Annotated in this window: 54 protein-coding genes (2 of these 54 cut by a window edge); 25 read left to right on the forward strand and 29 right to left on the reverse strand. The window is 46.7% G+C overall.

Going from position 1 to position 57,671, the window contains the following annotated elements; all coding sequences use genetic code 11:
* Positions 1-1,100, forward strand: the final stretch of a protein-coding gene (locus ACFS25_RS20780; protein WP_381504839.1) for a glycosyltransferase family 117 protein. The gene continues 1,858 nt to the left of window position 1, outside the view; the window shows 1,100 of its 2,958 coding nt (coding positions 1,859-2,958); its start codon lies off the left edge, out of view; its stop codon occupies positions 1,098-1,100.
* A gap of 103 nt (positions 1,101-1,203) precedes the next feature.
* Here ACFS25_RS20780 and ACFS25_RS20785 read toward each other — a convergent pair whose 3' ends face one another.
* The 4 genes from ACFS25_RS20785 to ACFS25_RS20800 all read right to left on the reverse strand — a co-directional run bounded on the left by ACFS25_RS20785 (position 1,204) and on the right by ACFS25_RS20800 (position 5,790).
* A complete protein-coding gene (locus tag ACFS25_RS20785; protein WP_381504841.1) occupies positions 1,204-2,799 on the reverse strand; it encodes a Na+/H+ antiporter in 1,596 nt (531 codons plus the stop codon).
* A 351-nt stretch (positions 2,800-3,150) separates the two neighbouring features.
* Complete coding sequence (locus ACFS25_RS20790) at positions 3,151-3,651, reverse strand: anthrone oxygenase family protein (RefSeq protein ID WP_381504843.1); 501 nt, start codon at positions 3,649-3,651, stop codon at positions 3,151-3,153.
* A 261-nt stretch (positions 3,652-3,912) separates the two neighbouring features.
* Positions 3,913-5,079, reverse strand: a complete 1,167-nt coding sequence (gene dnaJ / locus ACFS25_RS20795) for a molecular chaperone DnaJ (RefSeq protein ID WP_381504845.1) — start codon at positions 5,077-5,079, stop codon at positions 3,913-3,915.
* 90 nt (positions 5,080-5,169) lie between these two features.
* The gene (locus ACFS25_RS20800; protein ID WP_381504847.1) at positions 5,170-5,790 is read right to left on the reverse strand and encodes a nucleotide exchange factor GrpE; all 621 of its coding nucleotides are present in this window, start codon (positions 5,788-5,790) and stop codon (positions 5,170-5,172) included.
* A gap of 172 nt (positions 5,791-5,962) precedes the next feature.
* Between ACFS25_RS20800 and queG the strand changes: the two genes are divergently transcribed.
* On the forward strand, positions 5,963-6,898 hold the full coding sequence (queG, locus tag ACFS25_RS20805) for a tRNA epoxyqueuosine(34) reductase QueG (protein WP_381504849.1): 936 nt from the start codon (positions 5,963-5,965) through the stop codon (positions 6,896-6,898).
* 113 nt (positions 6,899-7,011) lie between these two features.
* On the opposite strand, the gene ACFS25_RS20810 is transcribed toward queG, so the two are convergent.
* Positions 7,012-7,809, reverse strand: coding sequence for a hypothetical protein (locus ACFS25_RS20810; protein WP_381504851.1), 798 nt, complete (start codon positions 7,807-7,809; stop codon positions 7,012-7,014).
* Positions 7,810-8,149: 340 nt separating this feature from the next.
* Here ACFS25_RS20810 and ACFS25_RS20815 point away from each other — a divergent pair, with 340 nt between their 5' ends.
* Both ACFS25_RS20815 and ACFS25_RS20820 read left to right on the forward strand, forming a co-directional pair.
* Positions 8,150-9,466: a family 1 glycosylhydrolase gene (locus ACFS25_RS20815; protein WP_381504853.1), complete on the forward strand. Its 1,317-nt coding sequence runs from the start codon at positions 8,150-8,152 to the stop codon at positions 9,464-9,466.
* A 5-nt stretch (positions 9,467-9,471) separates the two neighbouring features.
* On the forward strand, positions 9,472-10,209 hold the full coding sequence (locus ACFS25_RS20820) for an SDR family NAD(P)-dependent oxidoreductase (protein ID WP_381504855.1): 738 nt from the start codon (positions 9,472-9,474) through the stop codon (positions 10,207-10,209).
* Between the two features lie 157 nt (positions 10,210-10,366).
* Here the strand turns inward: ACFS25_RS20820 and ACFS25_RS20825 are convergent, their stop codons facing one another.
* Positions 10,367-11,548, reverse strand: coding sequence for a cysteine desulfurase family protein (locus ACFS25_RS20825; RefSeq protein WP_381507037.1), 1,182 nt, complete (start codon positions 11,546-11,548; stop codon positions 10,367-10,369).
* Positions 11,549-11,652: 104 nt separating this feature from the next.
* On the opposite strand from ACFS25_RS20825, the gene ACFS25_RS20830 reads away from it, so the two are divergent.
* Positions 11,653-12,525 (forward strand): mechanosensitive ion channel family protein, encoded by an 873-nt coding sequence (locus ACFS25_RS20830; protein WP_381504858.1) that lies wholly within the window; start codon positions 11,653-11,655, stop codon positions 12,523-12,525.
* 182 nt (positions 12,526-12,707) lie between these two features.
* On the opposite strand, the gene fucP is transcribed toward ACFS25_RS20830, so the two are convergent.
* The gene (gene fucP / locus ACFS25_RS20835) at positions 12,708-13,955 is read right to left on the reverse strand and encodes an L-fucose:H+ symporter permease (protein WP_381504860.1); all 1,248 of its coding nucleotides are present in this window, start codon (positions 13,953-13,955) and stop codon (positions 12,708-12,710) included.
* 587 nt (positions 13,956-14,542) lie between these two features.
* Between fucP and ACFS25_RS20840 the strand changes: the two genes are divergently transcribed.
* From ACFS25_RS20840 to ACFS25_RS20855, 4 genes are all read left to right on the forward strand, one after another.
* Entirely contained in the window at positions 14,543-15,145 is a 603-nt protein-coding gene (locus ACFS25_RS20840; RefSeq protein WP_381504862.1) for a TetR/AcrR family transcriptional regulator, read from the forward strand.
* 268 nt (positions 15,146-15,413) lie between these two features.
* On the forward strand, positions 15,414-15,947 hold the full coding sequence (locus ACFS25_RS20845) for a YceI family protein (RefSeq protein WP_381504864.1): 534 nt from the start codon (positions 15,414-15,416) through the stop codon (positions 15,945-15,947).
* A 17-nt stretch (positions 15,948-15,964) separates the two neighbouring features.
* Positions 15,965-16,669, forward strand: coding sequence for a DsbA family oxidoreductase (locus tag ACFS25_RS20850; protein ID WP_381504866.1), 705 nt, complete (start codon positions 15,965-15,967; stop codon positions 16,667-16,669).
* Positions 16,670-16,696: 27 nt separating this feature from the next.
* Positions 16,697-17,329 (forward strand): NAD(P)H-dependent oxidoreductase, encoded by a 633-nt coding sequence (locus ACFS25_RS20855; RefSeq protein ID WP_381504868.1) that lies wholly within the window; start codon positions 16,697-16,699, stop codon positions 17,327-17,329.
* A 134-nt stretch (positions 17,330-17,463) separates the two neighbouring features.
* Here ACFS25_RS20855 and ACFS25_RS20860 read toward each other — a convergent pair whose 3' ends face one another.
* Both ACFS25_RS20860 and ACFS25_RS20865 read right to left on the reverse strand, forming a co-directional pair.
* Positions 17,464-18,888, reverse strand: coding sequence for a DUF1593 domain-containing protein (locus ACFS25_RS20860; protein WP_381504870.1), 1,425 nt, complete (start codon positions 18,886-18,888; stop codon positions 17,464-17,466).
* An 812-nt stretch (positions 18,889-19,700) separates the two neighbouring features.
* Positions 19,701-22,169 (reverse strand): glycoside hydrolase family 95 protein, encoded by a 2,469-nt coding sequence (locus ACFS25_RS20865; protein ID WP_381504872.1) that lies wholly within the window; start codon positions 22,167-22,169, stop codon positions 19,701-19,703.
* 440 nt (positions 22,170-22,609) lie between these two features.
* On the opposite strand from ACFS25_RS20865, the gene ACFS25_RS20870 reads away from it, so the two are divergent.
* Positions 22,610-24,646: a beta-L-arabinofuranosidase domain-containing protein gene (locus ACFS25_RS20870; RefSeq protein WP_381504873.1), complete on the forward strand. Its 2,037-nt coding sequence runs from the start codon at positions 22,610-22,612 to the stop codon at positions 24,644-24,646.
* A gap of 15 nt (positions 24,647-24,661) precedes the next feature.
* Here ACFS25_RS20870 and ACFS25_RS20875 read toward each other — a convergent pair whose 3' ends face one another.
* Positions 24,662-25,528: an AraC family transcriptional regulator gene (locus tag ACFS25_RS20875; RefSeq protein WP_381504875.1), complete on the reverse strand. Its 867-nt coding sequence runs from the start codon at positions 25,526-25,528 to the stop codon at positions 24,662-24,664.
* Positions 25,529-25,666: 138 nt separating this feature from the next.
* Between ACFS25_RS20875 and ACFS25_RS20880 the strand changes: the two genes are divergently transcribed.
* Genes ACFS25_RS20880 through ACFS25_RS20890 form a run of 3 tightly spaced genes read left to right on the forward strand, consistent with a single transcriptional unit; the run spans position 25,667 to position 28,848 of the window.
* On the forward strand, positions 25,667-26,581 hold the full coding sequence (locus ACFS25_RS20880; RefSeq protein WP_381504877.1) for a dihydrodipicolinate synthase family protein: 915 nt from the start codon (positions 25,667-25,669) through the stop codon (positions 26,579-26,581).
* A 3-nt stretch (positions 26,582-26,584) separates the two neighbouring features.
* A complete protein-coding gene (locus ACFS25_RS20885) occupies positions 26,585-27,589 on the forward strand; it encodes a 4-hydroxyproline epimerase (protein WP_381504879.1) in 1,005 nt (334 codons plus the stop codon).
* Positions 27,586-28,848, forward strand: a complete 1,263-nt coding sequence (locus ACFS25_RS20890) for an NAD(P)/FAD-dependent oxidoreductase (RefSeq protein WP_381504881.1) — start codon at positions 27,586-27,588, stop codon at positions 28,846-28,848. Before ACFS25_RS20885 ends, ACFS25_RS20890 begins: the two co-directional genes overlap by 4 nt.
* Before the next feature lie 9 nt (positions 28,849-28,857).
* Here ACFS25_RS20890 and ACFS25_RS20895 read toward each other — a convergent pair whose 3' ends face one another.
* Entirely contained in the window at positions 28,858-30,138 is a 1,281-nt protein-coding gene (locus ACFS25_RS20895; protein ID WP_381504883.1) for a BamA/TamA family outer membrane protein, read from the reverse strand.
* 309 nt (positions 30,139-30,447) lie between these two features.
* Between ACFS25_RS20895 and ACFS25_RS20900 the strand changes: the two genes are divergently transcribed.
* A complete protein-coding gene (locus ACFS25_RS20900) occupies positions 30,448-31,056 on the forward strand; it encodes a hypothetical protein (RefSeq protein ID WP_381504885.1) in 609 nt (202 codons plus the stop codon).
* A 56-nt stretch (positions 31,057-31,112) separates the two neighbouring features.
* Here the strand turns inward: ACFS25_RS20900 and ACFS25_RS20905 are convergent, their stop codons facing one another.
* Both ACFS25_RS20905 and ACFS25_RS20910 read right to left on the reverse strand, forming a co-directional pair.
* Complete coding sequence (locus ACFS25_RS20905; RefSeq protein WP_381504887.1) at positions 31,113-32,516, reverse strand: tetratricopeptide repeat protein; 1,404 nt, start codon at positions 32,514-32,516, stop codon at positions 31,113-31,115.
* A 112-nt stretch (positions 32,517-32,628) separates the two neighbouring features.
* Positions 32,629-33,654: an NAD-dependent epimerase/dehydratase family protein gene (locus tag ACFS25_RS20910; RefSeq protein ID WP_381504888.1), complete on the reverse strand. Its 1,026-nt coding sequence runs from the start codon at positions 33,652-33,654 to the stop codon at positions 32,629-32,631.
* Positions 33,655-33,796: 142 nt separating this feature from the next.
* Between ACFS25_RS20910 and metG the strand changes: the two genes are divergently transcribed.
* Positions 33,797-35,848 (forward strand): methionine--tRNA ligase, encoded by a 2,052-nt coding sequence (metG, locus tag ACFS25_RS20915; protein WP_381504891.1) that lies wholly within the window; start codon positions 33,797-33,799, stop codon positions 35,846-35,848.
* Between the two features lie 57 nt (positions 35,849-35,905).
* On the opposite strand, the gene ACFS25_RS20920 is transcribed toward metG, so the two are convergent.
* A complete protein-coding gene (locus ACFS25_RS20920) occupies positions 35,906-37,165 on the reverse strand; it encodes a DUF2264 domain-containing protein (protein WP_381504893.1) in 1,260 nt (419 codons plus the stop codon).
* Positions 37,166-37,321: 156 nt separating this feature from the next.
* Here ACFS25_RS20920 and ACFS25_RS20925 point away from each other — a divergent pair, with 156 nt between their 5' ends.
* Positions 37,322-39,097, forward strand: a complete 1,776-nt coding sequence (locus tag ACFS25_RS20925) for an ABC transporter ATP-binding protein (protein WP_381504895.1) — start codon at positions 37,322-37,324, stop codon at positions 39,095-39,097.
* A gap of 16 nt (positions 39,098-39,113) precedes the next feature.
* Here the strand turns inward: ACFS25_RS20925 and ACFS25_RS20930 are convergent, their stop codons facing one another.
* Positions 39,114-39,473: a hypothetical protein gene (locus tag ACFS25_RS20930; RefSeq protein WP_381504897.1), complete on the reverse strand. Its 360-nt coding sequence runs from the start codon at positions 39,471-39,473 to the stop codon at positions 39,114-39,116.
* 52 nt (positions 39,474-39,525) lie between these two features.
* The gene (locus ACFS25_RS20935; RefSeq protein WP_381504900.1) at positions 39,526-40,815 is read right to left on the reverse strand and encodes a hemolysin family protein; all 1,290 of its coding nucleotides are present in this window, start codon (positions 40,813-40,815) and stop codon (positions 39,526-39,528) included.
* A gap of 117 nt (positions 40,816-40,932) precedes the next feature.
* Here ACFS25_RS20935 and ACFS25_RS20940 point away from each other — a divergent pair, with 117 nt between their 5' ends.
* Complete coding sequence (locus tag ACFS25_RS20940) at positions 40,933-41,646, forward strand: NUDIX hydrolase (RefSeq protein ID WP_381504902.1); 714 nt, start codon at positions 40,933-40,935, stop codon at positions 41,644-41,646.
* Between the two features lie 49 nt (positions 41,647-41,695).
* On the opposite strand, the gene coaD is transcribed toward ACFS25_RS20940, so the two are convergent.
* The 4 genes from coaD to ACFS25_RS20960 all read right to left on the reverse strand — a co-directional run bounded on the left by coaD (position 41,696) and on the right by ACFS25_RS20960 (position 44,259).
* Entirely contained in the window at positions 41,696-42,166 is a 471-nt protein-coding gene (gene coaD / locus ACFS25_RS20945; RefSeq protein ID WP_381504904.1) for a pantetheine-phosphate adenylyltransferase, read from the reverse strand.
* A gap of 69 nt (positions 42,167-42,235) precedes the next feature.
* On the reverse strand, positions 42,236-43,114 hold the full coding sequence (locus tag ACFS25_RS20950) for a DUF3822 family protein (RefSeq protein WP_381504906.1): 879 nt from the start codon (positions 43,112-43,114) through the stop codon (positions 42,236-42,238).
* Positions 43,115-43,205: 91 nt separating this feature from the next.
* Positions 43,206-43,703 carry an NUDIX domain-containing protein gene (locus ACFS25_RS20955; RefSeq protein ID WP_381504908.1) on the reverse strand — a complete coding sequence of 166 codons (498 nt, stop codon included), beginning with the start codon at positions 43,701-43,703 and terminating at the stop codon, positions 43,206-43,208.
* A gap of 118 nt (positions 43,704-43,821) precedes the next feature.
* Complete coding sequence (locus ACFS25_RS20960) at positions 43,822-44,259, reverse strand: CBS domain-containing protein (protein WP_381504910.1); 438 nt, start codon at positions 44,257-44,259, stop codon at positions 43,822-43,824.
* A 151-nt stretch (positions 44,260-44,410) separates the two neighbouring features.
* Here ACFS25_RS20960 and ACFS25_RS20965 point away from each other — a divergent pair, with 151 nt between their 5' ends.
* Together ACFS25_RS20965 and ACFS25_RS20970 are read left to right on the forward strand one after the other, a co-directional pair.
* A complete protein-coding gene (locus tag ACFS25_RS20965; protein ID WP_381504912.1) occupies positions 44,411-45,901 on the forward strand; it encodes an ATP-dependent DNA helicase in 1,491 nt (496 codons plus the stop codon).
* Positions 45,902-45,943: 42 nt separating this feature from the next.
* On the forward strand, positions 45,944-46,579 hold the full coding sequence (locus tag ACFS25_RS20970) for a DUF4126 domain-containing protein (protein ID WP_381504914.1): 636 nt from the start codon (positions 45,944-45,946) through the stop codon (positions 46,577-46,579).
* Between the two features lie 93 nt (positions 46,580-46,672).
* On the opposite strand, the gene htpG is transcribed toward ACFS25_RS20970, so the two are convergent.
* Positions 46,673-48,502: a molecular chaperone HtpG gene (htpG, locus tag ACFS25_RS20975; RefSeq protein ID WP_381504916.1), complete on the reverse strand. Its 1,830-nt coding sequence runs from the start codon at positions 48,500-48,502 to the stop codon at positions 46,673-46,675.
* 203 nt (positions 48,503-48,705) lie between these two features.
* On the opposite strand from htpG, the gene ACFS25_RS20980 reads away from it, so the two are divergent.
* Entirely contained in the window at positions 48,706-49,014 is a 309-nt protein-coding gene (locus tag ACFS25_RS20980; RefSeq protein WP_381504918.1) for a rhodanese-like domain-containing protein, read from the forward strand.
* A gap of 1 nt (position 49,015) precedes the next feature.
* Here ACFS25_RS20980 and ACFS25_RS20985 read toward each other — a convergent pair whose 3' ends face one another.
* The 5 genes from ACFS25_RS20985 to ACFS25_RS21005 form a co-directional block, all read right to left on the reverse strand.
* Positions 49,016-49,945: a bestrophin family protein gene (locus ACFS25_RS20985; protein WP_381504919.1), complete on the reverse strand. Its 930-nt coding sequence runs from the start codon at positions 49,943-49,945 to the stop codon at positions 49,016-49,018.
* Between the two features lie 45 nt (positions 49,946-49,990).
* Positions 49,991-50,800 (reverse strand): diaminopimelate epimerase, encoded by an 810-nt coding sequence (gene dapF, locus ACFS25_RS20990; RefSeq protein WP_381504922.1) that lies wholly within the window; start codon positions 50,798-50,800, stop codon positions 49,991-49,993.
* 123 nt (positions 50,801-50,923) lie between these two features.
* A complete protein-coding gene (gene rplS, locus ACFS25_RS20995; RefSeq protein WP_381504923.1) occupies positions 50,924-51,301 on the reverse strand; it encodes a 50S ribosomal protein L19 in 378 nt (125 codons plus the stop codon).
* 197 nt (positions 51,302-51,498) lie between these two features.
* Positions 51,499-52,854 carry a tyrosine-type recombinase/integrase gene (locus ACFS25_RS21000; protein ID WP_381504926.1) on the reverse strand — a complete coding sequence of 452 codons (1,356 nt, stop codon included), beginning with the start codon at positions 52,852-52,854 and terminating at the stop codon, positions 51,499-51,501.
* Positions 52,855-52,919: 65 nt separating this feature from the next.
* On the reverse strand, positions 52,920-53,201 hold the full coding sequence (locus ACFS25_RS21005; protein ID WP_381504928.1) for a hypothetical protein: 282 nt from the start codon (positions 53,199-53,201) through the stop codon (positions 52,920-52,922).
* 261 nt (positions 53,202-53,462) lie between these two features.
* Between ACFS25_RS21005 and ACFS25_RS21010 the strand changes: the two genes are divergently transcribed.
* Complete coding sequence (locus ACFS25_RS21010) at positions 53,463-53,675, forward strand: hypothetical protein (protein ID WP_381504930.1); 213 nt, start codon at positions 53,463-53,465, stop codon at positions 53,673-53,675.
* Here the strand turns inward: ACFS25_RS21010 and ACFS25_RS21015 are convergent.
* From ACFS25_RS21015 to ACFS25_RS21025, 3 genes are all read right to left on the reverse strand, one after another.
* Positions 53,672-54,673 carry a hypothetical protein gene (locus ACFS25_RS21015; RefSeq protein ID WP_381504932.1) on the reverse strand — a complete coding sequence of 334 codons (1,002 nt, stop codon included), beginning with the start codon at positions 54,671-54,673 and terminating at the stop codon, positions 53,672-53,674. The two genes, ACFS25_RS21010 and ACFS25_RS21015, sit on opposite strands and share 4 nt — an antisense overlap.
* Before the next feature lie 248 nt (positions 54,674-54,921).
* Positions 54,922-55,665, reverse strand: a complete 744-nt coding sequence (locus ACFS25_RS21020; RefSeq protein WP_381504934.1) for a hypothetical protein — start codon at positions 55,663-55,665, stop codon at positions 54,922-54,924.
* A gap of 69 nt (positions 55,666-55,734) precedes the next feature.
* The gene (locus ACFS25_RS21025) at positions 55,735-56,463 is read right to left on the reverse strand and encodes a S24 family peptidase (protein WP_381504936.1); all 729 of its coding nucleotides are present in this window, start codon (positions 56,461-56,463) and stop codon (positions 55,735-55,737) included.
* A gap of 87 nt (positions 56,464-56,550) precedes the next feature.
* Between ACFS25_RS21025 and ACFS25_RS21030 the strand changes: the two genes are divergently transcribed.
* The 4 genes from ACFS25_RS21030 to ACFS25_RS21045 all read left to right on the forward strand — a co-directional run.
* Complete coding sequence (locus ACFS25_RS21030) at positions 56,551-56,793, forward strand: hypothetical protein (protein ID WP_381504939.1); 243 nt, start codon at positions 56,551-56,553, stop codon at positions 56,791-56,793.
* A gap of 3 nt (positions 56,794-56,796) precedes the next feature.
* A complete protein-coding gene (locus ACFS25_RS21035; RefSeq protein WP_381504940.1) occupies positions 56,797-57,102 on the forward strand; it encodes a helix-turn-helix domain-containing protein in 306 nt (101 codons plus the stop codon).
* Positions 57,103-57,186: 84 nt separating this feature from the next.
* Positions 57,187-57,534, forward strand: a complete 348-nt coding sequence (locus tag ACFS25_RS21040) for a hypothetical protein (RefSeq protein ID WP_381504942.1) — start codon at positions 57,187-57,189, stop codon at positions 57,532-57,534.
* Positions 57,535-57,581: 47 nt separating this feature from the next.
* Positions 57,582-57,671, forward strand: the beginning of a protein-coding gene (locus ACFS25_RS21045; RefSeq protein ID WP_381504944.1) for a hypothetical protein. Its footprint extends 150 nt past the window's final position; the window shows 90 of its 240 coding nt (coding positions 1-90); the start codon lies at positions 57,582-57,584; its stop codon lies beyond the right edge, outside the window.

Raw genomic sequence — 57,671 nt, forward strand, 5'->3', positions numbered from 1 at the left:
ATACATTTCCCCTTTGGTATGTGCAGGAGGTTGAAGGCTTCCGTACCGATGTTCGGGTGTGCAACCTAAGCTTATTGGGAACAGAGTGGTATATCCAGCAGATGAAACGGAAGACGTATCAGTCTGAGGCCCTACCGATTTCGCTCGAATTCGACAATTTCAATAAAGGGAAAAACGACATTGTGCCGTTTTATGAAGTGCCGGGAGTGAAAAACGGTATTGACCTCAAGCAATACATCAACCTGATTAAAACAAGCAATCCAGCCGTTCAGGTGCCTCTTACCAATGGTGATATGACGAGTATTCTGCCATCGTCAGTTTTATTCCTGCCTATTGACAAAGCCGCTGTAGACAAAGCGAACTTTGTACCGGCAGCGCTTCGCCCATTGATGAAGGATACCCTACAATGGACTATCGGTAAGAAGGATCTCTACAAGCCCGATCTGATTATACTCGATATGATTGCAACCAATAACTGGAAGCGGCCAATCTATTTTTCGAGCACGCTGGCGAGCGATAATTACCTGAGTCTGAAAAACTATATGCAGTTGGAAGGTTATGCGTATCGGCTGATGCCGGTAGCCGTGCCAGGCGCGACAGATGGCTATGTAAACTCCGAGATCATGTTTACCAATATGACGAAGAAAACCTTCTGGCGCGAGTTCGACAACCCGAATGTGTATTATGATGATACCTACAAAGGACCACCAGTGATTTCGGCTCGAATTGCCTTCTTCCGACTGGCCGATCAGTTTATCCGTGAAGGCAAGAAAGACAAGGCTCGTGAGGTACTCAATTATTCGCTGAAAGTTATTCCGGACAAGAGCATTCCGTATGACCAGATTTCATCGAATTACGTGCGGTTCCTGTTCGAGGTAGGCGATAGCAAAAAAGCCCTTGAAATTGCCGATATCATGGCTAAGCGCGCGGATCAGGCATTGACCTATGACAAAACGGGGAATGGGAACCGCTTTGGCAGTCCCGATTCCGACCTTTACATTCTGCAAACAATTGTAGAAGCGTGCAAAGAGGCCAAACAAACGGCAGCAGCCAACAAATATGAGGCTATCTTCCAGAAGCACATCAACGCGTTTGGCTGATAAAAACGTTTCATCATTAAAAAGCCCAGGCTACATTGCGTAGCCTGGGCTTTTTAATGAAATGGTATTCTTAAGTCTATATACGTGCGAACTTTCAATAAGATCAGTGCATTGGATGGCTTATTTTTTCCTCTTCCAGATCCATTCGGGCTTCTTCCTGACGAATTATATGATCGTCAAACTCGTCTTTACTACGAAGCCGATGCAATTCATCACGCTTAACATTGATAATATCGGTTAGAATTTCATTGTATTGCGTTACATTTTCGCTGTCGTTTTCTAATGTATCCAGATGGCGTTTTGTCTGATGGCTATCACTTTCCATCCTATTCTTTAGATTCTCGACTAATTCGTTCGTGCTTAATTCGTCAGCATAATTATCCTGAAGGTGCTTCAGGGCAACCTTTAATAGTTTCAGCCGAATTATAGACTCTTGGGTATCTTCGGGTATATGCTTATCGAGGTCTTTGGGATTAATCCACCGAATAACCAGTGGTAGAGACAATCCCTGGAAAACCAGGGTGACCAGAATAACGACAAACGTGATGAATAAAATCAGGTTCCGATGCGGAAATGGTTCGCCGTTTTTCAGCAATGGGATAGATAGCGCCGATGCCAGCGACACGACCCCACGCATACCGGCCCAGCCAATAATGATCGGCCCACGCCAGCCGGGTTTTCGTTGAGCCACGGTTATATACTTTCCGATAAACTGAGTGAAGTACGAAGACGACACCGTAAAGACCATGCGGGTAACAATGATCACAGTTGTAATTAACAAAGCGTACCAAATAGCTTCAGCTTTTGAATAACCGTCCAGACTGTTGATAATAACCGGTAGCTCAAGCCCAATCAGGATAAATACCAATCCGTTTAAAGCAAATGTAACGGTAGCCCACATGCCTGTCCCCTGAATTCGCGCGCTGTGGTTAAGAATTACGTGGCTCTGGTTTGACAGAAATAAGCCGCCACTCACAACAGCCATAACGCCTGAGAATTCAAACTCTTCGGCAGTCATATACATGATATACGGAGCCATGAATGTCAGTAGAATGCTGATCCGGGTTGAGGTGGGCAACCATCGGTGAATACAATAAAAGACACCACCAATCGCTAACCCAACAACGATACCCATAAACGTCACCAACAAAAATCCAGTGGCTGCTTTCTGCCACACGAACGAGTTCGATATAACAGCAGCCAGAGCAAAGCGAAATACCACCAAACTTGCGGCATCGTTCACTAAACTTTCGCCCTCCAGAATGCTAACGGCCGCTTTGGAAATTTTTACATCCCTCAAAACCGACGTAGCGGCAACAGCATCGGGCGGAGAAATGATACCGCCTAACAAAAATCCCAGCGCCAGTGTAAATCCAGGAATCACCGCGCTCGACACATACGCGACAGCAAACGACGTAAATATCACCAGCCCAAAGGCCAGTACAACAATGATACGTCGCCAGCGCCAGAACTCTTTCCAGGACATAAACCAGGCAGCCTCATAAAGCAAAGGCGGCAAGAATATCAAAAAGATTAATTCAGGATCAATTTCAACACGCGGAATGCCTGGAATAAAGCTAACGACCAAACCACTTACTACTAAAAAAATGGGAACGGGAATATGTAGTCGCTGACCGACCATGACCAGTAACGAAACAGCGAGCATTAATGCCAGACATAGAAATAGTGTTTGGTGCATATGCGTGTATAAAGGGGGATGGAGCGAAGTTACTATATCCCGGCTTTATTACGTACGCTGTTTCATGATACAAATCAAAACGGTGAACTCTCTTCTTATTCTGGACCTGGCTTCGTCGGGAAACAGCTTTGCCGATAAGCTAACAGACTTTGTAGCGCCGTTGTGCTTCAACAAGCCAATTTGGCTCCGTGCACAAACAAGAGTGTAGGCGATTTGCTGCCAGCAATTGTCTAATTAATGGAGGTTTCGTCATGAATGACCGTCTTCATGATGAAAATCAGATTTTGCATCCTTTCCAAAAGAACTCCATTTCATAAGATTCGTTGTTTCATTCGCGGCTAACTTAATTAGCTACTCCTCTCTCGGGCTCAAACAGGCAGTAATGACAAGGACAAGTGCAAGTATCGAGGCAAGCGTTCGGATCGTATGCAGTTTATTCCAGGGACTTTCAAACGTAGCTCGTTGAGCGGCAATTTCTTCCAGAGACGCGGTTTGTACGTCAAATGATTCCAATCCCTCATTCACGGGAATATTCCCCAGAATGGTAACGCCTACTACACCAACCAGATATATGATAGTTGCACCGAGTAGAAGCCAAAAACGAGAAGAAAGCGGCTGGCTGTAGTGGACCCAGGTATTGATAAGCAGTAAAATTGGAGCCCCAAAAAAGCTAATAAAGAAGATAGGATTCTGGATAGCTCTGTTGATTGATTGCATAGCGGTTACATAGGCGGTATCAGATAAACGGTTTAGCCCTGGGTTTACTGAGCAGGAATACGCGTAGAAAAGGCCCGCCATGAGGGCTGTTGTTATGGCGGCACCAGCTAATAGTAAATTTTGGGATGTTGACATAAGCGAGCTACTTCCTTAATTTGTCTACTAAAATATACCCAGTATTTGTATTATAAAATGACATTTACCGGCTACCGGCGTCAACGTAAAGTCGGCAATATTAGCAGGAAAATTTTAAGTCTCAGCCTCCTGATAGAAGTTCAAAACTATTATATCTATCTCGCTACATTTACATAAACGACTCTTTATCAGTGTTGCTAAACGAAAACGGCGGTGTCGGGTTGTTAAACCTGACACCGCCGTTAAATTAAAGGGATTATATCAACCGTGAAAGAAATCCTTCATTTTGTCGAAGAAACCTTTCTCATTCTTGTTCGGCCTAGGCTGAAAATTTGGCGAATGGCGGAGCTTTTCCAGCATAGACCGCTCTTCTGCCGAAAGGGCTTTGGGCGTCCAAACGTTGACATGAACGATTTCGTCACCCCGTCCGTATCCGTTTAATTCCTTAATTCCTTTACCTTTCAAACGCAGCATTTTACCACTCTGCGTGCCGGGCTCAAGGACAATACGAGCCTTACCGTCAATCGTTGGCACTTCTACGCTCATGCCGACAGCGGCATCAACGAAATTGACGTATAAATCGAACACGACATTATTACCATCGCGTTTGAGATCGGCATCTTCTTCTTCTTCGATAACGATAAGCAGGTCGCCTGCAACACCACCACGTGGTGGAACGTTGCCTTTGCCACCCACCGATAGTTGAATACCTTCGGCAACACCAGCAGGAATCTTGAGCGGGATTACATCTTCCTGCAATACGCGCCCTTCGCCGAAACAGACGTCGCAACGGTCGGTTACGATTTTACCTTCACCATTACAGGTTGGGCAAGTGCTGGTCGAGACCATCTGACCGAGCATGGTGTTCACCACTTTACGGGTTTGTCCCGTGCCGCTACACGTCGAACATGTCTGCACAGCCGCTCCGTTTTTGGAACCATTGCCGCTACAGGTAGTACACGTGACGTGACGCTTAACCTTGATTTTCTTTTCAACACCGTTGGCAACTTCCTGCAAATTCAGCTTTAGCTTAATACGCAGATCAGAGCCGCGCCGAACGCGCTGACGACCACCGCCACCACCGCCCTGGGCACCCCGGAAGAAACTGCCAAAAGGTGTATCATCACCGAAGACATCGCCAAACTGACTGAAAATATCTTCCATTGATGGGCCGCCTGCGCCACCACCCCCGGCTGCACCACTCATACCAGCATGGCCGAATTGGTCGTACCGCGCTTTTTTCTGTGGATCGTTCAAGACATCATAGGCCTCAGCCGCTTCCTTGAATTTTTCTTCGGCGGTTGGGTCGTCAGGATTCTTGTCGGGGTGGTATTTGATAGCCATCTTGCGATAGGCTTTCTTGAGGTCTTCAGTCGAGACGCTTTTGTCAACGCCCAATACTTCGTAATAATCGCGCTTCGTTGCCATATATTAATTCAGTATAAACGAAACGTGTAGCATGACATGATGCGTTGGCGACCAATTGTCCTCACTTTACACGGTTCAGTTTACACTACGTTAGCTTCCTACAATTACTTTTGCAAACCGAACGACCTTGTCATTCAGATAATATCCTTTCTCTATTTCATCAATCACCTTTCCTTTCAAGTCGTCGCTTGGAGCCGGAAACTGCGTAACAGATTCGTGCAAGTCGGCGTTGAACGGTTCACCTTTGGCCACCATCGGCTTCAGGCCTTTGCTTTCCAAAGTTTTAAATAACTTATTGTAAATCAGCGAAACGCCTTCTTTCAAGGCAGCTACATCGTTCGTATTTTCGATAGACTGCGTTGCCCGTTCAAAATCGTCAACCACCGGAATCAGCGCTTGCAACAAGCTTTCGTTTGCGTTGCTGATAAGATCAAGTTTTTCCTTTGCTGTACGCCGACGATAGTTCTCGAAATCGGCATATAAACGGAGATATTTATCTTTCAGTTCGGCAACTTCCCGGCTGGCTTTGTCCGGTTCTGGCGTTTCAGTCGGTGCAGTTTCTATTTCAGCAACTACTTCTTCTGTCGGGACAGTTTCCATTGTATCTTCGGGTTCACCGCCGTTTACCGTCACGGCTTCGTCGGTTGTCAGGTTGTCAGGTTGTTGCGTATTGGTAGATGCCTGTTCATCTAAAGTGTCTTTGTTTTCCATTACTGAGCTTCTATTTCTCTTCCAGAAATCCATAGGCAAAGATGGGCAAAAGACCGGCCAAAACCTCATTTCCTGCCAACTTGACACATTTTCAGACGCTTGACTGGACAATAGCGGATTTTTTATCAGTATAAATCTGTTTGACTTAAAATACCAGTGTTCCTGTCAACTCATGTACGCAGCCGCAAACCACTATGCCAAACTTATCAAAACCAAGGCCACCGAATTAGGCTTTGACTTTTGTGGTGTGGCGAAAGCGGATTTTTTGGCCGACGAAGCGCCCCGGTTGGAGACCTGGCTCAAGAACGGGATGCACGGCCAGATGAACTACATGGCCAACCACTTCGACAAACGACTTGACCCCCGTCTTCTTGTCGACGATGCAAAGTCGGTTATAACGGTTTTACTCAACTATTACCCCGAACAGACATTACCCGAAGGCGACGATGATTTTAAAGTATCTAAATACGCTTACGGAACAGATTATCACTTTGTTATCAAAGAAAAATTAACGAATTTACTGACCTATATCCACGAAGAAATTGGTGAGGTTGGCGGGCGGGCCTTTGTCGATTCGGCTCCGGTAATGGACAAAGCCTGGGCTAAACGGGCGGGATTAGGATGGGTTGGTAAGCATACCAACCTGATTAATCGAGAAATCGGCTCATTTTTCTTTATCGGCGAACTGATTCTCGACCTCGAACTGGAGGCCGACGGTCCCATTACTGACTATTGTGGTACCTGCACGCGCTGCATCGACGCTTGCCCTACTGACGCCATTGTTGGCCCTTATGTGGTAGATGGCAGTAAGTGTATTTCTTATTTCACTATTGAGCTGAAAGACGCTATTCCTACCGACGTTCGGGGTCAGTTCGATAATTGGATTTTTGGCTGCGATATATGTCAGGATGTTTGCCCCTGGAACCGGTTTGCCAAACCGAACAAGACATCAGCCTTTGACCCGCACCCTGATTTGGCTGCGTTTACAAAGACCGATTGGGAAGAAATTACTGAGGAAGTTTTTCGAGAAATTTTTCGCCGGTCAGCGGTGAAACGAACTAAATTGGATGGACTGAAACGAAATATCGCTTTCAATCAGCCTACATAGTGTCTTCCATACGGTGGACTAACCTTCGCAGTTCTTAAAAAACGCGACTTACTGAAAAATCTTTCGTGTAATTACCAAGGGTGATCGACTATCTCGAACTCATATCGGGCAATTTAATTTAAATTAATCCCCACGGTAACGCCAATCCAAGGTTTGTTCTCGTAAATCCACAGAATACGGTCGTGGTTACTCAACCGTTCCACACCCAACGCAAGACCCGCCGATACTGAGCCATAACTCAACGTGGTCGCTACGCCATAATTAATGCCCAGCGCCTGATAGTCATCCTGTACTCGCCCCGCCGTACTGAACGAGGTTACTGTAGCCGGGGCAAAGCAGAGAAAACCGCCAAACCCAATGCTAAATGATGTTATTTCGGACCGCTGATGGTGCCGGAAATAAACCGTCCGATACCGCCCCAGATCGTAGCGGTAGCCCGCATGAATACCCACATTTAGTTTATCATCGAGTTGACCAGGCTGTCCAGCCGTGGCGAAGCGGTACTTTAAGGGTAGGGTAAACAAATCCAGATCAAACGCGGTATCCTGATAGCGAAACCAAGGGCTCTTTTCCTCAATCTTTTTGAGTGTCGGGTTATAATGCACAAAAAAGAGAGCCAGCGAATCAGACTGATCGAGTGTATTGGGATCGCCGTCTGGCTGGGGCAGCGACTCGGCCAGAAACTCGGCAAATAGTGTATCCTGTTGCTCATAAAGGGCTGCATTGACCGACTTCTTTATGGTTTTGACGACCACTCCACCCCGTTTTGAATAGGCATACATATTTTGACCGCGTGGAATGCGAAAAACTTGGTTTAACTGGGTTATGTCGTCGCGTTGGCGCAGGGAAGAGCAAGCAGTAAGCAGACCAGTGAGTAGCAGTAGCGTGCTGTAGTGATTCGTTATACTCATCTGGATTAGCCTGTATCGTTTATTCCTTTAATCGAAAACTACTTCCGATGCACAACAAATGTTTAAATGAGTTATTGGAGTTGGTCTATCCATGCGCCGTTGCCTCCCTGAAATTACCCCACCCATCCATTGTCTGACGAGTACTATCGTCATACACAGACTAAGACTACAGCAGCATAATTGGTGTATTTTCGACCCATAACAAATTCATTTGTAGCATTTTCCGGCATAGTAGTTGGCTATTTGAAACAGCTTTTCTGAACTCTACTTCTCTAATTGAGTTAGGGTAAACAGTCACCTCAATAACGTGGTAAACCTTTACGCGTAACGACACTAGTCTATGGTCCCCCAGTTTCTTTTTGCCACCGGTATTGAAAATAGTAACCCCACCATTCAGGGCGGTAAAATCCGTCAGGATGAATTAGAAAAGTGTGGCCATTACAAGCACTGGCGTACCGATTTTGATTTGGTAGAGGAATTAGGCATTCGCTTTCTGCGCTATGGTCCACCGATCTATACCACCTTTCTGAGCCAGGGAAAATATGACTGGTCCTTTGCCGACGAGACGTTTCAGGATCTACGCAAACGCAATATCATACCTATTGTCGATCTATGCCATTTCGGTTTACCCGACTGGATAGGCAATTTCCAAAACCCTGACTTCCCTACCCTATTTGCTGATTATGCCCGTGCATTCGCTCAGCGCTTCCCGTGGGTTCAGCTCTATACGCCCATCAACGAAATGTACATCTGCGCCGAGTTTTCGGCCCTATACGGTTGGTGGAACGAACAACTCCGCAGTGACGTCGCTTTTGTGACTGCCCTGAAGCATATTGTCAAAGCCAATGTGTTGGCCATGAGTGCTATCCTTGAAGTAAGGGCCGACGCCATTTTTATTCAGAGTGAGTCGTCGGAGTATTTTCATGCCGAAAACCCAGCTGCTATCAAACCAGCTGAGTTGATGAATGCCAAACGGTTTCTATCGCTGGATCTGAACTATGGTCGTCGGGTAGATTCGGAGATGTATGAGTACCTGATGGACAATGGCATGACCCGCGAGGAGTACCACTTCTTTCTGGGTCATAACCTGAAACAGTACTGCATTATGGGCAACGATTATTACCAGACCAACGAGCATCGGGTATCGGATGACGGTAGTACTCAGGCTTCTGGAGAGGTGTTTGGTTATCATGTCATTACGCGCCAATACCACGACCGATACCGTTTACCCGTTATGCATACAGAAACCAATTTATGGCAGGGTCCGCAGGGTAACGAAGCGGTGAACTGGCTCTGGAAGGAATGGGCGAATGTTTTACGGGTGCGGAATGATGGGGTTCCCATGGTCGGCTTTACGTGGTATTCGCTCACCGACCAAGTTGACTGGGACACGGCTCTTCGCGAGAACAATGGAAATGTTAATCCGATGGGTCTCTGTGACCTTGACCGCAAAATTCGCCCTGTGGGCATGGCATACAAGCAACTTATTCAGGATTGGCAGCAGGTGTTGCCCGCGCATAGCGTCTGCTTACAGGTACCTATTGTAATGCCCAACGAGAGCGGACAGCCGTGGGCGCAAAAGAAACAAGCTGATGCCCGACAAGCGCGTCAACATGCAACCAACACGGTAGTAAAAACCAATCAACCTGACGCTTAATCAACATGAGATTCCAGAATAAAGTAGCCATCGTTACTGGCGGGGCCAGTGGTATCGGTCTGGCCGTAGCCAAGCGGCTGGCCTCGGAAGGAGCCCGGCTGGTGATAGCCGACTTAAACGAAGATAATCTAAACAAAGCACTGCCCGAAGTAAAAGCGGCTGGTGCTCCCGATGTGTGGATTAGTATCTGCAATGTGGCTATCGAAGCACAGGTAGAAGCAACGGTGAAGGGAACGCTGGAGCGCTTCGGTCGTCTTGATGTCATTGTAAACAATGCGGGACTGATGCAATTTAAGGCGCTGGAAGAGTTAACCGGTGATGACTGGCTACGCATCCTGAACGTGGATTTGCTTGGCACGTTTTACTTCACCAAGCAGGCTTTTCTGCACATGAAACCCGGTGGCAGCATTGTCAATGTTTCTAGCATACATGCCGTTGAGACAGAACCGCTGGTGGCTCCTTATGCCGCTGCAAAAGCTGCTGTGCTGTCGCTGACACGCTCCTCAGCTCTGGAAGGCAAGCCAAAGGGTATCCGTATCAATGCTATCCTGCCCGGCGCGATTGACACGCCGATGCTGTGGAATAATCCCAATGTGAAATCGGGGGTAGAGAAGATTGACCGGGCTGATGTAGGTAAGCCCGAAGACGTAGCGGCTACGATTGCCTATTTGGCCTCTGACGAGGCCGCCTTTGTACAGGGTGCCGAAGTGCGCGTCGATGGAGGGCGGCTGGATCGATTGTAAATATTCTTAACCGCCTGGCAATTGGCTCTCTTATCTTTCAAAAAAAACAGCAAATTAACCTCTTATACGTATCGCCTTACTCGGTGACTAGCTATTGAACGAGTCACGGAGTAAGGCGATACGTATGGTTGAGTTTATATGAACTCTCCCTGTCTCCTTATTTCACCAACTCCTTCTGGTACAGTGCCACCAGCGTGTCAACGGCATAATCAATATCCGCTTCTGTATTGTATTTGCCAAATGAAAAACGAACATATCCTCGTTCAGAATCCAGTTCCGGCAAAGCCGCCAGCACATGCGACCCAATCGATGAGCCACTCGAACAGGCTGACCCACCCGACGCCGAAATCCGGGCAATATCTAAACTGAACAGCAACATATCGCTCATATCCGACGCGGGCAGGCTGACATTCAGAACCGTGTATAAACTATTCTCCACATCAGCAGAATCGCCATTAAACTGTACGTCGGGCATTTTAGCTCGTAAGCTGTCAATCATCCGGCGTTTCAGGAAAGTAATATGTTGTTGATGAGCGTCCATATCTCGGTAGGCGATTTCCAGAGCTTTTGCCAACCCAACGATGCCATATACATTTTCAGTGCCGCCCCGCATGTTGCGTTCCTGCGCACCACCATACACAAACGGATTAATTTTTACTCGTCCGGCATTGACGTACAGAAAGCCAACACCTTTGGGGCCGTGAAATTTATGCCCTGATCCCACAATGAAATCAACGGGAAGTTGTTGCAAATTATGCGGAAAATGTCCCATCGTCTGCACCGTATCGGAGTGGAAAATAGCCTCGTGCGCCCGGCAGATCTCCCCTGCCCGATTCAGATTCAGCATATTTCCAATCTCGTTATTGCCATGCATCAGCGAAACCAACGAGCGGGTTCTTCCAGCTTCATTCTGGTGACTGCGTAACAATTCGTCCAGATGGGCTAAATCGACATGACCTTTATCATCAATATTGACCAGACTCAACTGAATAGTACCCTGTTCTGCCAGATGTTGAAGCGTATGTAAAACAGCATGATGCTCCAACGGCGATGTAATAGCGTGTGTCAGGCCGTACGTTTCGATACTACTCCGAATGGCTGTATTGTCGGCTTCGGTCCCCCCCGATGTAAAGAAAATTTCGGCGGGTGATGTGTTCAATAGCGACGCAACTGTTTTACGCGCTTTTTCGATGGCCGTGCGCACCGCCCGACCGTGACTATGAATGGAAGAAGGGTTACCAAACTGCTCAGTCATAAGCGGCAACATAGCGTCCAGAACTTCGGGGTCGAGCCGGGTGGTAGCGGCATTATCGAGATAAACGGCAGCTGTAGGTTTCATCATCAGTCAATTGTACTGTTCCACAAAGGTACAGTTAATGGGCATACCGATGAAACAGTATATAAACCGGAGTCGTTCTTGTGATACAACTGTACCTGTACATAATGGATTTCTCTCAAGCTCCCGGTCTTATTTACGCTGAACTTTCGCTCTGGATACGAAATACCATCCGCTATCTGCCCGAATTGGCGGTAGCTATTTTGCTCTTCGTCTTCTTCACGTTTCTGTCTCGATGGCTAAGTCGGGGAATGGTACAAGGACTACGACGAGTTAGCAACAATGAATCACTTGTGAATCTTACGGGGGCCTTGATACGGGTTTTAGTAATAGCTCTCGGGTTGTTTGTCGCGCTGGGTGTCTTGGGTCTCGATAAAACCGTAACTTCTCTATTGGCTGGTGCTGGAGTCATTGCGTTGGCCGTTGGATTTGCCTTTCAGGACCTGACGGCTAATTTTATTTCGGGAACAATGATTGCACTGGCCCGACCCATTCAAGTGGGCGATATAGTCGAAACCAACGGCTATACGGGCAAAGTACTCGACATTAAACTACGGTCTGTTGTGATGGATAACGGGCAGGGACAAACCGTCGAAATTCCGAGTAAGGATGTCTTTCAAAAACCCATTACCAACTATTCCCGCATCGGCCAGCGACGTATTGAACTGGCAGCTGGGGTCTCCTATCTGGACGATTTAGCGAGAGCACAGCAAGTTGCGAAAGCAGCCGTTTCTCATTTACCATTCTTGTTACCCGATCATCCAGTCGAATTACATTACCGCAATTTTGCCGACGCAAACGTGCAATTTGTACTATGGTTCTGGATTAACCCCGCCACGACTAATTCACAGGCGGCTTTGAGCGAAGCTATGATTGCCGTAAAACGAGCCTTTGATACACACCAGATTCTGATCGTTTTTGCCGGTCAGACGTTTGATTTAAAACAGAAGCTGATGGCTAATCAGTCGGGTGGCAGTTGATTAACAGCGTCTTATTTCTCAATGAGGAGCCGCACGTAGTTTAGTAAAGCGTCTTGAATGGTGCTAGCTGAGCTTACCTATTGGCAACGACAGCCGTTATGCAAGCGCGTGTATGGAGTCCAGGAATCAAAACGTCCCGAAAACTCCAGGCTCTCGGGACGTTACTGTCAATATTAATCTCCTCAGTTTATTTTATATAACTTCGAACCGAACAGAAAAATAACTGCGTAACAGATGATTGGCAGGTAGTAGGCAGCGGCTACATCATGCTCGGCAACCATACCCATTAAAAATGGGAAAATAGCACCACCAACCACGCCCATCGAAATAAAAGACGAAGCTTGCTGTGTGTGTGATCCAAGGTTTTTCAAACCCAAGCTAAAGATGGTTGGAAACATGATACTGAAAAAGAAATTGAGCATCATCAACGCAATAAATGAAGGCCACCCAAAACTTTGCGCAATGATGATACACATGACAATATTACAGGCAGCAAAAATAGCCAGCAAAGAATGTGGGGCAATGACCCGCATCAGGAACGTACCAACAAAACGTCCGGCCAACATTAGTCCCATAAACAGCACCATGTAATTACCCGCTGTGGCGTCGGAAAAGCCCATTTTTTCGTGACCATAATTAATAAAAAATGCCCAAGTTCCTCCCTGCGCGGCTACATTGAAAAACTGGGCAACAACGGCCCATACAAAGTGTTTGTGTTGAAAAAGAGTTTTCCCCGGTTCAACGTCAACATTCGCTGCATCAGGATTGGCCACTACTGCGTGTGGATCCGTTAAGGCAGGCACTTTTACAAAGGAGAAAAGTATGGCAATGGTCGCTATTACACTGCCGATTACAATGTATAATGTCTTAACGGATGTCAGATCCGTACTCCCTGCCGTATTATTCCGTAAAAGAAAATAAGAGCCGATAGCGGGTCCGATAATGGCCCCTAGCGCGTTGAATGCCTGTGCGAAATTGATACGTTGATCACTGGTACGCTGGTCGCCCAATGAGGCAACAAAAGGGTGCGCCACTGTTTCCAGTGTTGAAATACCACAGCCTAATATAAAAAGGGCGATGCCAAAATAAGTAAATGAAGCAGCAGCAGCGGCTGGAACAAATAAAAACGAACCAATTGCGAAAAGCGAAAGCCCCAGCAATACCCCGTTTTTATAACCAAACCGTTTCATGAACAAGCCAGCCGGGATGCCCATGACAAAATAGGCCCCAAAAATAGCAAACTGAACAAATGCCGATTGTGTCTTGGTGAGGCTCAAAACGTGTTGAAAATGCTTGTTTAACACATCGCCCATAGTAATGGCGATCCCCCAAAACATGAACAGAGACGTGACAAAGACGAGGGTAATCAGGTATTTATTTTCGGTAAAAGTGGCTGGCGTCGATTTGCTAGCTACGGGTGTTGCCTGCATGATTGAGTTGCGTTTATGCTGGTTAGGTATTCGAGCGATCCGGGCTTATGCACGTAAGACACACGTCTATGATTGCAAAGTCGCTGATCTGGCGAAATTACCCTTTTCGGCTTTAATTTGCTCCTTTTGACTAGCTAAAACCAATTGTTCTAGCTTATTCGTCTGCTTCCGGTTTGAATAAGTCTGCTTACCCAAATTGGGGGCAGATGGCTAATGCAAATCCACTTTTCTGCCCCCATAAGTCCCCTTTGCACTGTCTCCCCATCAGTAACCCGCTGGTACTGAGCACTAACAGACGGATCTTATTACTTCATCAATACTTTCCTTTATTATGTTTTGTCACTTGTAATGGTAACCATAAAGCAAGTTGGTACTCGTTCCGGTTCTGGACTTACCTATCATAATGATTCCCGCATCCTAGGGCAAAATATTGCCGCTAAGTTCGTTCAGCCTTAAATACGCGTGGAAAGTCAGTTTCACAGTGTGCTGCTCTGGTAGATAGGTGCATTAAAAATGCATTATTAAGATAATGAACTTTCATCATGATAGAATAGTTAACACCGTTATAGAATATAACACTACCCACAATGGGAATACTTGAGCGCAGGTTACGACAAAAAGTAGAGGTTAAAACCAGCATCTTACAGGCAGCCTGGCAGCTGGTTCTGGAAGAAGGCTGGCAGGCGCTTTCTATTCGTAAGATCGCCGATGCCATCGAGTATAGTGCCCCCGTGATTTACAGTCATTTTGAGAACAAAGATGCCATTTTACTGGAATTTACGAAGGATGGTTTTCGGCTATTGACCGACGTTATTATCCGTCAACGAGACAGTAAGCCGGAAGCAAGTCAGCAATTAGAAGCAATTGCTCAGGGGTACTGGGACTTCGCTTTTGAACACAAAGAGTATTACCAGCTTATGTTCGGGCTGGGTATTCCGCAATGTGAACAGGTTAATCAGGTTGCGGAGATGAAACAGTTTTCTAATACACTTATTTCGGTTATTCAGGAAGCGATCAGCAGTAGCACACATCCACACGTGAATGCATTTCTGAAATTTCATACATATTGGTCAATTATTCACGGGTTGGTGTCAATCCATATGATTGATCGAAATGCAGTCACTAATCCTTGGAGTCAGTTAGTACTGAAAGATGCGATAAGTGGATTTATTAAGGGCTTAAATAGCTAGTTTTTTTACCAATTTTCTAACGGTGTTAGGAATTATATCAGTGTAACAGATGATTTTATATTTACTATGGTCACAGTCCAAATGGGCGTTGAAACAAAGTTCTACAAAAGCCGACGCAAGGGCTGATGAGAGCTATTGGCGGGGCCGACTGTCCAATTTCAGAACAGCTTTATCTTACTATGTGACTATACAGCGTAGCGAGAATTGCAATTCAACGCTTTGCTAGTCAACCAATTAAGCAATTTTAATCAAGTTAGTCAATACAATTATGGCAACAACAAACTGGGTCGTAGACCCGATGCACTCCGAAGTACAATTTAAAGTAAAGCACCTTGTTATTTCTACCGTAACCGGCACGTTCAGAAATTTCGAGGGTGGGGCAACAACGGAACACGACGATTTCAAGGACGCTGAAATTCACTTCTCACTAGATGTAGCCAGCATCGATACTAATCAGGAAATGCGGGATACGCACCTGAAAGCAGCTGACTTTTTCGACGCGGAGACCTATCCAAAAATCATCTTCAAATCAACTTCTTTCAAGAAAGTAGACGACGATGAATACACGCTGACGGGTGATTTAACCATGAAAGGTGTTACAAAACCCGTTACCCTGAAGGCAGAATATGGCGGAACCGCCAAGGATGCTTATGGTAATCAGAAGCTTGGATTTGAAGTAACCGGGAAAATTAATCGCAAAGAATTTGGCTTGACTTACAACGCTCTCACCGAAACTGGTGGATTGGCCCTTAGCGAAGACATTAAATTGATAGCTAACATTCAATTGGCCCAAGCTGCCTAACCTACTACGCAACAACAATGGACGTAGAAATCTGGAGCGATGTCATGTGCCCCTTTTGCTACATTGGTAAGCGAAAGTTTGAGAACGCCCTCAATCAGTTTACGCACAAAGATCAGGTAAACGTTGTCTGGAAAAGCTTTCAGCTTAACCCGGACATGAAAACGGAACCGGGAAAAAATATTAATCAGTATTTAGCCGACGTGAAAGGCTGGAGCCTGGATGAAGCTAAGGGCATGAACGACCGCGTTACGGCAATGGCCCATGAGGTTGGTTTATCGTATGACTTCGATAAAGCTGTTGTGGCTAATTCGTGGGATGCTCACCGGTTTATACAACTAGCGAAACAACACGGCTTGGGCGATGCCGCCGAAGAACGTCTGTTTCGGGCCTATTTTACTGAAGGCCGCGATACGTCTAATCACGTAACATTACTTGAACTGGGCACGGAGATTGGACTTGTCGCTGCTGATATTGAGCAAATGCTACAAAGCAATCAGTATGCAGAGGCCGTTAGCCAGGATATTTACGAAGCGCAGCAAGTGGGCGTACGAGGTGTACCCTTTTTCGTGCTGAATCGCCGGTATGCAGTTTCCGGCGCTCAACAACCTGAAACATTCTTAGGAGCGCTCAACACGGCGTGGTCTGAGTGGGAAAAAGCAAATCCTTCTGTCATTCAGTTACCTACCGATGGGCCTGCCTGTACCCCCGGCGAAATCTGTTAAATACATAGAGGCCTAAACACAACAACCATGGAGTTACTTGAAGCTATGAATTGGCGGTACGCTGCCAAAAAAATGAATGGTCAGAAGGTTCCAGCCGAGAAGCTCAATACCATTCTGGAAGCGATTCGCCTATCAGCGTCGTCAGCAGGTTTGCAACCGTATACTGTCGTCGTAATCGACAATCACGAATTAAAAGGGAAAATTCACGAACTGGCCTGTCCGCAACCGCAAGTTGTTGAAGGATCCCACCTGTTGGTTTTCGCATCCTGGACAAACGTGGAAGCGGCTCAGATTGATGCGTATATGCAGTTGATTGCCGATACACGGGGTGTTTCAGCCGAGTCCCTAACCCCGTTTTCGGACTCGATCAAAGGCGGTATTTTGAGCAAAACGCCGGAAGACCGATTTATCTGGGCAGCCCGTCAGGCATATATCGCTTTAGGTTCGGGCTTGATTGCTGCAGCGTTGGAACACGTTGATGCCACGCCGATGGAAGGGTTCAATGCCGCAGCTCTCGACGAAATACTAGACTTACCCGCCAAAGGTCTAAAAAGTGTTGCGCTATTGGCTCTTGGGTATCGAGACGAAGAAAAAGACTTTTTATCGAAAGCCCCTAAAGTACGACGCGCCCGAAAAGATCTATTTATTGAGCTAACCTAGATTTTTTACCGTTTACCCGTAAGCGAAGCACTCTGTCGAATCACAGAGTGCTTCGCTTTTTTAAGACTGTCCACCGTGGATACAGGCACAATGGCGTTTACAATGAGACCGAACGACTAATAACACTCACTAAGTTACTTTGGCACAACAGTTACAATTACGCGTTTGTAACGCGTTAATGCTGGGGTGCCTTTGTCGGTAACCTTCAAAATAAAGTGTATAGTTTGAGAACTGGATACCACCGGAGCGGTTACCGGCAGATCATACAAATTGGCAGCGTAAGGACGAAAACTAACAATGCCGGGATACGTCCCAGCTTCAGGGTACTGAAACCACAGATAACTCATCGAATCGCCATCCGGGTCGGAGGTGCCGTCGGCATTCAAATGAAATGACTCGCCTGACTTTACCGTAAAACGAACTGGATGTGCTAGCGCAGGCACAGGCGGATGGTTAGCAGCTGCGTACGGTTTCGTCGTCCAATCAATACGGGCGGCAAAGTCATTCTGAAACTCCTCACGCCAACGCCATATTGTAGCCTGAATACTACGGGAGCCGCTTTTCTCAACCACCGAATAAACAGAATCCACAGCATTTGTCCATAATGGACGGGTTTCAGCTTCCGTCACCGGCCAGTTAGGCCGGGCGAAACGATCAGGAGCGGTGGACAAGGTCGGCGTGTAAAACGTGTAACGCCCGCCCCAGCCACCAAAATCCGGATGTTCCGGATCGTTAAGGCCATTAGGGATTAGACCCAGAAAAGCTGGCGTATCTCCCTCCATGCCATAAGCGACATCAGGATAGGCAGCTCCCAACAGACCATGCCCCTGTTGAATATGTTTTGCTAACCAGCTGGTGCTAATGACTTCGCTATTGGCACCAGCCGCAGCCATTGTCATACCTAACCAAGTCGCCTGTCCGTAGGTATAGCCGGGGCTACAGATGAAGAAAATAGTGGGAAACGTTTTACGAATCCACGGTCCCGAATCGTCCTGATCGGAGATAGTATAGACTCTCAGTTTATGGTATAGCTTCTCGGCATTCTGTGGCGTTCTGGATTTCTGAATTTTCCACAGTGCCTGAGCCAGTGTGTTAGTACCGCCCCAAACTGGTATCCACAACGGTCGGTCATCGGCTTTTTCAAGGGTTTTTATAATCCAGTCCGAGCCTTCCGAATCATGACCTTCCCCTACGCCTTCCATACCATAAACCGGTAAACCTTTTTTGATTTTGGCTTTTAGTTCTTCGGCTGGCGGATAACCCTTTTCATGTTTTAGGAGATTAGCCCGGACCTTCCCGTAAGCCGTCACGATTTTGTGAATCGTTTCAGGGGCTACCCGTTTTTTCTGGTGGATAGACGTCGTTGCAATAAGTCCGTCAATATCCCATTTGTTAGCATATGTCAGGAAACGAACCAGCGACTGAGAATCATCGGGGTCCGCTTCAATATCGCTCAAAACCAGCACCCGTAGCTTTTTATCTGTCTGGGCAATTAAAATAGCGGGGAAACCAAAAATCAACAGGAATAAAGCAAAGCGAATCAAGGCAAATTGTTTCATGTATCTCAACAGGGTAGTTACATAGTAGGCACACGTATCCTAAAAGAAACCATTTCATAAAACTTACCCCGCCAATCAGGTATTTACAGCCAATTAACTTCCAAAAAATCCCTTATTAAGCAAACTTCCCTGCATCGAACTGATGCCGTTTAGTTTATTAAATAGGGTTGTCCAATCGATCAGCCAATAAAAAAAGCCCACTTAGGTGGGCTACAAATTAGTAAACCGTTGGCAATCGGCTTGCCGCCAGCAATATTTACCATCGGTATATACTTGGCAACGGTGTACGGGCTCAAGCCATATACATCCTGGCTATTTCGTTGATAATGATTACTTGATACCGCAGTAAACGGACTAGCCGATTCCACAGCAAGTTGTTACGCGCTCTTTATTAATCAGGGCCAACAGATGTCCTATTCATTGAGAACAGCGATGTTCAGGGGCACGGATGACGCTATAATTTCTTATCGCCGTTCCTCTATAGACCCTTGGTTGATTTGGGCTAATCTTTACTTGAAAACCTATCAAGTGTCTCGTTATAATCATCTGGATAAAGGTCCGCGTATTCTGCTCCGGGGTTTTGCACCCTTGCTGGTTTGTCAGGAATAAAAAAGTCAATCAGACTGTGCGCAAGCAGCAACAAAGAGACAAACAGGAGGTCGTAAAATCGTCTAAACATATAGCTTAGACTATGGAAATAAACGAATGTCACTACGTTACCGCATAAAAATATCACAACCACCAATTTCTTAAAACGAAATGAATAGATGCATTAGTCCCCCCTACAAATGCTAACCTCCTGGCCTTATTTTTTACTTCATCGTCAGGGTGTAGCTTTTACCAGGTTGTGTTATAAAATCATACACTTGACCGATGCGGGGTTTCTTCATGATAAGCTGAGCCTGCGACGAAATGATTGGGTCTTTTATCTCCAAGACCTGAAAAAATGGATTCGAATTCTCTGCGCCATTTAGCGTCATTGAGAACCCTTTTGCCTGTAACTCGTTCGGGACACGAATCCGGCAATTTCCGCCAAGCGTCGATTTCAGTACCACTTTTGCCACCTTCCCATCTTTCCATTCCAGCGCAATAATCTCAAACCCACCGCGCGCTCGTAAACCACTAATGCTTCCCTCCTGCCAGCGATTAGGCAAAGCCGGAATCAGGTGAATAGCCCCATCATGGCTTTGCATAATCATCTCGGCGATACCCGCCGTACAGCCAAAATTTCCGTCGATTTGAAACGGGGGATGAGCATCGAATAAGTTGGTGTAGGTACCTCCGCCCTGCTGTGAGCCAACCGGCGACAATTGATTTGTGATCAGTTTATAAGCCCGATTTCCATCCAGAAGCCTCGCCCACCAGTTCACTTTCCAACCCATCGACCAGCCTGTCGAAACGTCGCCCCGCTGTTCGAGGGTGTTGCGCGCAGCCGTGAACAGGGCAGGCGTGCGGTAGGCCGACAATTGAGCCGATGGATATAAACCATAGAGGTGTGAAATGTGCCGGTGCTTGTCGTCTGGGCTATCCAGATCGTCGATCCATTCCTGTAATTGGCTATGCTTACCGACCTGCATGGGTGGCAACTGCGCTAATTTAGCCTGTACTACCTTGACAAAATCAGCGTCGATATTTAAGGTTTTGGCAGCCCGAATGGTGCTGGTAAAAATGTCAAAGACAATCTGATTATCCATTGTCACTCCGGCGTCAATCGACGTATTTGGCCGGGTAGATGGCGCATTCTCGGGCGACATGCCGGGGCAAACGACTAGGTAATGATGATTTGGGTCTTCCACCAGGTAATCCACAAAAAATTCGGCGGCTCCCTTTATAACCGGATAGACCGATTTCAAGTACGTTTTATCACCTGAATACTGATATTTTTCCCACAAATGCTGACTGAGCCAAGCTCCACCCATTGGCCACATAGAATAATAAATCGCATCGACAGGTCCTGTAATTCGCCAAAGATCAGTATTATGATGCGCCACCCAGCCCTTAGCTCCATACATAACGCGGGCGGTTTCCTGACCCGTCTGCGAGAGGTCTTTAACCATCTGAATCAGCGGTTCGTGCATCTCCGGCAGATTCGTAACCTCGGCTGGCCAGTAGTTCATCTCGGTGTTGATGTTAATCGTGTATTTGCTGTCCCAGGGCGGACTCATCTCTTCATTCCAAAGCCCTTGCAGGGTAGCCGGTTGCCCTACCATTCCCTTGCGTCCCGGTTGCGATGCCGAAATCAGCAGATACCGCCCAAATTGAAAATACAGCGAGACTAATTGCGGATCGTTGCCAGACGCAAACTGTTTTATGCGCTCATCGGTGGGAAGTTCAGCGGCTTTGGTAGTACCTAAATTCAATCTTACGCGATTAAAATAGCGTTGATAAGCCGTAACATGCTCGTTTAAAATAGCCTGAAATGACCGTTTACCCGCCTGACTTAAGTAATTATCCGCCAACATCTTCGGATCAGCGGTTAACGTTTTATAATCAACAACGTTGGTTGCTATCGAGACATATAACGTGGCGGCATTAGCTCCTATGACAACCACCGATGTGTCGGTTTTGCTGGTTTGTCCGCCCTCCGGCAAAACACGAATGTGAGCATTAAAGCGGACCTGCCCTTTCACACCTTCATGATCACTGGTAATGCCCGTTAGCACGAGTTTGTCTTTGCCCTCAATGGTTCGCTGGGTTTGCTGAGGGCTGTTCATGAACGCCGTAAACGATAGCTTACCGGGCTTATCCGCTGTCAACCGAACAACAATCACCTGGTCGGGTGCCGACGCGATAACCTGCCGCGTATAACGCACCCCATCAACGGTGTAGGCGGTCGTAGCAATGGCTCTTTCAATGTCCAGATCGCGGTAATATTTGGTATAGGTCTGGTGATTTGGAAAATTCAGCCGAAGTGTACCTACTGGCTGGTACTTCATGCCGTTGATTTTCTTCGACTGAATTTTCGTTTCAGCCAGTTTCTGCGCTTCGGCTTGTTTGCCATCAAAAATCAGTTGCCGAATCGTAGGCAATGCAGCTAATGCATCGGGATTATCGTTGCGGTTCGGCCCACCCGACCAAACGGTTACTTCGTTTAGTTTAATGACTTCCTGCTCAGGATTTCCATAGACCATCGCTCCCAGTCGGCCATTACCAACGGGCAATGCATTAGTCCAGGTAGTCCCGGCAGGTTGTTTGTACCAAAGTTTTAGTGCGATGGGTTGTTGAGCCTTTACGGTCAGAAAAACAAAAAGGAGAGACAGTGTATAGTGTAGTTTATTCATTCGTAGGCTATTCACTAAGTCGATCAAGTTAAATTATGGCCGTTTTGATAATGGCTTATGTACCCTTTATAAATTGATAAGCAGCCTTTTGATCCCAATTACTTAATATCAAGGATAATTTATCCTAATCTCACTAAATAAATGTCAAGCCGACTAGTCGCCTATCAAAATCGTCTGATGCTACAGGGTAGGGAGTAAATCATGCCCTCTCCAAGTGAAATTAAGTGTCCACTTGTCGTTGTTTCTGCCCTCAATTTATTGATATACTGGCTAACTATCTATTTTTAGTTGAGTAGAACCCGGAATCATATCATCTTTCAAACTGACTAGTTATTAAGAATTTGGCTACAAGCCGCATCAAAACCAGTAGTGTCTTTGTGCCTGATCTGAGCAAGTCGTTTAGTTATGCCTACTTAAAGTAACCTGCCGGCAAAACAATCATGAAAAACATATTTTTTACCCTTTCCTTGGGAATGGCTTTAGCAAATGCGCTAGTTTCTAACGCACAAAAATCAACTCATACCAATAGCCGTGCGCCACTGGCTCCCCAGAAATATAGTGAACTGCCGCTCGGTGCAATAAAACCAAACGGGTGGCTGCATCATCAGCTGGAGGTAATGCGCGATGGAGCTACCGGTCATTTAGATGAGTTCTACCCAAAAATTAAAGACGATAATGGGTGGCTTGGCGGCAAAGGCGATGGTTGGGAGGAAACGCCCTATTGGCTCGATGGCGCCGTACCATTGGCGTATCTATTAGATGATAAACCGTTGAAAGCCAAAGTCCTAAAATACATAAACTGGAGTATTGAACACCAGCGGCCAAATGGTTTTTTTGGGGCTTACACAAAAGCAGAACTGGCAAATGGCGGCAAAATGAACGCCTGTGCCGACGGCGAAGACTGGTGGCCGCGCATGGTCATGCTCAAGGTTATGCAGCAATATTATACCGCCACCAACGATTCGCGGGTGATTCCGTTCATGACCAACTACTTCAGCTATCAGCACAAAAGCCTTAAAACCTGCCCGCTGAACAAGTGGTCGGAGTGGTCGGAATCGCGGGGAGGTGACAATATTATGGCCGTATATTGGCTCTACAATCGTACCGGCGACAAATTTCTGCTCGATCTGGCCGACATACTGTACAAACAAACGACTAATTGGACCGACCTGCTTGGTGGGCGCAATTGGGCCATCGGTGCCGCCGTAAACCAGACTGGCCACAAGTGGATGGATCGCCACGCCGTTAATGTCGGGATGGGGTTGAAAATGCCCGCCGAATATTACCGGGGTAAAAAAGAAGCTAAGTATCTAGCCGCCGTAAAAACCGGCTTCAATGACCTGATGACCCTGCATGGATTACCGCATGGCATGTTTTCGGGCGATGAAGATATACACGGCAACGAACCCACGCAGGGTGTTGAACTCTGCGCTATTGTCGAGACGATGTTTTCACTCGAAGAGATCATCGGTATTACCGGCGACCCGGCTTATATGGATGCGCTCGAACGCATGACATTCAATGCGTTACCTACCCAAACCACCGACGATTATATGTCGCGGCAATATTTCCAGATTGCCAATCAGGTGCAGGTATCCCGGGGCGTATTCGATTTTTCGCTCCCCTTCGACCGGGGCATGAACAATGTGTTTGGGCCTTATGCGGGCTACACTTGCTGCACCGCCAATATGCACCAGGGCTGGACAAAATACACGTCTCACTTATGGTACGGCACTGAAAAGGGACTTGCCGCACTGGAATATGCCCCAAACACGGTGAAGGCCAAAGTCACCGATGGTACCGAGGTGACGATTCAGGAGATAACAAATTACCCCTTTGAGGACCAGATTAGTTTTACGATTAGCTTACTAAAAACGACAACGTTTGCCTTCGACCTTCGGATTCCGGGCTGGTGTGCTGAAGCAACAATTTTGCTTAATGGACAGAAACTGCGCGCCGATAAAGGCGGACAGGTTATCAGCCTGACGCGACTCTGGAAAAATGGCGATAAAGTGACGCTTCAATTACCAATGACCATCACAACCAGTAACTGGGCCAAAAACTCTCGGACTATTGAGCGCGGGCCTTTGGTGTACGCATTGAAAGTGGAATCGGACGTAATCAAAAAGGAAATCAAAGAAGAGGGAACCTACTACGAGTATCAACCCAAAACGGGCACCAGATGGAATTACGGTCTGCCTAAAGCGGTAATCGACGACCCAGCCAAAAACACCACCGTTACGATAAAGCCCTTGCCGGACAATTTCGTCTGGAATGAGGCCAACGCGCCCATCGAAATCAAGACGACGGGTCGGCAGATACCGAACTGGAAACTAGTAGAAGGTGTTGCCCGCCAGCCCGTTACGGCTCGAGATGGCATCTATAAGGGCGAAGTAGATGATAAATCCGAAACCTTGACGCTCATCCCCTACGGATGCACCAAATTACGGGTGGTGGCGTTTCCGGTAGTAAAGTAACCAATTGATATTGAACTACATGCGATAACTCTGAATATACTCGCTAGGGGGCAAGCCGACAATTTCTTTAAACTGGCGGTTAAAATTTGACAGGTTCGTATAGCCACAGCTAAACGCAATCTGGCTGATATTTTCCTGCGACTCACGCAGATGGCGGCAGGCATTTTCAATACGAACCTCGTTGAGCAGCTGTGAAAACGTTTTGCGGGTATGTTGCCGAAAAAAACGGCAGAAAGCACCGGGTGTTAGGTTCGCTACATTGGCTACGTCTTCCAGCGAGATAGGCAACGTATAATGGTGAAGTATATACGAAAAAACCTGCTCTAACCGACGTTGATCATCCGGGCGTTGGGGTCGGACGTAGGCCGTGGCCGATAATACCTCCCGATCAGGGTTGGTTGCCAGATTGTCCAGTAACCGCAACAGAATCAGCAATTGCTCGAACGGACGCTGCTGCGGCAGGTTTTCCAGCTGTTCAGTAAGTGAATTACCCCTCTCACACCGCAGCCGGACACCGTGTTGCGCTTCCTGTAAAAGAAAGTTGAGATGCTTCGTTTCGGGCAAGTTCAGCAGGGTCGTTTCCAGATGCTCTGGCCGAAACAGGACGGATACAGAGGTAGCACGCTGGGTAGAATCAGGTTGGTAATAGCCGGGATCGCTTCGCAAAACGTGGGGCAGATTAGCGCCGAGCAACAAAATGTCGTATCGCCCAAAACGATCAATTTTATCACCTACAATCAGCGTACCCTCACCCTGTTTGATCAGAGTCAGTTGAATTTCCGGATGAAAATGCAGTTGACCATAAAAGTGAGGTGCGTTATCCTGTTCAATCCGAAATGAGCGATCATCTACCGTAGGCACTCGAAAGAGAAGCGGCTTCATTAATATCAGTTTGACCTGTTTTTCGATGCAAAGGGCCCAATATAGTGAAACGAGTATTAGTATCCATTAATTATTGGCAACGGACATCGCTGACTATTCAGGAACTTTGATTTTTCAATATCACTAGCCATAACGCCAATGAATGTTTCCGTACAGTGGGAAGGTGTCTATCCCGCGCTCCTAACTCCGTTTACGGCCAATGATCAACTGGATCTGCCGCTTTTCGAAAAAAACCTGCACGCGCAACTCGACGCCGGCATACACGGGTTTATTATTGGTGGATCATTGGGCGAAGCCAGTACGTTGCTGAATGAGGAAAAAATTATCCTGCTAGAATCGGCGCTGGCCGTTTGTCAGGGGCGGGTGCCGGTACTGGTTAACATTGCTGAGCAAGGGACCAAACAGGCTATCGCCCGCGCTTGTGAGGCCGAAGCAACTGGTGCCGACGGCCTTATGTTATTGCCGCCTATGCGTTACCCTGCCGATGCCCGCGAAACGGTTACGTTTTTTACATCGGTGGCGCAGGAGACCTCATTGCCAATCATGATTTATAATAATCCATTCGATTATAAAATCATGACTACCGTGGCTATGTTTACCGAATTAGCTGAACTGCCAAACATTCAGGCCGTAAAAGAATCAACTCGCGACCTGACCAATATTACCCGAATGCGTAATGCGTTTGGCAACCGATTTAAGTTAATGGGTGGTGTCGATACGCTGGCACTGGAAGCGTTGCTGTTAGGCTGCGATGGCTGGGTCGGCGGTCTGGTAGATGCATTTCCGCAGGAAACAATGGCCATTTATGAACTAGCCAAAGCCGGTCAAATCGCGGAAGCGTTGGAAATTTACCGCTGGTTTATGCCATTGCTCGAACTGGACATTCACCCAAAACTTGTGCAGTATATCAAACTGGCCGCTACAGCAACGGGTATCGGTTCTGAGTATGTGCGAGCCCCGCGTTTGCCCCTAATTGGTGCTGAACGTGAGCAGGTTCAGCAAGTTATCCAAACCGCGCTGGCGAATCGCCCGGTTCTAGCCCCGGCTCAATAAGGTATGGCCGAATTTCATTTTTTCTGCATTGATGCTCACACCTGTGGCAATCCGGTTCGGGTGGTTACGGGCGGCAGCATTCCGTTTCTGAAAGGGGAAACCATGAGCGAGAAACGGCAGCACTTTCTGCATGACTACGACTGGATTCGAAAGGGTTTGATGTTTGAGCCACGCGGACATGACATGATGTCGGGCAGCATTTTGTATCCGCCCACCAACCCAGCGAATGACGCAGGCGTATTGTTCATTGAGACTTCCGGCTGTTTGCCCATGTGCGGGCACGGCACCATTGGTACAGTTACGGTGGCTATCGAACAAAACCTGATTTATCCCAAAACACCCGGTGTTTTAAATCTGGAAGTACCAGCCGGACTTGTGCGAGCCGAGTACCAGCAGGAAGGCAAGAAAGTAACGTCGGTGAAAATCACGAATATCAAGTCGTATCTGGCTGCCGAGCAACTGACGGTTGACTGCCCGGAGTTGGGCTTGCTGACGGTAGATGTGGCTTATGGTGGGAACTTCTACGCCATCGTAGATCCTCAACCAAACTTCCCTGGTTTGGAACACTACAAAGCCGAGCAACTTATCGGTTGGGCGCGCGTAATGCGCCAGCGGATGAACGAACAATACACCTTTGTTCACCCTGAAGACCCGACCATTAATGGACTTAGCCATATTCTCTGGACGGGCAAACCAATCAAAGAAACGTCAACGGCCCGTAATGCGGTTTTTTACGGCGACAAAGCCATTGATCGCTCGCCTTGCGGTACCGGTACGTCGGCACGAATGGCGCAGTGGTACGCTCAGGGTCGTCTTAAACCGGGCGAAACATTTGTGCATGAGAGTATTATCGGCTCTATTTTCAACGGTCGTATCGAAGTAGAAACCGAACTAGCCAATCATCCGGCCATCGTGCCGAGTGTTGAAGGCTGGGCCAGAATTTACGGATACAACCACCTTATTTTGGATGAAGACGATCCATACGTTTATGGATTTCAGGTAATATGACACATCGGGCCTCGAATAGGATTGGTATTGTTGGTGGAGGGATAATTGGGCTTTGTTCAGCCTATTATTTGCACAAAGCGGGGCATCGCGTTACGCTGTTTGACCAGAATTCAATTGCTGACGGTTGCTCGTTTGGCAATGCGGGAATGATTGTTCCCAGTCATATAATTCCGTTGGCGCAGCCGGGAATGATGGCAAAGGGTATGCGCTGGATGCTCAAATCCACCAGCCCATTTTATGTTAAACCTCGTTTGAATGCCGAACTAGCCCGCTGGGGCTGGCTATTTTATCGGCACTCAACACCCGAACATGTCGAACGGTCGATTCCGGTTCTGCGAGACATCAGCCTGCTTAGCAAAATACTGTATCAGGATCTGGCGGCTAACGGCGATCTGGAATTTGAATGGCAGGAACGAGGGCTATTGATGCTCTATAAAACGGCATCGGCAGAACATGAAATGGCCGATGAAGCCGCCGTAGCCAATCGGGCCGGTGTCGAAGCACGGGTACTCAACAGTCAGCAGGTTCAGGATATGGAACCCAACACCCGTGTTGACGTGCGTGGGGCCGTGTACTATCCCGGTGACGCCCACCTGAATCCGGGCGAATTGATTCGTTCATTTGTAGCCTATCTGCGCCGTGAAGGCGTTACAATTCTGGAAAATCATGCCGTAACGGGCTTTGAAAAAACTGGTTCCCGGGTAAATTCGGTGCAAACGGCTCAGGGTATTTACCCGGTCGATGAATTGGTTGTGGCTGGGGGCGCGTGGTCACCATCGTTAGCCCGATTGTTAGACTTGAGCCTGTCCATGCAGGGTGGAAAAGGGTATAGTTTTATGCTTCGGAACGTTGCTAACAATGTACGTATTCCGGCCATTATGCTCGAAGCGCGCGCAACGGCTACGCCAATGGATAACGGTCTACGATTTGCCGGAACGCTCGAAGTGGCAGGTACCGACATGACTGTTAATATGAATCGGGTGCGGGGCATTGTGCAGTCGATCAATCAATATTATCCGGATGTACCCGTCGAGATGCCTGAAATTGATACAGTTTGGCGAGGTTTACGTCCCTGCTCACCTGACGGATTACCTTATATTGGCCGAACCGAACGATACGAGAACGTGGTGTTGGCAACGGGACACGGCATGATGGGGCTAAGTTTGGGCCCAGCTACGGGTAAACTAGTTAGCGAAGTAATAAACGGCGGGGCCGATAGCATGGATATTCTTGCCTTTAATCCGGACCGATTTGCCTGAAACCCCCACTTAAAATACTTCGCCTAAGTTCAGAAACAAGCCCTGTGACCCACCAATACCAATACCGTAATCGATAGCTAAGTTCAGGTTCGAGTGCTTGTTTACTTTCACCCGGAGCCCAACGCCACCACCTGGCAGTATTCGACCAAATTGATTGGAATTCGGGTAATTGCTGTACGTCTGCATATTGGCAAAGATGACCCCACCCAACAGACCATTATTAAGCAATATAGTACGGTATTCTGTTTCTAAATACACTAGATTTCGACCTCGAAATCGTCCCTGTGTATAGCCACGTCCCAGATTCGAGTAGGTATCCCAGCCCGTGCTGGGCAAATCTAAATACGGTGCCTGACTACCAAAGCTGAGCCAATTCATGCTCCAGAATGCTAAAATATGCCGTCCATTAGTTGATAAAGGCAGATACTTTCTAAAATCAGCAACGACAGATTGCCAGTTGTGATCACTGCCTAGCCATTGTAAATTTGGCCGGAACAGTATGCTCCCAAAAAATCCGCTTTGAGGGTTATTGGGATTGCGCCGATTTGTGTATTGTACACTAAAAGTCGGCCCCGACGAAACGGAACGAGTAGATGAACCGTACCGCTGAAAATCGTCGTTCAGTTGGGGTGTACTATTCTCTTCACTAATGCGCCAGTGATAATCGAGCGCATAACCAATTCCAACGGAGAAATTAGGGACTATCTGCCGTAAAACCGACTGGTGCAGACGCAGATATGAATAAAAAAGCCGGTCATTAACGTCAGCGCGTGAGTTGTCTCCTAGCCCAAAGTTATCCGCCGAATAATCGTAGTAACGCCAGTCACTAATGATGTTATAGCGATTTCCTTTCGTCCAAAGATTGGTTACAATGGGAATAATGACCTGATGGTATTGGGTGTATTGAGGAGTCGAATAGATTACAGAGACATTTTGTTGAGGGTCGGCACTGGTAAATGACAAATTGGCGTTCAAGCCGACCGCAAATCCTGTTTGTAGTGCATAGGCCAATTCAGGGAAAATTGACGGATGAAAGCCCGCTTGAGACCACTCAGCGGGGCGATGGCCTTTTGTATTAATAAATTGATAGTATACATCCCATATATCAGCCGATGAGTCGGTACGGGATACATCATGTTTATATAGTCGAACAGAATCAGATTGCGCTAGAACATCCTTTGAAACCCATACACTTAACAGAAAGATAATTACTAGCGAGCGGCTAATGCAATAATAGCTTGATAGGGTGCCTGTCGGCTTATTCATGTAACGGTAATAGAGATTTGTCATGCAAGTTAACTTGGCTGGCTAACCCATTCTTACCTTGTTCCGTTCATTCTTAGAATCTCTGACAACAACCGGCATACCGTTAGGGCTCACCACGTTATGGTTGTTAGTATCAATTTTAATTTCTCATAACTACTCATACCTTGCCCATTAGCGATCACTTTCCCCATTTCATTAGTGACTGTAAAAGACAAGATAGACGTGATAAACTATTTGGAAGCCATTCAAACCGATTAGTTATTAAATTACTCTTAATGCATATACAGTAATTAGCACGCATCGTTTTAGCAATATGAGTAAATTTTATTCTTTATGAAGTCACTCATTCCAACCACACTTTTTCTTCTGCTACCCTATTTCACTTATGGTCAGGCAGGGCGCTCAATGCCGGTACCCCGCGGTGTTATCATAGCTCATCCATCGCCCTCTTTTATTCTTCCCATCGTTTATCAATTACACGATGGCACGGCCTTGTTGAGCAATGGGGATTTGCTGCGTGGTCGTTTTCTGTACAACAGAAGCCAAGCTTTTTTTTTCTATCAGGATGGTCATTCACCGGGGCAGCGAATTTATTTCAGGCGACTTGAGCGACTAGTGCTTGCCGCTGCGGATACATCGGTTACTCCTCGCTTAGATTCGACCGTCTTCCTTAAGGTACAAAACCAATTCTGTCGCCGATTGACGATTGGCAAAATTGGCTTATACGATCAAGTCTACGCTGTCAATGAAAATAAAGGTAAAGTTGACGAGGTCCTATTCACCTGGGGCGATGATGGAAAACTCAAACGTCTATCCACACTCGAAAAAGCAAACCAGTGGTTCTACGAAATATGCATTCAGAACCACTGGCCCAACCCGGACGTTTTTCTGAGCAAAGCAGAAATCATTAAACGCCTGGCCCAACTTGACCCTGTTCCCTAAAGAAACGGCTCCTACTAAATCAGTAGGAGCCGTTTCTTTAGGGAGTTTGACTACTCTTATTCCTTCTTGTACTGTTGAATAATTTTGTACAACGCCTTCTGTTTTTCCAATTCCGGAAAAAACTCAAACAATTGAACGTGAGCCTCGTAATCCAACGAGAGAGCCGCTTCCAACTGAATCAGCGATTCGCGGTAATGACCGGCGTGGATCAAATAAACGGCCGAGCGATAATATAAATCGGCTTCGCTCGGCATATCATTGATGCCCGACTGAATAATGTCATTAGCCTTCAGGAAATCGCCTTGATCGAATGGCACCAGTGACCATGTTAGATACACATCAGGATTTTCGGCATCTACCTCAGCTGCTTTCTCGAATGCTTCGACGCTCGATAATACATTCCCGATTTTGTATTCTGTTTCGGCAACTGCCAGATAATACTCACCGTTCTGATCACTTAACTTGACTGCTTTTTGCAGAAACGGCAAAGCTTCGTACCACTTACCCGATTCGCTTAAACAAACACCGATACCATACCAGGCTTCATCCCATTTGGCATCTAACTTGATGGCTTCGCGATACTCCTTAATGGCTTCGGTAATACGATCCTGTTTCTCCAGGCTAGCCCCAAGGTGACAGTATGTATCGGCGGTAGCTTCTTCATACTTCAATGTTTCCCGGTAGCAGGCTTCAGCCTTCTCGAACAACCCTAAGTTCATGTAGGTATTGCCCAGATTGAAATGCGCCGACGCAAAATCGTCTTTAATAATGACGGCATAATCGTAAGCTTCAGCGGCTTCGGCATAACGCGCCAATTTGCTGTAAGCGATACCAATATTATACCAGGCATTATACGAATACGGGTCGGTATCGATCAGTTGCTGGTAATAGGCCAGACTGTTCTCTAACTCGCCCGTTACGTCTAAGCAAAACGCCAGTTCATAAAGCGCATTTTCGTTGTTGATATTCAGCGCAATAGACTTTTTATACTGCGTAATAGCTTCGTCGTATTTACCCCAGTTCTGATAACTCTGGCCCAACTGAAACAGAATATCGTCCTTATCTTCGGCGCGGTCGAGCAGTTCTTCCAAAATCTGAATAGACTCCTCATAGCGACCAGCCATGTTCAGGACCGACCCCTGCATAAAGGGCACATCGAGATCACCGGGGTTAAACAAAGAAGCCCTTTCCAGCAAATTCAGCGATTCGTCGAATCGTTGGAAATTAGCCAGAATTTGGGCTTTGTCAAGCATCAGTTCCAGGGCATAAGGGAAGTTTTCCAGACCGGATTCGGCGGCTTTAAACGCCTTGTCTAAATCACCTTGATTGAGGTAATGCTCAACCATTTGTTCATAGACATCCAGGTCGAAAAACTGGCTTTGTTGCTGGTCCAGCATCTGCTCAAAAAGCCGGATTGATTCTTTAATATCGCCTTCTCGTTCTTCGAACTCTTGCTCCATGCTATTGCCTTCAAAATGTGGGCGGATAGGGGCCGCACCAATGGTGCGATTTATCCTTTGGCAGTGAAATATAAACTCAATTAAGCAAATCTCCAACCCGCGAACCGAAAATTTATGCACCTGCCGAGGTCTTTCCAAAAGCGTCTGCCACACGCTTGAGGGTCTCGCTCAATGGTCGGTACTGAAAATCAAGCACCTCCTCGATTTTATGCCCATTGTACTCATACAATGAACTCGCCGACCGAGCCGTTTCGCGGGTGATAAGCGGAGCCTTACCTGTCAGCCATGCTCGCACAGCCTCCAGAGGCCAAAGCAGACGGGTTAGCGCGGGCGGAATCTGCACACTTGGCGGACGTTTACCCAGCACGGCTGCTATTTGTTCTAACAACGAACGATACGGAATGGTGCCCCCACTTAGGATGAACCGCTGAGCCGTCCTGTCAGACTGCATTAATTTTACCAGAGCGTCCGTCACGTCGAGCACGTCCACCCAATTGGCTAAACCCGCCGGATAAAACGGCTTTTCTTCATACACATAGTTGATAAGTTGAAGGCTGCTCCGGCTCCAATCGCCCACGCCTAGCACAACAGATGGATTGACCATTATGGCATTCAGCCCTTCGGCCACACCCCGCCATATTTCCAATTCGGCCCAATACTTTGTTTTGGCATAAACTGAATTATTCGGCGAATCTTCCCACTTCTGGTCTTCCTTAATTATGGTAGGTTCGCTGGTTTTTCCTCCTTTTGCTGCCGGTCGGCCAAGAGCAGCAACCGAGCTAACATAGCCTAATTTCCGCACCCCCGCTTTCAGGCAGACGTTTACGATATTTGCCGTACCTTCTACATTTATATGTTCCATTCGATCACGATCTTTCGACACAAATGAGACAATGGCCGCTGCGTGAATGACATCTATATTCGGGCGAATAGCCACTTCCAGGGAAGGAATATCTAGTACATCACCTTCGTACCAGGTGATTTGTTCGGCCACATCAGAAAGCATCCCGTACCCATTTTTCGAACGATAGAGTGCTGAAACCAGATGCCCGTCGGCTATATACCGCCGGGCAATATGAGAGCCAATAAAACCGGTGGCCCCTGTGATAAAAACCGGATTAGGCAGTGATGATGTCAATTGAAGTTTTTGATTTCAACCCAGTTAAGGAAATTATTCGTGTTCGGCGTGGTGTTCTCCATAGCGGACCGGCGGTACTGTTTACGTAAACATAACAACGTTCGGCCCTGAATTGCTAATTTTGCGCTCCAATTCCTGGATTATGTCTCTCGAAAACCCACAACGCTATACCGTTACGGCGGCTCTCATCTACGCGAACGGCCCGATTCACATCGGTCACCTTGCCGGATGCTACCTGCCCGCCGACATTTATGTACGCTACCTCCGTTCAACGGGCAAAGATGTCGCCTTTATCAGCGGCACCGATGAACACGGCGTACCCATCACGATTAAAGCCAAGAAAGAAGGTATTACACCCCAGCAAGTCGTAGACAAATACTATGGCCAGATCAAGCAGGCATTCAATGAATTCGGCATCTCGTTCGATATTTATTCGCGAACGTCGAACCAAATCCACCATGAAACCTCGCAGGAGTTTTTCACCAAACTTTATGAAAAGGGCGATTTCGACGAAGAGGTGACCGAGCAATATTATGACGAAGTAGCCGGTCAGTTTCTGGCCGACCGTTACATTGTTGGTACCTGTCCGGTTTGTGGTAACCCCAACGCATACGGCGACCAATGCGAACGCTGCGGCACGGCGCTTAGTCCTACCGAACTTATCGAGCCACATTCCATGCTTTCTGGCTCCAAGCCAATTATGCGCTCAACCAAAAACTGGTTTTTGCCATTGGACCGGATGCAGCCTAAAATTGAGCAGTACGTAAATAGCCATACGGAGTGGAAAACGAATGTATTCGGGCAGTGCCAATCGTGGCTTAAAGAAGGCTTACGGCCTCGCGCCATGACCCGCGACCTCGACTGGGGTATCAACGTTCCGCTGCCTAATGCCGAGGGCAAGGTACTCTACGTTTGGTTCGACGCGCCCATCGGTTACATTTCCATGACCAAAGAATGGGCGGCTGAACAAGGCCGGGATTGGGAACTCTACTGGCGTGATGAACACACCAAACTGGTGCATTTTATTGGCAAGGATAACATTGTTTTCCATTGCATCATTTTTCCGGCGATGCTGATGGCCGAGGGTAGTTTTATCCTGGCCGACAATGTACCCGCCAATGAGTTTATGAACCTCGAAGGCGACAAAATAAGCACGTCGCGCAACTGGGCGGTCTGGCTTCATGAATACCTGGACGAGTTTCCCGACAAACAGGATGTACTGCGGTATGTGTTAGCGGCTAACGCTCCCGAAACAAAAGACAGCGAATTTACCTGGAAGGATTTTCAGTCGCGCAACAACAATGAGTTGGTGGCCGTATTCGGTAATTTTGTGAACCGGGCCGTTGTATTGACACAAAAATTCTGTGATAATAAAGTGCCGGTTAATGGCGAGCTAACGAGCTATGACCAGCAAGTTCTGGACGAGCTGGCTCTATTTCCTGACCGTATTGGGCAGGCCATCAGGCAATACAAATTCCGGGAAGCGTTGGGGCATCTAATGGATTTGGCTCGTCTGGGCAATAAATATCTGGCTGAAACCGAACCCTGGAAAGTTGTCAAGACCGATCCATTGCGGGTGAATACAATCCTGAATATTGCCCTGCAAATTTCGGCCAACCTGAGTATTGTCTGTGAACCGTTTTTGCCATTCACATCTAAAAAACTACGCAGTCAACTTAATATTATTGAACACTTCAACTGGACGAATGCGGGCCGGGCCGACCTTTTGATTGAGGGCCACGCATTAGGCAAGGGGGAATTGTTATTCGCTAAAATCGAAGACGACGAAATCAACAAACAGATTCAGAAACTGCTGAATGCTAAACGAATGAATGAGTTAGAAACCAAGACTATTCCAGCCCTTCGGGACGAAATTACGTACGATGATTTTGCTAAAATGGACATACGTATCGGTACCATCACCGAAGCGGAACGCGTTCCTAAAAGCGACAAGCTCCTGAAATTGCAAGTAGACGATGGCCTCGGCGGAAGGCAGATTCTGAGTGGTATTGCCAAGCATTTTGCGCCGGAAGACATCATCGGAAAACAAGTTACGTTCCTCGCCAACCTTGCCCCGCGAAAGATGATGGGCTTCGAGTCGCAGGGGATGATTCTGATGGCCGAAGACCGAGATGGTAAACTAGCTCTTATTGCCCCCGGCGAATCCATTTGGAACGGAGGACCGGTGAGTTAATAGTCAAGTCAGTTCAATGTAAGAAGCCGGGGGCGAGAGTTTCCCGGCTTCCTTTTTTTATTCCTTAATCGCGTGGTCAACGCTCACATTCTGCCCAGACCAGATTTTTTTGGACGTCCAGTCTGTCGCCGGAGCTGACCAGAACGGGTCTGACACAGGCAATCCTAAAGGAAGAAACGCCACCGAACACAAGTACAAACTTCCTGTTGAGATATACGTTTCGCCAATGGCGGGCTGATGACCGCACAACCCTATCTGGAGCCAGCCTTTTGCATCGAATGTGCCGGGTATATCCATTGTACGGTGAATTACGGCGGTTAGGGCCGAACGAACCTGACCGGCCCCTAATTCTGAAGGCAAATTTCCTTGTAACGCGATTTGCGCCAGCAATTGAAACGCTCCACAACGGTAGGCTAACGATCGTCCAAAAGCCGCAAATGATCCATCAGGGCCGATGAGTCGCTCCTGCACAATGGCGTAACGCTGAGCGCGGGTTAAGAGTGTTTCATACAAAACCTTGTCAGCTTTCCCGGCATCGACAAGCGTTTTCACTATATCCAGCAGCATGGGCTGAATAACATAGCTGTTATAATAATCCCAGTGAAAATCGGGTCCGTCGCCGTAAGCACCATCACCTTTGTACCAGGTCTGATGCTGACGGATAGCATAATCCATACGCAACTCATCGCCAGAACCGGCATACTTCAACAGAGCGGCTTCAACCATGGCACTAAATAATAGCCAGTTATTGTAGCCTGGTTTAATAACCCGGCTCGATTGTAACGCGCTTATAACGTTAGCCTGTTCATGGGTACTTAGCGCATTCCATAGCTTTGGTGACCGGACAAGGCCATGCGCCAGGAAAGCGGCATCGACCAACGGCTGACCATTCTTCGTAAAATTCAGATAATCGGGCGACTGAGGGTCTACCCCGTTGGCAATCGCTTGTCTGGCTGTATCGAGGTAACGCTGCCGCAAAAGCCCTTCCTGAACATCACCATCGCCATTAAGGTCAAGCCAGGGAGCCAGTCCCGCCATCGTCCGGCCAAGGGCTTCAAGGTGCGACACCGCCATGCGGCCTGCCTGCTGACCGGGTGCGCACTCAATGGGCATAGTAGCTTTCAGGCGATTTTTTGACAGAGCTGTCAACACCGGATCGGCAACTTTTAGTAACGTTTGCAACCAATAAGCCCGGTCGTTATTGGCCGCTCTATTCGTTGACAATACATCAGAAAAGGTACAATTTTCTTTTTCGTTACTAATACCCAAACTTACCGGTAAGGCGGTAACAAGCCGGGCAAATGTCCGCCGTTTCATAAATTCCTTTTAATCAATTACTATTCCAAACAAAGCGACTACACCTGATTTTTACTGTTTATAGATTCTATGGGTTGACCGGCAAATCACTATTTAGCTGAAACGTTCGGGTTAAAAACACTGTTACCTCTCTGAACTTGCCATTTTAGTTACCCTGTGAACGAACAAAAGAAAAGCGATGGGCCACCGGTCGGTCGGATATTTGATTTAGCCATTCTCCAACGGCTATACGCGTTTATAAAACCCTATCAAACGCGCTTTTATCTCCTTATCAGCATCATCATGCTGTCGGCTTGCCTGGCCCCGCTAACACCCCTACTTATACGTTACACCATTGATAATGTCATTGCAATGGGTAATTATCAGCAACTGACGCTGATGCTGGTTATTATGATTGGCGTTTTGGTGGTACAAGCCGTCATCCAGTTTTTAAACACCTATCTCTCGGGCTGGCTGGGCCAGTATGTTATCCGGGATATTCGGGTACAGTTATATCAAAAAATTCTGCATTTGCGACTCAAGTTTTTCGATAATACCCCTATCGGTCGGTTAGTAACGCGGGCAATTTCGGATGTCGAAACGCTGGCCGATGTGTTTAGCGAAGGTATGGCCGCCATTGCAGGCGATATCCTGCAATTGGTTTTGATCATCGGCGTGATGTTTTATACCGATTGGCGGCTGGCAGCTATCAGCCTGTCTACCATTCCGGTCATGCTGTTTAGTACATATGTGTTTAAAGAAAAAATCAAAACGTCATTCAATGAGGTGCGGACGGCAGTTGCCAATCTGAACTCGTTTGTACAGGAACATATTACGGGCATGAACATTGTCCAGATTTTCGGCAGCGAGAAAATCGAAGCCGAAAAATTTCGAGTCATCAACGAAGAACATCGAGCGGCCAATATTCGCTCAATTTGGTATTATTCGGTCTATTATCCCGTCGCTGACATCATTTCGGCGGTTGCGGTTGGCTTGGTCGTTTGGTACGGAGCTAAACAGATCATTAGTTCAGATGTCACATTCGGGACGGTTACGGCTTTCGTGATGTTTATCAATTTGTTTTTCCGCCCCATTCGGATGTTGGCTGACCGCTTCAACACGCTACAAATGGGAATTGTCAGCACCGACCGTATTCTGAAATTATTAGACAGCGACGAATTTACCGTCAACAATGGTACTTACGCCCCAACCGCCATCCAGGGTGAAGTAGACTTCAAAAATGTCTGGTTTGCGTATAACAATGAAGATTGGGTACTACGCGACATTTCGTTCCGGGTTAATGCAGGCGAAACGGTTGCGTTTGTGGGCGCAACAGGCGCAGGCAAATCGTCTATTATCAACTTATTAAGCCGCTTTTATGATATTAATAAAGGCGAAATTCGGATTGATAGCGTAGACGTTCATGAGTACGAACTTGGTCATCTGCGCCGAAATATAGGCGTTGTGTTACAGGACGTTTTCCTATTTTCAGACACTATTGAAAACAATATTACCCTTGGCGATAAACGAATTAGTCGTGAAAAAATAGTGGAAGCGGCCAAACTCGTTGGTGTTCACGAGTTCATTGAACGGTTGCCGGGTGGTTATGAATACAACGTAATGGAGCGTGGGTCAACGCTTTCGGTTGGTCAACGTCAGCTAATCTCGTTTGTACGGGCAATGGTGCAAGACCCAAAAATTATTGTGCTCGATGAGGCTACCTCTTCCGTAGACACCGAAACTGAAGGGATGATTCAAGATGCCATTGGTAAGTTAATGAAGGGTCGTACCGCCATCGTAATTGCCCACCGCCTTTCCACTATTCAGAAAGCGAATAATATTATTGTAGTGGATAAAGGCCGTATTGTTGAACAGGGCAACCACGAAGAATTGCTACAGCACGAGGGCTTCTACGCGAATTTGTACCGGATGCAATACAAAGAAGTGGTGTAGGTATCCACGACTGTTTTCACGAGACATCTTCATCGTCTTCAGATCCACCTCCGGTCATGCCTTCGGCGATTACGCTATGGCCTGCAACATTCGGTTTGTCATTCGTTGGACCGGGGCCGCTACCGTCGAGGGCATAGGCTATTGAAGCAGCTAAATCGTCGGGAACAATTTTCGCTGGTTCAGCCTGGTCTGCATTAGCCTCGTCTAGACTGGGTGACTCATCTATCGCCTTAGGATACTCCTCCCGTGGCGACAAACTATCCTGCTGCTGATCAATTACTTCTTCGTCTGCATTTGGGTCATTGTCCATACCAGACGGAACATGGCTGGACGAACCGCCAGTCAACTCATTGAAATCGGGGCTGAAGTGTCGCATGGTTGTTGATGAGTTTGATACGCATCTATAACCCTCTAAATCGGTCTGCGGTTTATTCCTCAACTAATTTCTTCACCAAAATTTTATCGATTCGGCTCTTGTCCATATCTATAATCTCAAAGTGATAGGCGTGCCAAACGAACGATTCACCCGATTGGGGAATATCTTTCAGGATGTGCAAGGCAAACCCGCCGAGCGTATCAAATCCCGTCAATTCACGCCGAGCCTGTGCGGTGATATTGATGGAAAAGTAGGATAGAAAGTCCTCGAAGGGTAATTGGGCATCAATTAGGAACGTACCATTCTCGCGCTCTCGGATTTCATAATCAGAATGAATGTCGTCGTTGATGTCGCCAACCAGCACGTCCAGAATATCGTTCAGCGTAATAACACCCAACACACCGCCATATTCGTCAACGATTACGCCAACGTATTGACGACGCTCCCGGAAGCGCTCCAGCACCTGATAGGCTTTATTATTTTCAGGTATGAAGAGAGCATCCCGCTTCATATCGTTCAGACGCAGAAGTTCGGTATCCAAGTCTCTACCTAAAAAGTCTTTTGTGTAAATCAACCCGACAACTTCGTCAACGCCCCCATTGCAGAGCGGATACACAGAATGCTTGTGGCCCAATATCCGGGCCTTATTTTCGGCGGGGTCATCTTCCAGATCCAGGTAAACAATTTCTTGCCGGTTCGTCATCAAGGAGGTAATCTTGCGGTCGCCGAGTTGAAAAACATTTTGTACAATCTCCTGCTCAATTTCTTCAATAGCCCCACCCGAAGTACCTTCCTGAATCAGACTCTTAATTTCTTCCTCCGTTACCGCACTTTCGTTGGGTCGGATGTTCAATAATTTGAGCAATAAGTCGCTGGAAATAGTTAGCAGGGCGATAAAGGGTGATGTCAGGCGCGAAAGGAAAATCATGGGTGCCGCCATAGTTTTGGCAATTCCCTCAGGGTTCGACAAACCAATTCGCTTAGGCACTAATTCCCCAAAAACGAGCGAGAAATACGTTAGCAGCAACAATACCAGCACGACGGCTACCGAGTGCGCATACGGGCGTAGAAAATCTATTTGAGCCACATACTCCTGAACTTCGGTAGTCAGTTTATCCCCTGAGAAGATACCCAGCAGAATGCCAATCAGCGTGATGCCGATTTGCACCGTTGACAAAAAGCGATTGGGCGAATTAGACAAATCGAGAGCTACCTGAGCTCGACGATCTCCATTCTTAGCAGCTGTTTCTAATTTAGACTTACGAGAGGAGACTAAAGCGATTTCTGACATTGAAAATACCCCGTTCAGGAGCGTCAGAAGAAATATAATTAGAATTTCCACAAAGGAGGAGGTTGACCTGTTGCAAAAATATAGAAATGGAACTGGTTTACAACAGCTTTAACTGTGCGACAGACCGTCAGTTTTGCTACTTTTACGGTTTGAACCGCTTATTTCTCGATGATTGTTTTTATTAACGACCGCCCTATTCGGCTCGTTGGCCCTAAAGCCGCTGCTCAACTAACAAATCCTGCGTTGGCAAACCACCCGGCATTTATTGACTACGACCAAATTGTTGATGCGCGATTAGAAGCTCTTAAGCACGATATGCTCCATGGCCATCTGCTGGTACTAAACGCTATTCCTGCCACTGTGAGCAAATTGCTCGCCTTATTTCAGAAAGCCGATACTAATCAACTGCTGTCGGTCACATTGGGTTGTCTCGATAAAGAAACCTGCGAGGACGCAATAAAAAAGCCCTTCAAGATTATTAAAGCCGCCGGTGGCGTAGTCTTTAAAGATGACAAAATGTTGCTTATGTTTCGGCGGGGTGTCTGGGATCTCCCAAAGGGGAAGCTGGACGAAGGCGAATCATCCCGTCAGGGAGCGGCTCGAGAGGTGAAAGAAGAAACAGGGGTTCGGGTATCTATCAGCGAACGCATTTGTACTACCTGGCATACGTATAACCTCAACGGCAATCGAATTCTGAAGCGCACTAAATGGTATCGAATGGGTGTGCTTGACGATAGCCGTATGGTTCCCCAAGCCGAAGAAGATATTGAAAAACTTGCCTGGTTCGACCGTCGGGAAACGAAACTGGCCCTGACCAATTCGTTTAGCTCAATCCGGTACGTAATTGATGAAGTAAACAAAGGCGTGAGTGGCAAGGCATAGGGGTATCCCCTATTGCCATGTATCACATCGTTGCGCCTTTTATACGGCTCTATATCTTTTCTACCTTTCCTAATTGATACGGCAGAAATTCATCGACATCCTGACCATACCGGTGTAGGTCCCGTATAATGCTCGAACTAATGGGAGCCAGGTGCGGAGACGTAATCAGAAAGACCGTTTCAACGTCTTCGTAGACATATCGATTAACCTGCGAAATGCCGTTTTCGTACTCAAAGTCGGTGGTATTGCGCAGGCCACGCAGCAAAAATTTAGCCCCAATATTACGCGCTACATTAGCAGTCAGGTCGTCATAAGTGATAACGCTCACGGCTGGCTGATAGCGGAATGCTCCTTCTACTAACTCTGTTATCTGCTCAAGGGAAAAATAGCGCTCTTTGCGGGCGTTTCGCCCAATACCAATGATAACTTCGTCGAATAACTGCAAACCCCGCAAGACAATATCTTCGTGTCCCCGAGTAAATGGGTCAAACGAACCGGGAAAAAGGGCAATACGCTTCATAATTTATACAGTAGGAATAAGCGAATAGCTGGTTGCAGTGAGTTATAGATCATCTATTCAGCGGTCTGGTCATTCGCTCATTAAACCTAACCCGAACAGGCTCAAATATCGATGATCGGGCAGGTCATTAAATTCAGGAGATAAGAGTAGGCTGGGTGGTATCTGGCCAAATAGTAAATGGGGTAGAAAACGACTTATTTCGGCGTACGCTTCGGCAAATGGAGTGATTTCGCCATAAAGAGAAACATGAATAAGATCGGGGTTCAGCCCCTGCTCATCGAGTACGTAAAGAATATAATACGTTAGATCCTGTACGTTTCTGTAGCCAAAACGATTGCAGTAACGTACTTGGTGCGCACTGCGGCAAATAATTGTGGTGAACTCGTCTTCAAAAAATAAATAAACGTTATCGGGCGTCAATGCATAACGGTCAAGATCAGCGGTGGCCTGAATCAGCGCGCCAATTTGATGAACGAACGTTAGCCGCTGGAGCGGATACACCTCCGAAAAGAAATCTGCCAAGGGATGCTCCAGATTGAACACCGACTGAAACCCTTCGGCTTCATGGTCAAATGAATGAGCAAACTCGTGAGCGGGTAGCGCGCTGCCACGCATAAGAGCCAAATAACTTCCCGCGTATTCTTTCCGAAAAAGCGGGGTAGGTATAAGCGTAAACGAAGGCGAATTTACGCCTATACGAATTTCCTGCCATGGCCCAGCCGATAAGACCGGATGCTCGCGAAATACATCAGGCAAAATCGTTGTCATCGACCGGTCGGTCAGCAGCGATGGAAACGTGTAATCATTAAGATACGAACCCCGGCCACTCTTATCCTGCACCATAAATCGAAAGCGGTCTCGACCAACTTCCAGACTTAATACCGATTGGTCAGTAACCTGGGGGTCGAACGAGTCGGCGTGTGTGGTTACGGTGGGTGCGGGGGTCACAGCGATTTGCAAAACGTCGGACAACTAAAATTTAAGAGTAAGACAAAACGATAAACCTGCACAAAGCAGGCAATTCATTCTTAATGGGTTTTTACGGCAAATAGCCTCTTAATTGAAACACATCATCGAGTGAGTTGCAATACCGAAATAGCGCATGAACCTCTTCGGGCGGATAACTTTTTATTTCTGCAAAACTCATTAGACGAACATCTTCAATAATTTGCCCGTCAATGCTCATTTCGGGGTCGATACCCTGTTGAAGCACACCGCCTGTTGCGTTTACGGCAAAAAATAATTCCAATGCATGAAGGGGCGGCTGCATGAATTCATTCACAAACAACATATCACCAATTTCGACCTCCAGTCCGGTTTCCTCCATAAACTCCCGAATCAGGGCAGCAGGAGCCGCTTCGCCAAACTGGGCACCACCCCCTGGTGGGCACCAGAACGTATTTGTTGGCCCAATACCCCGATGGCGAACCATTAATAGCTGTTCTCCCTCACGATAGAGGCCACAAATGCGCAGCCGTAGTCGGTTTCCATACAATTTCAGCACTTCCTCCCGAGGCTTATCAGCTATTTGCGTCACAGTTTAATGCGTATTTAGGGGCGCAAAGGTACAGGTGATTTATGAATTACGATGTATCCGTTCCGATTTACCCGTCTGTCAGCTTAAATTACAAGAGAGCTGCCTACGCAGTCGTATATCAATATGGACTTCCCGAGATATAGCTTTCGAGGGAATCGATGCGGACTTTCTGATCTCGGATAATAGCCGTTACCACGTCATTGATAGAAATAATGCCGATCAATTCGCCCTTGTCCATGACGGGTAAATGGCGAATATGCTTGTCCGACATGATAACCATGCAATCTTCTATGGTCTGTTCGGGTTCGATGGTGATCACGTTCGCCGTCATAATATCGGCAATGCGGGTATCGTCTGAGTGACGATCTTTCAGAATTACTTTGCGGGCATAGTCGCGTTCGGAAAAAATCCCGGTCAGTACACCCTTATCAACGACCAGTAAGGCGCCAATATTTTTGTCGGCCATAACCTTAAGCCCATCCAGTACTGTTTGATCAGACGAGACACTGTAAAGTGCGTTAATGGACTTTCCCTGAAGTATTTGACGTATGTTCATTGGGAGAGGGAGTTTAGTAGTGGGTGAATATAAGGAAAAGGTAGAAAGGAGGAAAGGTTGGATGAAAAAAGGATTAAAAAAACTAAAAAGGTATCGCTTCTCTGTCTTTTTTCCTCTTTTCCATGTCCTCCTTTTTTCGTAAATTAGACCCATGAACGAAACCCAAACGGCTGCAAGTTTGCTGGCCAAACGTTTCCCTTTTAAGCCTACTCCTGGTCAAGAGCAATTCTTTGAACAAATCGGCCAGTTCATTACTCCTCAAGAAATTGAACACTACCGCGACTGTTTTTTATTGCGTGGATACGCCGGTACGGGCAAAACCACACTTGTAGGCACGCTCATAAAAGTGCTGCCCCGTTTTGGCTATAAATCGGTTTTGCTTGCGCCTACGGGTCGGGCGGCCAAGGTTATGACTAATTACGCCAAGAAGCCCGCTCAGACTATTCACCGGAAAATTTACCGGCAGGTTGCCGATCCGGGTTCTAGTACACTGGCGTTTCAACGACAAAAAAATTACCACGAAGACACGTTGTTTATCGTGGATGAGGCCTCGATGATCTCGGACGAAGCGGACTTTGGTGGCAAAGGGTTACTAACAGACCTAATTGATTATGTATTTGAAAATCCCGGCAACAAGCTCATGCTTGTGGGTGATACCGCTCAGTTACCCCCCGTTGGACGCGAGTTGAGCCCTGCACTGGACCGAAATTTTCTGGCCAGTGCCTTCGACATGACGGTCTATGAACAGGAATTAACCGAAGTAATGCGCCAAGACGAGGAATCGGGTATTCTGTATAATGCTACGGGCTTGCGGCTCTTGCTCGATGGTGCATCGGCCACCCCTAAAGCCGTTGGTTTCGATGCACTTCTTAACGACAATTCTTCTGCATCTACTGGCGAAGCACCGGCTATTCAGTTGAATGTGCGCTCGTTCAATGATATTTTCAAAATGCCATTGATGAAGCTGGAAGATGGTATTCGGTACGCGTACGATAAATATGGGCGCGAGAATACGGCCATCATTTGCCGATCAAACAAAACGGCGGTTCAATACAACCAGTTCGTCCGGCGAATGATTGACCAGTGCGAGGAAGAACTTGATGCGGGCGATATGCTGATGATTGCCCGGAACAATTATACGGTGCTGGACGAAGAATCCCCGGCTGGATTTCTGGCAAATGGTGAGTTTGCGGAGGTACAAAAGATTCGCAACAAAGAGGAAATGCACGGCTTCCGGTTCGCCACCGTCACGCTACGCCTGATAGATTACGAGGAGCAGCCCGATTTTGATGCTAAAATTATGCTAGATACTTTACATACGCCTGTGCCGTCGCTAACATCAGATCAGTACAAGGCACTATATGAGAGCGTGTCGAAAGATTACTTCTACATAAAGAGCAAAAAAGAACGGTCCGAAGCCATCAAGCGTGACCCGTATCTGAATGCTTTACAGGTGAAATTTGCCTATGCCCTCACTTGTCATAAGGCGCAGGGTGGGCAATGGAGCGCGGTATTCATCGATCAGGGTTTTCTACCCGATGGTCAGGTTAACGACGAATTTGTGCGGTGGCTTTATACGGCATTGACCCGCGCAACGGACGAAGCGTTCCTGATGAATTTCAATTCGCAGTTTTTTGGCTAAACCCACAGGTCGTAAAATAAGTTAGGATTTAAACGAAAAGCTATGTCTCTCGAATGGATTATGAGTGCCTGCATTGGCGTCGGCCTAGCTGCTTGCTGCGGTTTTCGGGTATTTGTACCGTTGCTAGTTGCCAGTGCAGCCATGAAACTCGGTATTGTGGGCACGATGACCGGTTTTGAGTGGCTCAATGGCTGGCCTGCTTTAATGGGACTCACTGTTGCGACAGTGGTTGAGATTGGCGCCTATTATATTCCCTGGCTGGATAACGTACTCGATACAATTACCACGCCCGCATCCATCATTGCCGGAACGTTACTGAGCACATCCTTTCTACATATCGACAACCCGTTGATGCATTGGGGGCTGGGTCTTATGCTCGGCGGTAGTTCGGCAGGCATTATTCAGGCTGGAACAAGTTTACTACGAATCGGTTCTACGGCTACAACTGGCGGGGCTGGCAACCCGGTTGTGGCAACGGGCGAAAACGTTGCATCCATCGGCCTGTCAGTTTTTACGATTTTTCTGCCCCTAGTTGCAGTCGTAATTATCGGGCTAGTGCTGATTTTCATCATTGGACGGTTAGTGGCCAAACGAAGGGTCTGGTTTAGTCGTATATCCAAAAAGCAAGGAGGTAATTCGGTAAGTCAGATACCGCATAGCAGCAATGGCCGACCATAATTCCACATAACAATAGCGGTTTCTGTTGTAATTTGTAGCTACATGGCGCAACTACAAATCACAACAGAAACCGCCACTAATATAAAATAACGGTTATAATCCAGCTACTGTCCGGCGAACAAAAGCTGTCAGCTCTGCGCCAGTAAGCATATTCTGCGAAAGCAACGCCAGATCATAAATCTGTTTTACCAAGGCTTTCTGCGCATCAGCGTCTGATTCGGCCAGAACTTTGCCAATCAGCGGGTGGTTAGCGTTGACTGCCACATTATAGGTATTTGGTAGATTTCCGTAGAACGACTGCTCACCCGAAAGCGCCGACATGTCTTTCATCCGACGCATGAACTCTGGCACCGTGATTGTAACGGGCAACTCATCCACGGGTTGAGCTTCTATGCTTACATTGAGCATCTTATTATCCAGTACCTGCTCAAACACTTCCTTCAACTTCGTCTGGTCATCGGTCGATAAAACGCTTTCGTTATTCAGCCCTTTATCAATTAACTTTTCGACTGTATCGGCATCTACACGTTGAAAATGGACCTTTTCGAGTTTTTGCTCAAGGGCATTAATGAAGTGAGAATCAATAACATTGTCCAGCAGCAAAACATCATAGCCCCGGCGACGTGCCGAATCAATATAAGCGTCCTGTTGCTTGCGGTCGGAGGTGTAGAGCAAGACCAGCGTTTCGTTTTTATCGGTCTGGTTTGCCTGGATTTTCTCGCGGTATTCATCCAGCGTAGCAAACTGACCTTCAGTATTTTTGAGCAATACGAAGTTCTTCGCTTTCTCCCAAAACTTCTCGTCGCTTAAAATACCGTACTTAATAAACAGACCAATATCGTCGAATTTTTCTTCGAATGACTTGCGGTCAGCGTTGAACAGGTCGTTTAGTTTATCGGCAACTTTACGCGTGATATAACCATTGATTTTCTTAACATTGGCATCCGATTGCAGGAAACTCCGCGACACGTTGAGCGGAATATCGGGCGAGTCAATTACGCCGTGCAGCATCATCAGGAAGTCGGGCACTACGTCTTTCACCTCGTCGGTAATAAACACCTGACGGCTGTACAGTTGAATTTTTTCGCGCTGAAACCGTAGTTCGTTTTTGATGCGGGGGAAATACAAAATACCGGTCAAGTTGAACGGATAGTCCACGTTCAGATGAATCCAGAACAGTGGCTCCTCACCCATTGGGTACAATTCTCGGTAGAAATTCTTGTAGTCTTCGTCGGTCAGTTCCGAAGGTGCCTTTATCCAGATTGGTGCCGTGTTATTGACCACTTTTCCATCAAACTCCACGGGCACTGGCAAGAAACGAGCGTATTTGTCCAGAATACCCTGCAACCGATTTTTATCTAGGAATTCTTCAGAATCGGGCGCTATGTGCAGAATAATATCCGTTCCACGGGCTTCGTGTTCGGCTGGTGTCAACTCAAATTCGGTTGACCCGTCGCAAATCCAACGAACCCCTTCCGAACCGTCGCGGTAGGATTTCGTAACAATTTCAACTTTCTCGGCAACCATGAAGGCTGAGTAGAAACCCAAGCCAAAGTGACCGATAATCTGGCCTTTGTCGTCTGTCTTATCTTTATATTTCTCCAGAAAATCGGTTGCACCAGAGAACGCAATCTGGTTAATGTATTTCTTGATTTCATCGGCGGTCATGCCAAGACCGTTATCACTAATGGTGATGGTTTTAGCTTCTTCATCGAGCGAAACCGTCACTTTCAAATCACCTAACTCACCCCCGAATTCACCGAACGAAGACAACTGACGCAGTTTTTGAGTGGCATCTACGGCGTTTGATACTAATTCACGCAGGAAAATCTCGTGGTCGGAATAGAGAAATTTCTTAATAATCGGGAAGATATTCTCAGTGTGAATTGAAATATTACCCTTTTCGCTTTGTACGGATTCCATAGTTTATTGTTAAATAAGATTATGAGCTGCTTAAGTGACGTCAAATCCTGTTCCATCACCGACATTTATGACAGATTGACAGAGTAACTATCCTTCTAACGCGCTTTACCATGCTTACTAAGCCGCTAAAGTCGGTCTATGTACGCTAATGAGTGCTGTCTGAATACTGAACAGGCTTCAGAAATTGATTGTTATGCCCGCGTATGCCTGTAAACAGTTACACCGACATAACCCTCCGCGAAGTTGAGGAGCTTCGTCATCAACCACATGCTGCCGTCGTCGATGTGCGCGATGAATGGGAGTTTGATGAGTTTAATATTGGCGGGCTAAATGTCCCCTTGCCGGATATTCGTGCCCGAAAATCGGAACTCCTCCCCTATGAATCACTAATTGTTATTTGTACTAACGGTGTCCGAAGCCGAGTGGCGGCCAAAGATTTATTACGGCAATCTGAATTCCAGGGCAAAGCTATTTATCACCTGCACGGAGGCATTGTTGAAGATGTTGATTAGCTTAGGTTACAATGGTGAAGCCTGGCTTAGCCGCCTGCTTTTCGACGTGAGGCAAATCGATCTGCAAAATATCGTGGACGTTCACCCGAATTAACTGGCTTAGTTGATTCAGGGGTAAATCGTTACGTTCAAACCCGAACGGTTCTTCAATTTCTTCGCCAATCATTTCCAACCCAACCAAAATATAGGACGTTAACACAACGGCCGGGATAGTCAGATACCCGAAAGCGGTCACAACCGTAAACGGCAGAAGGACCACGTAAAGCATGATGAACAACTTGATAAAGAGTGTGTACGAGAACGGAATTGGCGTACTTTTAATACGTTCACAAACACCACAAACATCCATCAGTGTAGTTAAATGCTGATTCAAGTTGATATGTTGCGATTCGGAAATGTAGCCCCCACGATAGAGAACCTCGGTTTTTACCCAGAGCTGATTGGCGACTCCAGCAGGCTTGTGATCGAAATTACGCAGGTCACGCCGTTCGCCCTCTTCAACCATATCCAGTTCATCAACTTTATTCATATCGCGCAGGTGATTTTTCAGCGCGAACGGAAAGTTAGAAATGGCCTTGGCAAAGAAATGTCGGCTACCCGTATCACCCTCGGGTAAAACGGCATTGAAAAAGATGGCCAGATTACGGCAATTGTTCACCAATGTACCCCACGCCTGCCGTCCCTCATAGAACCGGTCATAAGCGGTATTAGTCCGAAAAATGAGCAATAAGCTTAACAAAATACCCATAGCTCCCAAGAAAGAACTAGGCGTATCCTTCAGGCGTAAATCAGTATAATGCATCTCGGCAACCGTAACGATGGTCACATAAACAGCTATTACCGCCAGTCGGCTCATTAACGCTTTTGCCGTGGGACCCGTATGAAAATGCCAAATGGATGGCAGCAATCCTTTATTTTTATAAATAATCATATCGTTGGTAAAGCAGACCTTAATTAACGTAGGGGTAGGGGTTATTTACAGAGAAATGGTGCCTGCAAAGACGCGTTTGGCCGGACCAATCAGGTAAATAGTATCGAATCCACCTCCGGCCTGACTAGTAAACGATACGCGTAGATTACCACCGATGGTTTTAATAGAAACAGGGTCAGCCATAGTTAATTGTTGATGAGCCACCAACGCAACCGCCGTTACGCCTGTACCACACGAATACGTTTCATCCTCAACGCCCCGCTCGTAAGTTCTCACAAACACCGTATTATCGTCAAGCACCTGAGCAAAATTAACATTGGTGCCGCCTGGCTGAAATAAAGAATTATACCGAATAGACCGCCCCTCGGCCACCACGTCGAGCGATTCCAGATCATCGACAAATCGGACAACGTGGGGTGAACCTGTATTCAGGAATGTCAGCCCATCGCGGTCTTCAATAACTGAAACAGCGCCCATTTTGAGGGAAATATTTTCTTCAGATACCACCGCCACGTGTTCACCATCGACAGCTAGAAAGCGAGTCTCGGTCTCAAAAAGGCCAAGATCATGTGCAAACCGGACAATACACCGCCCGCCGTTGCCACACATACTGCCTTCCGCCCCATCGGCGTTGAAATACACCATCCGAAAATCATAATCAGACTCTTCAGACGCTTCCTCTCCGGGACCCGGATAGTTCTGAAGCAGAATCAATCCATCAGCCCCAACGCCAAACCGCCGGTGGCATAGCCGCTCGATAAGTGCCTGATCTGAGGCTGGGAAAGCACCATTTCGGTCATCGATCAACACGAAGTCGTTGCCGGTACCCTGATATTTAAAAAAATCGTACGTCATTAGTCGATAAGCAATAATCGGTATCGTCAGTGATTTCGGCAAACTGATGAGTTACGACTTAACAAAAAAAGCCGCCTTAATTGGGCAGCTTTTATGTATAAAGTTAACGTGCGTCTGAAGCAATTAAGCTGCTGCAACGACTACTTTAGGCTTCCGCTCTTTAACACGAGCAGCTTTACCCTGACGACCACGTAGGTAGAACAAACGTGCCCGGCGAACTTTACCCAAACGAACAACATCGATCTTGTCGACGTTAGGCGATAGAAGTGGGAAGATACGTTCAACACCAACACCATTTGATACTTTGCGGACAGTAAACGTCTCGCCACCACTGCTTGGGTTTCGGCGTTGAATAACCGTGCCCGTAAACACCTGAATACGTTCCTTATTTCCTTCGCGGATTTTAACGTGTACGTTCACCGTATCGCCCGCCCGGAACGTGGGCAACTCGGCGCGACGTTGCGCGTTGTCTGCCTCCACTAATTTGATTAACTCGCTCATGACCTTATATAAATCGCCAGATAACTATTTGCGAAATGAGCCGCAAAGATAGCAAATTTCTCAGTAGCAACAAATCAAATACAACAATCGACAACATAACGTGTCTCATTCACACGCCACTAGCGTCCTATTTATTTCGTTTGCAACGTGTTTTGTGCCCTACTGTGTCACCTTTGTTGTCCTATTGTTATCCCGCTTTACCCGCCCGTTTTCTTTCGTTTCTGACTATACAGTGAACTAACGGCATCCACCGCTTCCTGATCAAACTGCTCTTCGTAATCCCGGGTTGTTTTAATATCCGAGTGACCAAGGGCTTCCTGCCGGGTTTCCAGCAAGACGCCAGACCGGCGCATCATATCGGCGAAACTGTGACGCATCACGTGGGGCGTTATGCGTTTGGTCAGGCCAATCCGCTCACCCAGACGAATGATCTGCTGACGGGCTCTGAGCTTCGCTCTACGCAGATGAATGTATTGATCAGGTGTTGGCAGATCATCGAAGTCATCCGGTACGTAAGGAAACAAAAACGCGTTGCCGGGTTTACGTTTGCCATTCTGCTGATACAGATAGGGCTTAAACAAGTCAACTGCCTGCTCATCGAGCAACACGCTCATGCTCTTTTTTGATTTGCTGGTTGTGTACCGAAGTCGGTGCTGCTCACCTTCGATACTGTAGTTTTCAATTCGCCACAGAACGGCATCACCAAGCCGGGCACCGTGACACAAATACATAGCCAAGGCGAGCGGTCGGGCGTGCTCAGTCCCGGTAATGGCTTTTCGCCCCCCACTGTGTTTTTTGTCCGCCGGATCAAACGCCAGCTGATTCATTTCCTCTTCCCGGAGCCGGTCTACTTTTTTTCTCGTACTGCCACCATTTACGCCCCGCATGGGGAATTTCTCGTAGGAGACCAGTCCAGCCTCAGCCGCCTGGTACAACACGTGCCTGAGCTTGGTTAAGTAGGTATTAACCGAATTGGTGGCATACTTGGTTTCGAGCCAGGCTTTTAGATTGAGAATGTCTTTTTTGCTCAATTTGCCCAGCATCCAGTGTTTGGCGTCGAGTTCTTCGTTGCTCACCCCTGGCGCTTCATGGAATACCTCTCGGGTATAGGTGCGCAGGACCTTAAGCGTGGATTCGTACACATTAGCCGTTTCAAGCTTACCCAGATCGTCGCCGGCCGCCTGGCGACGAGCGGTGAGGTGAGAAAGAAAAAAGGGTAAGAGTTTATCGGGAAAGCCGCCCAGTTCAAGGTAATTACGAACATCGGTGGCCGTATACTCCCGGTCGCGTTTTTCAAAGTATTCAGCGGCCTGTTCTGCCTTCACATACGCATCCCGGATGCGCTGATTATAAAGCTTGTAATCGGCGTAGGATTTACGGACCCAGTTTGAAAGATCCTTGGTGCCTTTTTCGTTAAAATGTTTTTCTGACAGGGCCATGCTCAAGGCCCAAAAACTAGTCGTGCGGTCTTTGGTGATGCGGATGCGGATCACCTGCTCGGCGTCCCGGTTAAGCTCGGCTTTGAGTCTGACGGCGAGGGTTAAGCGTCCCATGAGAATTGGTAATATTGGCTTTTTGTCTGAACTTTAGGGACAAACTTCTACGACTATGCTTTATATTATTCTGATTCTGTGCGTTCTGAATTTAGGCCTTCTAATCTATTTTCAATTGAAGCCAACTCGGTTTGAGAAACCTCCAACGCTGCCGGCTCAAGCGTTAACAAACCATCTTCATGATATTGGATTAGGGTATCCAGAAAAATCTGCCTTTGCATCAGATCGACTCTCTCGATCTCATTCTCAGAAAGATTCTTTTTTAAAAGATGTAAAATGACTTGCAGCTGTGATTGTGTTTCTGCTTGTGCAATTAGGTTCTTTGCTATTAGCTTAGATAAATCCATTTGAAGATTTGAGAAGTTAAGTGTGGTCCATCTATATAACCTAGTGGTTCTCACCACTCACCACACGTGGTGAGTTGCTCTCTTTGTACAAATACTGTCTACATTTACGTCTGATGCTCGGATATAGTCAACTTCGGTTATGTTGATGATAATCAGCGATTCAAGTAGGGCTTTCTGAGTGAGCAGGTCCTTGTAGGTCATCAAGTATTACTATTGAATTAGTTTTAACTTTAACCCGTTCTATATCTAAACCATACAACTATGACAACTCCGGAGATTATTGCTGTTAGTGTGCTACTAGCATTATGGGCATTGTCTTTTTGGTTTGACTATCGACTTAAAAAGGCATACCAAAAAAGTGAAGAACAATCAAAAGCGATGCAAGTTGAATTAAATCGACTTCAAAAAAACCTTGATATAATAACTGAGCATTTGCAACTTGTATTCCCGTTGCAACATGCGAATAGAAACTAATCTTCACTTAAACCGGGAGCTTCACCCGAAGCCTCATCTTCATCATTAGCCCCATTAGTATTATCTTCAATTTTTTGGTCATTTTTTTGGGCTGCTTCTAATAGCTTCTGCGCCTCTTTAAGCGCTTTAATTGCTTTCGCATCAGGGAAAGCTTCTTTAACTTCTTTTGGGGCATTTAGTGCAGGGTAAAAATCAACTCCTTTTTCAAGTAGAGCCCCAAAAGTCTCGATTACACTTTTATAAGTATTTGATAAATCGGGCTTGTCTGTTGGTAAATTATTGTCATTTATAATCCTCTTCGCCCTTTCTAGTTTATCCAGTTCGTAATTATCTTTAAGTTGTTGCTTTATTAATTCAAGCATATCATTTTTCGCAATTATTGTACGCAACTGTTCTGCAGCCATTTCACTTTTATGATATTCGGTTTTTAAGTCTATCGCAGACTGTATTAAACTGCCAATTACCTTAAGAATTTGTCCGCCAACTACCGCATCGAATAGTAATTTCAGCAGAATTGACCCCGATTTAACTTCTTTAAGCTCGACTTGACCACCAAGATCATAGGCAGGAACGCCAATGGCAAACTTTAATTGATTTAAGGTTTTTTCGAAATCTTCTAAATTATGGACATTATAAAGTTGCACTGTCAAGCCAAATTCATCCGACTGTTCAATAACATCAGGTTCTATAAAATTTAGGAAATTATCAACAGTTGTATGTAAAGACGTAAACGCTTTTATAAAATTTTCACCATTGGATTTATCTGTTATTAATTCAGAATTAATAGTTTGACTTAGAGCTTTAGTTAATTCCTCTTTAACGCTTGGGTCTATTAAGAAGGGAGCATATTTTTGAACTCTTCCTATTGCCGAGCCTAAGAGCGACATGTATTTAAATCTAAAATAATACGGCTGTTCTTTATTGGCAAAAACCTCATAATCTGGTTTAATATAATTTCTATATTCATTTAAATACCTGTAAGTCTGTTCTAAATTCATGCCTGGTTAAGAATTTTAAAGGTTTGGGTTTGACTAAGATTTTAATTCTGAGGTTTTTCGACCTTGAATTCGATATTATATACCTGACGCAAATCCCCAATCGGAATCGTATCAACCGGGTTATAGGTCGGATTGCTACGTGCTTGGCAATGAAACTCTTTTACTTGCAATGGTCATTAATAGAGGTCAAACAATTTTATACTTCTTACTATTGCTCCCTGAGTTTTTATGTCAACTTCCCTATGGTCTTAGTCCATACACTCAGGTTTGCGAGCCACCCAGACCGGGCCCTTGGAATCTATTTGCAGAATGTCGATAGGAGTACCTACCTCTTTGGGTGAGAGTTTTTCCTGATTTTCAATTAGCTCCTTAATAACCCCAATCGAATTTGTTTTTGACTTTACAATCATTTCATATTTAGCTTCAGAAGTCAATTTATTGAATGAAGACTTATACCCAAGTACAACTAATGGTGGATTCGTTTTAATTCTGAACCTCACATTCACAGCAGCATCTGGTAGATTTGTATTGCAAAATTCTATAATACGGACTTGGGGTACATCATTTTCTATACCCACGAAAGCCATTTCGGTAAAAATGTTATATGGATAAAAGTTATTATTAAATAGTTCGATGTTTTGATTACGCAAACCATTTATATAAATATTATAGTCGTAGCTCATACGCTCTGCATAAGTATTTATTAAATTATCTATTTGTAGATTTTCGCCAGCCAGCAGATTTGCGTGATGGATTTGAAGTACATCATTGACACCCACTAGTGTGTAAAAAAACTTACCACATTGCCTTATTTTACAACCTATATTCGTATATTCTTTAAATGTCCCCTCGGCTGAAAATACTTGCCTGCGGCTGTCAGCCCCAACTATAATTTGTGTATCTGTTCGTGTTACCACTACACACGTAGCCAAAATGGTTGAACTACTTAAAACGTAAATGACTAAAGCATTTATCAAAAAATAAACATGCATGCTAAGGATGTATTTAGTGTCGAAATAGGTTTAAGTAGGGTAATATTATGTATTAGTATATGTTTTCGGTCACATTGACGTCTGGTTCTCGAAGCCCTTTACTAAAAACAAATTGAGGATGTCCACTTTTTCAACATCCCATGTATCGTGGCTGGGGTTGTGAGAAGCCAGAACTACCTTGCTATCGTCAGTTGGGTGTTTGCGAATGTATTTGAGTACGCGCAGCCCGGCCGTTACGACCAGGTAGATCTGTCCGTAGTCAATGTATTTCCGATCGGGCAAATGATACACGTATAGGCGGGCACCCGGATAGATTAAATCGTACATCGAATTTCCCTTCACATTGCACATCACGCAGCCTTGGTAATGGGGAGCATACACGTAGCCTTCGGGAATCTCGTCGATATCATCGAAGTATAGCTCAATTCGGCCCGCGGTTATTTCGACGTCGTAATAAGGGATATATAATTCAGCGTCCTTTTCGGGAAGTTCAGACAGGAATAATCTGGCTTTTTCGGCGGGGATCATCTTGCCGGGCTTAGGCTGATACGCTGACTCTTCGGTGAACATTTCTCCCTCACCTGTTTCAAACCATTCTTGATTCAAGTGGAGCAACTGAACTAGTTCATTTGATTTATGCTTTCCAATCTTTCGCTTTCCTGCCTCCATTTGGTAGTAATTAGACGGATTTTCGCCCAATTTCTCCGCAAACTGCTTAGGATTGAGTTTCAAGAACTCCCTTATTTGAACCAGTCTAGCCGCCTTAGTATCCACGTCAATTAAGATTTCTTCTAGCATAGAAAAAATATAGTTCAAAAGATTTGGTGTGAGTAGTTCATTTGAACTATATTTGCTTATCAATCACGAACGATTGCAAGCAAATCTATGACAAACGCAACCATAACGCAAGAATCAGTAAGCGAACGGCTTGTAAAAAATACACAAGCGTTTCGGGCGGCTTATGAACGGTTGAATTACAAGCAGCAGCAGAAAGAGCAGAAAGTCTTCTGCAATCAATATGACATCGCTCCCGTGTCATTTCGAGCTCGATTGTCGGGCGCCACACGTGTCGCGGATACGGAGCTGGCTTTTCTTGAAAAACGCGTTAACGCCTACTTTCAAGCCTAAGCTATGAACGTACCAACCTACGAAGAGTTTGAAGCCCTGCAAAAGCAGCTTTCGGAGTTGCGGCAACAGGTGCGCTACCTGATGGGCAATCAGCTAACCTGGCTCACCATCGAGCAGGCCACCAAAGCCTTGAATTGCAGCCGGGCAACACTCCACCGGCTCACTAAGCAACAGAAACTAATTCCCCGCTACCAGAACAAGAAACCACTCTACGAAGTGGCTCAGGTACGGGCCTTCATTGAATCAACCCGGGTCAGTCCGGGAGCGGCCAATAAGCGGATTCTGGCCGCTACGCACGCGACCATCTAAGTGGGTCGGTAATCCTATGTCAAAAAACAAAACCCCGGCAAAGTGCTGGGGCCTGTCGGTAACCATATTTCAAGATCAAAGCTAATGACTTCTCTATTCATTCCCCAAACCCTTACCCTGGCTGACATTGATCGCGATTGTGATCACAGCGAACTGGATTACCTGATTAACAAACAGGCCGGACCCTACTGCACCAGCATTGAGTTCAATGACGACAATTTCAAGCATGATGCCCGTCGTGCTTTTGAGTATGCGGTCCGCACATCGGTTCACAATGGCCGCACCGACCGCGACGAATCCGGTCGCTTCGCTGATACGAGTTCAGTACGGGATATTATTTACGTTCACGTACACCCTGAAATGAGCCTTGACCAAATCGCGGAGTCTGTGGCCAAAGCCGTCCGCGAGATCGACAATAACGTTTTTGCCTAACTCCTCAACAGGCCCGGCTAGTCACCGGGCCGTTTTCGCTTATTCTCATGAAAACAGTCTTCATCACCTGTATCGTGCTGGGTACGATTATCAACCTGCCGGTCTTCAGTATGCTCGTTCGGGAGCTAGTAGGCTCA

It is taken from the genome of Spirosoma flavum (genome assembly GCF_042686045.1).
GTDB lineage: Bacteria > Bacteroidota > Bacteroidia > Cytophagales > Spirosomataceae > Spirosoma > Spirosoma flavum.

Coding starts and splice junctions, on each gene's coding strand:
- ACFS25_RS20860 (WP_381504870.1), bottom strand. CDS start 18,888: ATGAAACAATTTGCCTTGATTCGCTTTGCTTTATTCCTGTTGATTTTT.
- ACFS25_RS20800 (WP_381504847.1), bottom strand. CDS start 5,790: ATGGAAAACAAAGACACTTTAGATGAACAGGCATCTACCAATACGCAA.
- fucP (WP_381504860.1), bottom strand. CDS start 13,955: ATGCAGGCAACACCCGTAGCTAGCAAATCGACGCCAGCCACTTTTACC.
- ACFS25_RS20815 (WP_381504853.1), top strand. CDS start 8,150: ATGGTCCCCCAGTTTCTTTTTGCCACCGGTATTGAAAATAGTAACCCC.
- ACFS25_RS20920 (WP_381504893.1), bottom strand. CDS start 37,165: ATGAAACGGCGGACATTTGCCCGGCTTGTTACCGCCTTACCGGTAAGT.
- ACFS25_RS20790 (WP_381504843.1), bottom strand. CDS start 3,651: ATGTCAACATCCCAAAATTTACTATTAGCTGGTGCCGCCATAACAACA.
- ACFS25_RS21035 (WP_381504940.1), top strand. CDS start 56,797: ATGAACGTACCAACCTACGAAGAGTTTGAAGCCCTGCAAAAGCAGCTT.
- metG (WP_381504891.1), top strand. CDS start 33,797: ATGTCTCTCGAAAACCCACAACGCTATACCGTTACGGCGGCTCTCATC.
- ACFS25_RS21005 (WP_381504928.1), bottom strand. CDS start 53,201: ATGGATTTATCTAAGCTAATAGCAAAGAACCTAATTGCACAAGCAGAA.
- ACFS25_RS21020 (WP_381504934.1), bottom strand. CDS start 55,665: ATGCATGTTTATTTTTTGATAAATGCTTTAGTCATTTACGTTTTAAGT.
- ACFS25_RS20840 (WP_381504862.1), top strand. CDS start 14,543: ATGGGAATACTTGAGCGCAGGTTACGACAAAAAGTAGAGGTTAAAACC.
- ACFS25_RS20845 (WP_381504864.1), top strand. CDS start 15,414: ATGGCAACAACAAACTGGGTCGTAGACCCGATGCACTCCGAAGTACAA.
- ACFS25_RS20880 (WP_381504877.1), top strand. CDS start 25,667: ATGAATGTTTCCGTACAGTGGGAAGGTGTCTATCCCGCGCTCCTAACT.
- dnaJ (WP_381504845.1), bottom strand. CDS start 5,079: ATGGCAACGAAGCGCGATTATTACGAAGTATTGGGCGTTGACAAAAGC.
- ACFS25_RS20985 (WP_381504919.1), bottom strand. CDS start 49,945: ATGATTATTTATAAAAATAAAGGATTGCTGCCATCCATTTGGCATTTT.
- ACFS25_RS20980 (WP_381504918.1), top strand. CDS start 48,706: ATGCCTGTAAACAGTTACACCGACATAACCCTCCGCGAAGTTGAGGAG.
- ACFS25_RS21040 (WP_381504942.1), top strand. CDS start 57,187: ATGACTTCTCTATTCATTCCCCAAACCCTTACCCTGGCTGACATTGAT.
- coaD (WP_381504904.1), bottom strand. CDS start 42,166: ATGAAGCGTATTGCCCTTTTTCCCGGTTCGTTTGACCCATTTACTCGG.
- ACFS25_RS20905 (WP_381504887.1), bottom strand. CDS start 32,516: ATGGAGCAAGAGTTCGAAGAACGAGAAGGCGATATTAAAGAATCAATC.
- ACFS25_RS20785 (WP_381504841.1), bottom strand. CDS start 2,799: ATGCACCAAACACTATTTCTATGTCTGGCATTAATGCTCGCTGTTTCG.
- ACFS25_RS21025 (WP_381504936.1), bottom strand. CDS start 56,463: ATGCTAGAAGAAATCTTAATTGACGTGGATACTAAGGCGGCTAGACTG.
- ACFS25_RS21010 (WP_381504930.1), top strand. CDS start 53,463: ATGACAACTCCGGAGATTATTGCTGTTAGTGTGCTACTAGCATTATGG.
- ACFS25_RS20830 (WP_381504858.1), top strand. CDS start 11,653: ATGGATTTCTCTCAAGCTCCCGGTCTTATTTACGCTGAACTTTCGCTC.
- ACFS25_RS21015 (WP_381504932.1), bottom strand. CDS start 54,673: ATGAATTTAGAACAGACTTACAGGTATTTAAATGAATATAGAAATTAT.
- ACFS25_RS20870 (WP_381504873.1), top strand. CDS start 22,610: ATGAAAAACATATTTTTTACCCTTTCCTTGGGAATGGCTTTAGCAAAT.
- ACFS25_RS20850 (WP_381504866.1), top strand. CDS start 15,965: ATGGACGTAGAAATCTGGAGCGATGTCATGTGCCCCTTTTGCTACATT.
- ACFS25_RS20965 (WP_381504912.1), top strand. CDS start 44,411: ATGAACGAAACCCAAACGGCTGCAAGTTTGCTGGCCAAACGTTTCCCT.
- queG (WP_381504849.1), top strand. CDS start 5,963: ATGTACGCAGCCGCAAACCACTATGCCAAACTTATCAAAACCAAGGCC.
- htpG (WP_381504916.1), bottom strand. CDS start 48,502: ATGGAATCCGTACAAAGCGAAAAGGGTAATATTTCAATTCACACTGAG.
- ACFS25_RS20825 (WP_381507037.1), bottom strand. CDS start 11,548: ATGAAACCTACAGCTGCCGTTTATCTCGATAATGCCGCTACCACCCGG.
- ACFS25_RS20820 (WP_381504855.1), top strand. CDS start 9,472: ATGAGATTCCAGAATAAAGTAGCCATCGTTACTGGCGGGGCCAGTGGT.
- ACFS25_RS20970 (WP_381504914.1), top strand. CDS start 45,944: ATGTCTCTCGAATGGATTATGAGTGCCTGCATTGGCGTCGGCCTAGCT.
- dapF (WP_381504922.1), bottom strand. CDS start 50,800: ATGACGTACGATTTTTTTAAATATCAGGGTACCGGCAACGACTTCGTG.
- ACFS25_RS21000 (WP_381504926.1), bottom strand. CDS start 52,854: ATGGGACGCTTAACCCTCGCCGTCAGACTCAAAGCCGAGCTTAACCGG.
- ACFS25_RS20865 (WP_381504872.1), bottom strand. CDS start 22,169: ATGAATAAACTACACTATACACTGTCTCTCCTTTTTGTTTTTCTGACC.
- ACFS25_RS21030 (WP_381504939.1), top strand. CDS start 56,551: ATGACAAACGCAACCATAACGCAAGAATCAGTAAGCGAACGGCTTGTA.
- ACFS25_RS20810 (WP_381504851.1), bottom strand. CDS start 7,809: ATGAGTATAACGAATCACTACAGCACGCTACTGCTACTCACTGGTCTG.
- ACFS25_RS20930 (WP_381504897.1), bottom strand. CDS start 39,473: ATGCGACACTTCAGCCCCGATTTCAATGAGTTGACTGGCGGTTCGTCC.
- rplS (WP_381504923.1), bottom strand. CDS start 51,301: ATGAGCGAGTTAATCAAATTAGTGGAGGCAGACAACGCGCAACGTCGC.
- ACFS25_RS20900 (WP_381504885.1), top strand. CDS start 30,448: ATGAAGTCACTCATTCCAACCACACTTTTTCTTCTGCTACCCTATTTC.
- ACFS25_RS20895 (WP_381504883.1), bottom strand. CDS start 30,138: ATGACAAATCTCTATTACCGTTACATGAATAAGCCGACAGGCACCCTA.
- ACFS25_RS20940 (WP_381504902.1), top strand. CDS start 40,933: ATGATTGTTTTTATTAACGACCGCCCTATTCGGCTCGTTGGCCCTAAA.
- ACFS25_RS20890 (WP_381504881.1), top strand. CDS start 27,586: ATGACACATCGGGCCTCGAATAGGATTGGTATTGTTGGTGGAGGGATA.
- ACFS25_RS20960 (WP_381504910.1), bottom strand. CDS start 44,259: ATGAACATACGTCAAATACTTCAGGGAAAGTCCATTAACGCACTTTAC.
- ACFS25_RS20855 (WP_381504868.1), top strand. CDS start 16,697: ATGGAGTTACTTGAAGCTATGAATTGGCGGTACGCTGCCAAAAAAATG.
- ACFS25_RS20885 (WP_381504879.1), top strand. CDS start 26,585: ATGGCCGAATTTCATTTTTTCTGCATTGATGCTCACACCTGTGGCAAT.
- ACFS25_RS20875 (WP_381504875.1), bottom strand. CDS start 25,528: ATGAAGCCGCTTCTCTTTCGAGTGCCTACGGTAGATGATCGCTCATTT.